The 57,671-nt window shown below is 64.4% G+C and carries 46 protein-coding genes and 5 tRNA genes (2 of these 51 cut by a window edge); 14 read left to right on the forward strand and 37 right to left on the reverse strand.

The window, feature by feature from the left end; genetic code table 11:
* Positions 1-2,627: the 3' portion of a hybrid sensor histidine kinase/response regulator gene (locus HUS66_RS01325; RefSeq protein ID WP_175069173.1), read on the forward strand. 1,318 nt of this gene lie to the left of the window's left edge; the window shows 2,627 of its 3,945 coding nt (coding positions 1,319-3,945); its start codon lies off the left edge, out of view; it ends in the stop codon at positions 2,625-2,627.
* Between the two features lie 154 nt (positions 2,628-2,781).
* Here HUS66_RS01325 and HUS66_RS01330 read toward each other — a convergent pair whose 3' ends face one another.
* From HUS66_RS01330 to HUS66_RS01340, 3 genes are all read right to left on the reverse strand, one after another.
* Complete coding sequence (locus HUS66_RS01330; RefSeq protein ID WP_112053746.1) at positions 2,782-3,444, reverse strand: response regulator; 663 nt, start codon at positions 3,442-3,444, stop codon at positions 2,782-2,784.
* 291 nt (positions 3,445-3,735) lie between these two features.
* On the reverse strand, positions 3,736-5,685 hold the full coding sequence (gene acs, locus HUS66_RS01335; RefSeq protein ID WP_175069174.1) for an acetate--CoA ligase: 1,950 nt from the start codon (positions 5,683-5,685) through the stop codon (positions 3,736-3,738).
* Positions 5,686-5,842: 157 nt separating this feature from the next.
* On the reverse strand, positions 5,843-6,418 hold the full coding sequence (locus tag HUS66_RS01340) for a SprT-like domain-containing protein (RefSeq protein WP_175069175.1): 576 nt from the start codon (positions 6,416-6,418) through the stop codon (positions 5,843-5,845).
* A gap of 81 nt (positions 6,419-6,499) precedes the next feature.
* On the opposite strand from HUS66_RS01340, the gene HUS66_RS01345 reads away from it, so the two are divergent.
* Positions 6,500-7,150 carry a YecA family protein gene (locus HUS66_RS01345; RefSeq protein WP_175069176.1) on the forward strand — a complete coding sequence of 217 codons (651 nt, stop codon included), beginning with the start codon at positions 6,500-6,502 and terminating at the stop codon, positions 7,148-7,150.
* 17 nt (positions 7,151-7,167) lie between these two features.
* Here HUS66_RS01345 and HUS66_RS01350 read toward each other — a convergent pair whose 3' ends face one another.
* Positions 7,168-8,289 (reverse strand): phospholipase D-like domain-containing protein, encoded by a 1,122-nt coding sequence (locus HUS66_RS01350; protein ID WP_175069177.1) that lies wholly within the window; start codon positions 8,287-8,289, stop codon positions 7,168-7,170.
* Positions 8,290-8,510: 221 nt separating this feature from the next.
* Here HUS66_RS01350 and plsB point away from each other — a divergent pair, with 221 nt between their 5' ends.
* Positions 8,511-11,045: a glycerol-3-phosphate 1-O-acyltransferase PlsB gene (gene plsB / locus HUS66_RS01355; RefSeq protein ID WP_175069178.1), complete on the forward strand. Its 2,535-nt coding sequence runs from the start codon at positions 8,511-8,513 to the stop codon at positions 11,043-11,045.
* Positions 11,046-11,100: 55 nt separating this feature from the next.
* Here the strand turns inward: plsB and HUS66_RS01360 are convergent, their stop codons facing one another.
* The 6 genes from HUS66_RS01360 to ampD form a co-directional block, all read right to left on the reverse strand.
* Positions 11,101-11,826: a class I SAM-dependent methyltransferase gene (locus tag HUS66_RS01360; protein ID WP_425340066.1), complete on the reverse strand. Its 726-nt coding sequence runs from the start codon at positions 11,824-11,826 to the stop codon at positions 11,101-11,103.
* Between the two features lie 80 nt (positions 11,827-11,906).
* The gene (gene tsaB / locus HUS66_RS01365) at positions 11,907-12,611 is read right to left on the reverse strand and encodes a tRNA (adenosine(37)-N6)-threonylcarbamoyltransferase complex dimerization subunit type 1 TsaB (RefSeq protein ID WP_175069435.1); all 705 of its coding nucleotides are present in this window, start codon (positions 12,609-12,611) and stop codon (positions 11,907-11,909) included.
* Between the two features lie 157 nt (positions 12,612-12,768).
* On the reverse strand, positions 12,769-13,425 hold the full coding sequence (adk, locus tag HUS66_RS01370; protein WP_175069180.1) for an adenylate kinase: 657 nt from the start codon (positions 13,423-13,425) through the stop codon (positions 12,769-12,771).
* Positions 13,426-13,694: 269 nt separating this feature from the next.
* On the reverse strand, positions 13,695-15,719 hold the full coding sequence (aceF, locus tag HUS66_RS01375) for a pyruvate dehydrogenase complex dihydrolipoyllysine-residue acetyltransferase (protein WP_175069181.1): 2,025 nt from the start codon (positions 15,717-15,719) through the stop codon (positions 13,695-13,697).
* Positions 15,720-15,845: 126 nt separating this feature from the next.
* Positions 15,846-18,533 (reverse strand): pyruvate dehydrogenase (acetyl-transferring), homodimeric type, encoded by a 2,688-nt coding sequence (gene aceE / locus HUS66_RS01380; RefSeq protein ID WP_175069182.1) that lies wholly within the window; start codon positions 18,531-18,533, stop codon positions 15,846-15,848.
* Positions 18,534-18,971: 438 nt separating this feature from the next.
* Positions 18,972-19,532: a 1,6-anhydro-N-acetylmuramyl-L-alanine amidase AmpD gene (gene ampD, locus HUS66_RS01385; RefSeq protein ID WP_175069183.1), complete on the reverse strand. Its 561-nt coding sequence runs from the start codon at positions 19,530-19,532 to the stop codon at positions 18,972-18,974.
* 167 nt (positions 19,533-19,699) lie between these two features.
* Here ampD and nadC point away from each other — a divergent pair, with 167 nt between their 5' ends.
* A complete protein-coding gene (gene nadC, locus HUS66_RS01390; RefSeq protein WP_175069184.1) occupies positions 19,700-20,554 on the forward strand; it encodes a carboxylating nicotinate-nucleotide diphosphorylase in 855 nt (284 codons plus the stop codon).
* Positions 20,555-20,684: 130 nt separating this feature from the next.
* Here nadC and HUS66_RS01395 read toward each other — a convergent pair whose 3' ends face one another.
* The 4 genes from HUS66_RS01395 to HUS66_RS01410 all read right to left on the reverse strand — a co-directional run bounded on the left by HUS66_RS01395 (position 20,685) and on the right by HUS66_RS01410 (position 23,227).
* Entirely contained in the window at positions 20,685-21,218 is a 534-nt protein-coding gene (locus HUS66_RS01395; protein ID WP_175069185.1) for a GNAT family N-acetyltransferase, read from the reverse strand.
* Complete coding sequence (gene mtnC / locus HUS66_RS01400) at positions 21,205-21,951, reverse strand: acireductone synthase (protein ID WP_175069186.1); 747 nt, start codon at positions 21,949-21,951, stop codon at positions 21,205-21,207. Before mtnC ends, HUS66_RS01395 begins: the two co-directional genes overlap by 14 nt.
* Positions 21,948-22,544 carry a 1,2-dihydroxy-3-keto-5-methylthiopentene dioxygenase gene (locus HUS66_RS01405; RefSeq protein WP_175069187.1) on the reverse strand — a complete coding sequence of 199 codons (597 nt, stop codon included), beginning with the start codon at positions 22,542-22,544 and terminating at the stop codon, positions 21,948-21,950. Before HUS66_RS01405 ends, mtnC begins: the two co-directional genes overlap by 4 nt.
* Positions 22,545-22,609: 65 nt before the next feature.
* The gene (locus HUS66_RS01410; RefSeq protein WP_282847788.1) at positions 22,610-23,227 is read right to left on the reverse strand and encodes a methylthioribulose 1-phosphate dehydratase; all 618 of its coding nucleotides are present in this window, start codon (positions 23,225-23,227) and stop codon (positions 22,610-22,612) included.
* A 121-nt stretch (positions 23,228-23,348) separates the two neighbouring features.
* Between HUS66_RS01410 and tsaA the strand changes: the two genes are divergently transcribed.
* Positions 23,349-24,080, forward strand: a complete 732-nt coding sequence (gene tsaA, locus HUS66_RS01415; protein ID WP_175069188.1) for a tRNA (N6-threonylcarbamoyladenosine(37)-N6)-methyltransferase TrmO — start codon at positions 23,349-23,351, stop codon at positions 24,078-24,080.
* A gap of 215 nt (positions 24,081-24,295) precedes the next feature.
* Here tsaA and purC read toward each other — a convergent pair whose 3' ends face one another.
* The 4 genes from purC to dapA all read right to left on the reverse strand — a co-directional run bounded on the left by purC (position 24,296) and on the right by dapA (position 27,763).
* Positions 24,296-25,009 carry a phosphoribosylaminoimidazolesuccinocarboxamide synthase gene (gene purC / locus HUS66_RS01420; RefSeq protein ID WP_175069189.1) on the reverse strand — a complete coding sequence of 238 codons (714 nt, stop codon included), beginning with the start codon at positions 25,007-25,009 and terminating at the stop codon, positions 24,296-24,298.
* 110 nt (positions 25,010-25,119) lie between these two features.
* On the reverse strand, positions 25,120-25,902 hold the full coding sequence (locus HUS66_RS01425) for an MBL fold metallo-hydrolase (protein WP_175069190.1): 783 nt from the start codon (positions 25,900-25,902) through the stop codon (positions 25,120-25,122).
* Entirely contained in the window at positions 25,902-26,843 is a 942-nt protein-coding gene (locus HUS66_RS01430) for an outer membrane protein assembly factor BamC (protein ID WP_175069191.1), read from the reverse strand. The genes HUS66_RS01425 and HUS66_RS01430 overlap by 1 nt, the downstream gene beginning before the upstream one ends.
* Before the next feature lie 35 nt (positions 26,844-26,878).
* Positions 26,879-27,763: a 4-hydroxy-tetrahydrodipicolinate synthase gene (gene dapA, locus HUS66_RS01435; protein ID WP_175069192.1), complete on the reverse strand. Its 885-nt coding sequence runs from the start codon at positions 27,761-27,763 to the stop codon at positions 26,879-26,881.
* Positions 27,764-28,099: 336 nt separating this feature from the next.
* Between dapA and HUS66_RS01440 the strand changes: the two genes are divergently transcribed.
* Entirely contained in the window at positions 28,100-28,573 is a 474-nt protein-coding gene (locus HUS66_RS01440) for a peroxiredoxin (protein WP_175069193.1), read from the forward strand.
* 49 nt (positions 28,574-28,622) lie between these two features.
* On the opposite strand, the gene HUS66_RS01445 is transcribed toward HUS66_RS01440, so the two are convergent.
* On the reverse strand, positions 28,623-29,723 hold the full coding sequence (locus HUS66_RS01445) for an AI-2E family transporter (protein ID WP_175069194.1): 1,101 nt from the start codon (positions 29,721-29,723) through the stop codon (positions 28,623-28,625).
* On the reverse strand, positions 29,720-29,971 hold the full coding sequence (locus HUS66_RS01450) for a sulfurtransferase TusA family protein (protein ID WP_092523220.1): 252 nt from the start codon (positions 29,969-29,971) through the stop codon (positions 29,720-29,722). Before HUS66_RS01450 ends, HUS66_RS01445 begins: the two co-directional genes overlap by 4 nt.
* A 143-nt stretch (positions 29,972-30,114) precedes the next feature.
* On the opposite strand from HUS66_RS01450, the gene HUS66_RS01455 reads away from it, so the two are divergent.
* Positions 30,115-31,572: a M48 family metalloprotease gene (locus HUS66_RS01455; protein WP_175069195.1), complete on the forward strand. Its 1,458-nt coding sequence runs from the start codon at positions 30,115-30,117 to the stop codon at positions 31,570-31,572.
* A 198-nt stretch (positions 31,573-31,770) separates the two neighbouring features.
* Here the strand turns inward: HUS66_RS01455 and nadA are convergent, their stop codons facing one another.
* The 10 genes from nadA to purL all read right to left on the reverse strand — a co-directional run bounded on the left by nadA (position 31,771) and on the right by purL (position 42,556).
* Complete coding sequence (nadA, locus tag HUS66_RS01460; RefSeq protein WP_175069196.1) at positions 31,771-32,799, reverse strand: quinolinate synthase NadA; 1,029 nt, start codon at positions 32,797-32,799, stop codon at positions 31,771-31,773.
* 379 nt (positions 32,800-33,178) lie between these two features.
* A tRNA-Lys gene (locus HUS66_RS01465) sits at positions 33,179-33,254 on the reverse strand.
* Positions 33,255-33,292: 38 nt separating this feature from the next.
* Positions 33,293-33,368, reverse strand: a tRNA-Lys gene (locus HUS66_RS01470).
* 19 nt (positions 33,369-33,387) lie between these two features.
* Positions 33,388-33,463: transfer RNA gene (locus tag HUS66_RS01475), tRNA-Lys, on the reverse strand.
* A gap of 21 nt (positions 33,464-33,484) precedes the next feature.
* Positions 33,485-33,560, reverse strand: a tRNA-Lys gene (locus HUS66_RS01480).
* Between the two features lie 63 nt (positions 33,561-33,623).
* Positions 33,624-34,481 carry a 23S rRNA pseudouridine(2605) synthase RluB gene (gene rluB / locus HUS66_RS01485; protein ID WP_175069197.1) on the reverse strand — a complete coding sequence of 286 codons (858 nt, stop codon included), beginning with the start codon at positions 34,479-34,481 and terminating at the stop codon, positions 33,624-33,626.
* Positions 34,478-35,416 (reverse strand): SMC-Scp complex subunit ScpB, encoded by a 939-nt coding sequence (gene scpB / locus HUS66_RS01490; protein WP_175069198.1) that lies wholly within the window; start codon positions 35,414-35,416, stop codon positions 34,478-34,480. The genes rluB and scpB overlap by 4 nt, the downstream gene beginning before the upstream one ends.
* A 9-nt stretch (positions 35,417-35,425) precedes the next feature.
* Positions 35,426-36,403 (reverse strand): segregation and condensation protein A, encoded by a 978-nt coding sequence (locus HUS66_RS01495; RefSeq protein ID WP_175069199.1) that lies wholly within the window; start codon positions 36,401-36,403, stop codon positions 35,426-35,428.
* 135 nt (positions 36,404-36,538) lie between these two features.
* Entirely contained in the window at positions 36,539-38,341 is a 1,803-nt protein-coding gene (locus HUS66_RS01500) for a DEAD/DEAH box helicase (RefSeq protein ID WP_282847797.1), read from the reverse strand.
* Positions 38,342-38,635: 294 nt separating this feature from the next.
* Complete coding sequence (gene purL / locus HUS66_RS01505) at positions 38,636-42,556, reverse strand: phosphoribosylformylglycinamidine synthase (RefSeq protein ID WP_175069201.1); 3,921 nt, start codon at positions 42,554-42,556, stop codon at positions 38,636-38,638.
* A 160-nt stretch (positions 42,557-42,716) separates the two neighbouring features.
* Between purL and mltF the strand changes: the two genes are divergently transcribed.
* On the forward strand, positions 42,717-44,189 hold the full coding sequence (mltF, locus tag HUS66_RS01510; RefSeq protein ID WP_175069202.1) for a membrane-bound lytic murein transglycosylase MltF: 1,473 nt from the start codon (positions 42,717-42,719) through the stop codon (positions 44,187-44,189).
* Positions 44,186-46,153, forward strand: a complete 1,968-nt coding sequence (locus HUS66_RS01515; protein WP_175069203.1) for a GGDEF domain-containing protein — start codon at positions 44,186-44,188, stop codon at positions 46,151-46,153. The genes mltF and HUS66_RS01515 overlap by 4 nt, the downstream gene beginning before the upstream one ends.
* Before the next feature lie 79 nt (positions 46,154-46,232).
* Here the strand turns inward: HUS66_RS01515 and tadA are convergent, their stop codons facing one another.
* Entirely contained in the window at positions 46,233-46,685 is a 453-nt protein-coding gene (tadA, locus tag HUS66_RS01520) for a tRNA adenosine(34) deaminase TadA (RefSeq protein ID WP_175069204.1), read from the reverse strand.
* A 74-nt stretch (positions 46,686-46,759) separates the two neighbouring features.
* Between tadA and HUS66_RS01525 the strand changes: the two genes are divergently transcribed.
* Together HUS66_RS01525 and HUS66_RS01530 are read left to right on the forward strand one after the other, a co-directional pair.
* The gene (locus tag HUS66_RS01525) at positions 46,760-47,584 is read left to right on the forward strand and encodes an acyl-CoA thioesterase (RefSeq protein WP_175069437.1); all 825 of its coding nucleotides are present in this window, start codon (positions 46,760-46,762) and stop codon (positions 47,582-47,584) included.
* Positions 47,585-47,704: 120 nt separating this feature from the next.
* Positions 47,705-47,780, forward strand: a tRNA-Thr gene (locus tag HUS66_RS01530).
* A 49-nt stretch (positions 47,781-47,829) separates the two neighbouring features.
* On the opposite strand, the gene HUS66_RS01535 is transcribed toward HUS66_RS01530, so the two are convergent.
* Positions 47,830-47,988 (reverse strand): YqaE/Pmp3 family membrane protein, encoded by a 159-nt coding sequence (locus tag HUS66_RS01535; protein WP_175069205.1) that lies wholly within the window; start codon positions 47,986-47,988, stop codon positions 47,830-47,832.
* 217 nt (positions 47,989-48,205) lie between these two features.
* Positions 48,206-49,018 (reverse strand): DUF1206 domain-containing protein, encoded by an 813-nt coding sequence (locus tag HUS66_RS01540; RefSeq protein WP_175069206.1) that lies wholly within the window; start codon positions 49,016-49,018, stop codon positions 48,206-48,208.
* Positions 49,019-49,272: 254 nt separating this feature from the next.
* Here HUS66_RS01540 and HUS66_RS01545 point away from each other — a divergent pair, with 254 nt between their 5' ends.
* Entirely contained in the window at positions 49,273-50,553 is a 1,281-nt protein-coding gene (locus tag HUS66_RS01545; protein ID WP_175069207.1) for an MgtC/SapB family protein, read from the forward strand.
* A 72-nt stretch (positions 50,554-50,625) separates the two neighbouring features.
* On the opposite strand, the gene HUS66_RS01550 is transcribed toward HUS66_RS01545, so the two are convergent.
* Together HUS66_RS01550 and HUS66_RS01555 are read right to left on the reverse strand one after the other, a co-directional pair.
* On the reverse strand, positions 50,626-51,486 hold the full coding sequence (locus HUS66_RS01550) for a PA4780 family RIO1-like protein kinase (RefSeq protein WP_175069208.1): 861 nt from the start codon (positions 51,484-51,486) through the stop codon (positions 50,626-50,628).
* Between the two features lie 225 nt (positions 51,487-51,711).
* Positions 51,712-52,779, reverse strand: a complete 1,068-nt coding sequence (locus HUS66_RS01555; protein WP_175069209.1) for an NAD(P)-dependent alcohol dehydrogenase — start codon at positions 52,777-52,779, stop codon at positions 51,712-51,714.
* Between the two features lie 252 nt (positions 52,780-53,031).
* Here HUS66_RS01555 and HUS66_RS01560 point away from each other — a divergent pair, with 252 nt between their 5' ends.
* Entirely contained in the window at positions 53,032-53,955 is a 924-nt protein-coding gene (locus HUS66_RS01560; RefSeq protein ID WP_175069210.1) for an AraC family transcriptional regulator, read from the forward strand.
* Between the two features lie 225 nt (positions 53,956-54,180).
* The gene (locus HUS66_RS01565) at positions 54,181-56,913 is read left to right on the forward strand and encodes a bifunctional acetate--CoA ligase family protein/GNAT family N-acetyltransferase (RefSeq protein ID WP_175069211.1); all 2,733 of its coding nucleotides are present in this window, start codon (positions 54,181-54,183) and stop codon (positions 56,911-56,913) included.
* 133 nt (positions 56,914-57,046) lie between these two features.
* Here the strand turns inward: HUS66_RS01565 and HUS66_RS01570 are convergent, their stop codons facing one another.
* Complete coding sequence (locus HUS66_RS01570; RefSeq protein ID WP_175069212.1) at positions 57,047-57,322, reverse strand: YrhK family protein; 276 nt, start codon at positions 57,320-57,322, stop codon at positions 57,047-57,049.
* A 79-nt stretch (positions 57,323-57,401) separates the two neighbouring features.
* Positions 57,402-57,671 carry the end of an ATP-dependent RNA helicase DbpA gene (gene dbpA, locus HUS66_RS01575; RefSeq protein ID WP_175069213.1) on the reverse strand. The gene runs 1,122 nt beyond the window's last position, so the window shows 270 of its 1,392 coding nt (coding positions 1,123-1,392); the start codon falls outside the window, past its right edge; the stop codon is at positions 57,402-57,404.

Here is a 57,671-nt window from a genome sequence, read left to right on the forward strand (position 1 = left end):
TGGGCGTGATCGTGGGCATGAATATTGGCTTCGCCATCTGGGCCTACACGCTGCTCACGCCTGCCTTGATCCAGGCGGGGGTGCTGCCCGGCGATTGGCTCGCCGGCGGACCGCTGGGAGTCGGCTGGCTATCGCCCACAGACCTGTTTGGCCTCAATGTCAGCGATAACTTCACCCACGGCGTGATGCTGTCACTCGGCCTCAACCTGTTCGGCTATATCTTCGTCTCACAGATGACCCCGCAACGCGTGGTCGAGCGCATCCAGGCATCGCTGTTCGTGGACAGCGTCGAGACCCGCCAGACGCCGGTCAACCGCCCCTGGGCGGGCGCCACCACGGTGGGCGATCTCAAGGTGCTGTGTGAACGCTTCCTCAGCGCCGATCAGGTAAGCCGCGCCTTCGACGACTACGCCCGGCGCAACGGCAAGAACCTCGAGGACCCGCAACGCGCCTCTATCGATATCATTCAGTTTACCGAGCGCTTCCTGGCCTCGGTGCTCGGCGCCTCCTCGGCGCGCATCGTCGTCAACTCGGCGCTGCAGGGACGCGGTATCGGCATTTCGGATGTGATCTCGATCGTCGATGAGGCCTCCCAGGTGCTCGAGTTCAACCGCGCCCTACTGCAGGCCACCATCGAGAATATCAACCAGGGCATCAGCGTGGTCGACCAGAACCTGCGTCTGGTGGTGTGGAACCAGCGCTATCTGGAGCTGTTCCGCTTTCCCGACCATCTGATTAGGGTCGGCGCCCCCTTCGACAAGGTGCTGCGCTACAACGCCCACAACGGCGAGTACGGCCCAGGCGATCCCGAGGAGCACGTCGAGTTGCTGGTCGACAACATCCGCGAGGGCCAACCCCATCGCTACGTGCGCTATCGCCAGGACAGCACCGTGCTCGAAGTGCAGGGCATGCCGATGCCGGGGGGCGGCTTCGTCTATACCTACCAGGACATCACCCGCCAGAAGCGCACCGAAGAGGCGTTGATTCGCTCGGAGAACAACATCCGCATCTACACCGACAACGTGCCGGCGTTGATTGCCTATTTCGACAAGGAATGCCGCTACCTCTTCACCAACCGCGCCTACGAACAGGTCTTCGGCATCGATCGCAATGCGGTGATCGGCAAGCGCTTCGAGGAGGTCATGCCGCGGCACGTCGCCGACGAGGGGCTGCCCTGGATGCGCCGGTCACTGTCCGGCGAGCGGGTCAGCTTCGAGATTTCCCAGCGTGACGACGAGGGCGGCACCCGTTACCTGCTGGTCACCTATACACCGCACTTCGGCGACAGCGGCACCATCCTCGGTTTCTTCGCCCTCTATCAGGACATCACCGAACGCCGGCTGGCCGAGATTGCCCTCAAGGAGACCAACGAGAATCTCGAGGAGCGGGTGCGCGAGCGCACGCTCGCCCTTTCGGATGCCAACGCCGCCCTGCGTCAGGAGAACCGGGTACGCGCAGAGGCCGAGCAGGCGCTGCGCCAGGCCAAGCAGGTCGCCGAGGATGCCAATGCTTCCAAGACCCGCTTCCTGGCCGCCGCCAGCCATGACCTGCTGCAGCCCCTTAACGCCGCGCGCCTGTTCACTTCGGCACTGGCCCAGCAGGACGACGCCGAAGACCTCTCCCGCACCATTGGTCATATCGATAACTCACTGCAGGCCGCCGAGGAGCTGCTCAGCACCCTGCTCGACATCTCCAAGCTGGATGCTGGGGCCCTGACCCCGCGCCGTAGTCACTTCGCGCTGGCCGATGTCTTTCGTCCGCTGCGCGCCGAGTTTGAGGTAATGGCCGAGGAGCGCGGCCTGGACCTCGTGGTTGTTGCGACCAGCCAGTGGGTCGACAGCGACGCCCAGATGCTCAGGCGCATCGTGCAGAACTTCCTCTCCAACGCCATCCGTTACACCCAACAGGGTCGAGTGCTGCTGGGATGTCGTCGCCACAAGGAACAGCTGATCATCGAGGTCTGGGATACCGGCCCCGGCATTCCCGAGGCCAAACAGGCCGAAATCTTTCAGGAGTTCCGCCGCCTCGACCAGGCCTCGCGGCACAAGGAAAGCGAAAAGGGACTCGGCCTCGGGCTGTCGATCGCCGATCGCATGAGCCGGGTGCTGGACCATCCGATCCGGGTCCGCTCCTGGGAAGGCGTCGGCACCGTCTTCTCGGTGGCCGTACCGACGGTGGCCGCCCGGCAGGCAAGCACTCAGGAAGAGCCCACTCCGCGGCGCGCTGGCAACAAGCTCGCCGGCACGCGCGTGGTCTGTATCGACAATGAGACGCTGATCCTCGAGGGCATGAAGGCCATGCTCACCGGCTGGGGCTGCGAGGTCTTCACCGCCACCTCGATCGGTGGCGCCAAGTCGATCCTGCGCCACCTGGAAAGCGACCCGGACGCGATACTTGCCGACTATCATCTGGACAATGAGGTCACCGGCCTGATGGCCCTGGATGCCCTGGCCGAACGCAGCGAGGGACCGGTGCCGGGCATCGTGATCACCGCCGATCGCACCGAAGAAGTCGCCGAGGAGGTCAAGCGAGCGGGCTACCAGCTGCTGCTCAAGCCGGTGCGTCCCGCCGCCCTTCGCGCGCTGCTGACCCGTACGCTTCAGGCCAGCCGGGCGCCTAGCGCCTAGCCCGAAGCCCGAAGCCCGAAGCCCGAAGCCCGAAGCCCGAAGCCCGAAGCAGCCTAAATAAAACCGCCCCCACGGCGAGGCCATGGGGGCGGTTTTTCTGTCAGCTTCAGGCTTCCAGGCGAGCAGCGCCGCTCTTATGGCTCCTGACCGAGGGTCAGGACTCCACCTTGGGCGGCTCGACCTCGAGTTTTTGCGCAGCGATCACCGCCTGGGTGCGGGAGTGCACGCCCAGCTTGCGAAGAATCGCGGTGACGTGGGCCTTGATGGTCGCTTCGGAGACATTCAGCTCATAGGCAATCTGCTTATTGAGCAGCCCCTCGGTGAGCATGTTGAGAACCCGAAACTGCTGCGGCGTCAGCGAAGCAATGGCCTCAGCGAAACGCGATTCTTCCTCGTTGGCCTCGCCGAGCACATCGGCAAGCTCGGCGGGCAGCCACACCTCACCGTCGAGAATTTCGCCCACCGCCTCGGCGATTAGCGACAGCGAAGAAGACTTAGGAATGAAACCGGATGCGCCGTAGTCGATAGCGCGACGCACCACATAGGGTTCATCGCTGCCGGAAACGACCGCCACCGGCACATCGGGATTCTGGCCACGCAGCTGAATCAGCCCGGAGAAGCCATGCGCACCCGGCATGTGCAGGTCCAGCAGGATCAGATCGGCATCCGGGTGGCGAGTCACCACCTCGGTGGTGGCTTCCATGGTGTCGGCTTCCACGATCTCGGCCTGGGGCGCCAGCTGCCTCAGCGCTTGGGTGAGGGCAGCGCGGAACAGCGGATGATCATCGGCGACGATGAATTTCTGGGCAAAGGCCATTGAGACTCCTCCGGATCCTCTTGTCAGCGACCAACGTACCGGTAGACGCTGGTGAGTTCGCCGTTGTTTTACGGCATGTTACCCCATGGTAGCGGGTATTCCCAAGCTTACCGGGGAATTGTCGACATTTACTTGCCACAGCACAAAAAACCGGCCCGAAGGCCGGTACAAGACAGGAAAGAGCCCCGGGCTGGCGTGTCCCCTGACCCCACAGATCCTGGCAGGCAGTGGCGCCTGCCAAGCTCCGACGACGGGTCGGTGCTCCTCCCTGATACGTCGGTTCAGAAGACGTCAATTGGCCGCGCGATTGGCGATCAACTCTTCGACTACCGAAGGATCGGCAAGCGTAGAGGTATCACCCAGACCATCGGTCTCGTTGGCGGCGATCTTGCGCAGGATGCGGCGCATGATCTTGCCAGACCGGGTCTTGGGCAGCCCCGGCGCCCACTGGATCACGTCCGGCGAGGCGATCGGCCCGATGTCCTTGCGCACCCACTGAGTGAGCTCCTTCTTCAGATCATCGCTTGGGTCGATGCCGTCGTTCAGGGTCACATAGATGTAGATACCCTGGCCCTTGATATCGTGGGGGAAGCCGACCACTGCGGCCTCGGCCACCGCATCGTGGGCCACCAGCGAGGACTCGATCTCGGCGGTGCCCATGCGATGCCCGGACACGTTGAGCACGTCATCGACACGACCGGTGATCCAGTAGTAGCCGTCCTCGTCACGACGACAGCCGTCACCGGTGAAATACATGTTGTCGTAGGTCGAGAAATAGGTCTGCACGAAGCGCTCGTGATTGCCCCAAATCGAGCGCGCCTGCCCCGGCCAGGAGTCGAGGATCACCAGGTTGCCATCGGTCGCGCCTTCCAGCAGATGGCCTTCGTTGTCGACCAGCGCCGGCCGCACGCCGAAGAAGGGCCGCGTGGCGGAGCCAGGCTTGAGGTCAGTGGCCCCGGGCAGCGGCGAGATCATGATGCCGCCGGTCTCGGTCTGCCACCAGGTGTCGACGATCGGACACTGGGAGTTACCGATCACCCGGTAGAACCATTCCCAGGCCTCGGGGTTGATCGGCTCGCCCACTGACCCAAGCAGGCGCAGGCTATCGCGCTTGCTGGAAGCCATCACGTCGTCACCGTGCGCCATCAGCGCCCGCACGGCGGTAGGCGCGGTATAGAGAATGCTAACGTTGTGCTTGTCGACGATTTCGCCCATGCGCCCGTGGGTCGGGTAGCTCGGCACGCCCTCGAACATCAGGGTGATGGCGCCATTGGCCAACGGGCCATAGACGATATAGCTGTGGCCGGTCACCCAGCCCACATCGGCGGTGCACCAGTAGACCTCGCCCTCGTGATAATCGAAGACGTACTGATGGGTCATGGCCGCGTAGGTCAGGTAGCCGCCAGTGGTATGCTTCAGGCCCTTGGGCGTACCGGTGGAGCCTGAGGTATAGAGGATGAACAGCGGGTCTTCGGCGTTCATCTCCTCTGCCGGACAGTCGGTGGACTGACCATCGACGCGCTCGTGAAACCAGACGTCGCGCCCCTCGTGCCAGTCGATGTCGCCGCCGGTACGCTTGACCACCAGCACCGACTCGGCCACTTCGGCGCCCTTGCGGGTCAGGGCCGCATCGACGTTGTCCTTGAGCGGCACCTGCTTGCCACCGCGCACCGACTCATCGGCGGTAATGATCAGCTTCGACTCGGCGTCGATGACGCGCTGGGCCAGGGCATCCGGGGAGAAGCCGCCGAACACCACCGAGTGAATGGCACCAAGACGCGCACAGGCCAGCATGGCCATCGCCGCTTCGGGAATCATCGGCATGTAGAGGGTGACCACATCCCCCTTCTTCACGCCCATCTCCTTCATGGCGTTGGCCAGCTGACAGGTGCGGGCATGCAGCTCACGGTAGGTCAGGGTCTTGGACTCGCTGGGGTCATCGCCTTCCCAGATGATCGCCGGCTTATCGCCGCGGGTCTCAAGATGACGGTCCAGGCAGTTACTACTGACGTTGAGCGTGCCATCCTCGTACCAGCGAATGTCGACATTGTCTCTGGCGAACGACGTGTTCTTGGCCCGGGTCGGCGCCTTGATCCAGTCGAGCCGTTTGGCCTGCTCGGCCCAGAACCCTTCCGGATCGTCTACCGATTGCTGATACATGGCCAGGTATTTGGCGTTATCGATCCAGGCGTTGGCGGCGATATCATCGCGCACCGGATGGACATGTGGCTGTTCGGTCATTGAGGAACCTCGTCCAGAAGAGTGCCAGAAATGGAGTGTCGCCGGCCGCGGTTCACCTGTCGCCGCCGACCCGGAAAGCTAGTCCAGCATATACCCCTGCTCGCGGCCGCGCCTTTTAGACATTGGTAGACCCCCAATCTTATTGCATAACAAAGGCTTACTGGGTTTTCTCGGATGCCTGCGCGGATTGATAGACCAAGGTCTCGCCGCATTGTCGACAGCGATACGCCTGGCCTTGCGTGGCTCGGCGGTGCCGGCGCAGGCTGAAGAAGTGCTCCTGACAGCCACAAGCATAGCGATAAGGCGCAGGGCTCGCCCGGGTCACATCGAAGCGATGGGTGGTGCTGGGCGCGAGCCCGAACAGCTGGCGCATTACGGTCTTCCACTCATGGCCATGGGGGCGCAGCCGAGGCCCTTCATCGAGGTGCCAGACCAGCCAGTGCGCCATCTCGTGGGGCACCACCTCGACGAGAAACGCCTGACGGTTCTCGGCGTAAAGCTGGGCATTGAAGCGCAGGCCACCCCGGCCGAAATGCGCCTGGCCGGCACTCTTGCCACGCAGGTCGAGCCACACCGTTGGCCGAGGCAGGGCAGGGTGGACCTCCCGGCAAAGCTGGAAGGCATCTTCGACCCGCCGATGAAGGCGCGCTTTCAGCGCCGTGGCGTTCAGCGACTCGAGCTCCTCAAGGGCCGGCGTTGGCAGGACGGGAGCGGAAGAAGATGGGGTGGTCATGGGATGCTAGAATGGCGCGCCATGGCAGGCGCGTAAAGTGCCTCTTCATTCTCCCTGGCGAGACCGACGACGAGACTTCCGATGTCCGAGACCCCCGTTCCCACGCCCCTGATCGACGACGAGGCGCTCGACCGCCTCGATGATTTCCTCGAATCCGAGCGCGTCGACGCCGATGCCCTGGATGTGATTGGCGCCCACGGCTTCCTGGTGGCCCTGGCCGTCGCCCCCCGGGAAACGCCCGCCACCACCTGGGTCGGCGAGCTCTTCCACGGCGAACCGGACTTCACGGATAGCGCCGAGCGCGACGAAATCCTCGGGCTCTTCGAGGCCCTTAAGGCGAATGCCATCTCGACCATGGAGCAAGGCGGTCTTCCAGAGCTGCCCTTCGACCTGGAGCTGGGCGGCATAGCGCCGGCGGAAACGCCGGTCGGCGACTGGTGCGCGGCCTTCATGGAGGCGGTTTTCCTCGACGAGGCCGCCTGGTTCGAAGGTGACGAAGAGAGTGCCGCCACCCTGCTGCTGCCCTTCATGGCACTGTCGGGGCTGTTCGACGACGAGCCAGACATGGCGGAACTTGCCGGCGACGAGGCCCGTCTCGAGTCGCTGGTACGCCAACTGCCTGAGCTGGTGCTGGACCTCTACCTCAACTATCGAGTACCACCAGAAACCGCCAAGCCGACCCCACGCAAGAAGAAGCCGGCCGGCAAGAGCGGCAAGGGGCGCCGGCGCTAGTAGGTAGGCAACGCGGCTCAGCGCAGCCGGGTAAGTAGCGAATCCACCAGGCCCCAAAGCCATTCGCGCAGCCGCTGCAGCCTCGGGCGGCCTGCCCAGCGCTGTGGATCGACCTCCTGGCTTGCCCGAAAGTTGCGCTCGAAAAGCGCCTGCACCTCGCCGGCAAAACGGACGTCGCGCACTTCCTGATTGGCCTCCAGATTCCACTGCAGGTTCCAGTGATCGAAATTACAGGAACCGATCGCGCTCCAGTTGTCCGCCAGCGAAAACTTGGCATGGATGAAGCTTGGCTGGAACTCGAAGATGCGCACCCCGGCACGCAGCATACGGCCATAGAAACGCTGGCCGGCATAACGCACGCCGGGGTGATCATGATCCACTCCCGGTAGCAGCAGGCGCACGTCCACCCCCCGACGCGCCGCCCGTACCAGTCGGTTACGCAGGCTCAGGGTAGGCACGAAATAGGGCGTGCAGATCCAGACCCTATCCTGCGCCGACTCCAACTGTGCCTGCAGTGAGCGGCGAATGGCCTGATAGCGATAGCCCTGCCCCCACACCACCCGTCCCAGCATACCGCTCATTCGGCGGTCTTCCTGCGGTGCCACGCGCAACCCTCGTACCAGGGCAGCGTCTCCCTCACCGCGACTCATCGACGAATCCCACAGCTTCGAGAAAAGCCGTACCCAGTCGGCGACCACGGGGCCTTCAATACGCACAGCCACTTCGTACCAGGCGCCGAGGAAGGCATCTACCGCTCCGAAGCCCCCGGTAAAGGCTACCTCGCCGTCGATCACCAACAGCTTGCGATGATCACGGGTCAGGTTGCGGGTAAGCGATTGCCAGGCGAGAGGGTTGAAGTAACGTATCGCCACGCCGCGTTCGGCGAGTCGCTCACGATCGGCGGTCTCGAGCCCCATGGCACCGTAGTCGTCGAGCAGCAGCAGCACCGTCACACCGCGCTCCACGGCCTCTCCCAGCAGCTCGATCAAGGAATGGGAGAGCTCGCCTGACTCCATCAGGTAGAGCTCGAGGATCACCGACTTCCGAGCCGATTCGATGGCCTTGAACATCTCGGGAAGAAACTGCTGGGCCTCTGCCAGCAGCGTGAAGCGATTGCCGTCGCGCCAGTTGCCTTGCATGCTTGCATCCTTGTCGCCTGTGTCGTGTCACACCTGTGCTTGCTTAGCGGTCAGCCAGCGGGGGTCGTGCTCGAGGGCCTCGCTTATTTGTCCACCGCTTTGCGCCCCTGTCACGCCCCTGCGTACCGACTGCAAGCGGGACGGCCCTGAGGCGATACGGACGCTCAGATCGGTGCCACCGGCGCTATACTAGGTCCTCTCATATTGCATAAGGTAAGGGAATGCCCTGGATATCAGCCCTTGCCAGCCTGCTGCGTCGCCCCATTCGGGCCCTTATTCGTGTCTGGGTCGAGGTGCGTCTGACCGAACCTGACCCGGCATCGCTCGGTCTGTCAGCGACGGCCACGACGATCTATGTACTGCCTCATCCGGCACTCTCGGATCGCTTGCTGCTCGAGACCCTGTGTGCGCGAAGCAAGCTGCCCGCACCGAATCCACCCTTGGACGAACAGCACCCGGCGCCATCACGCTGCGTGTCCCTGCCGGGACGGCGCCGAAAGGCTCAGGCGCCCTTCCTTGGTTATCTCGAGTGGCTGCATGACCATCCCGAACAGGATCTCGAGCTGCTACCGGTCAGTGTCTTCTGGGGACGCGCGCCGGGCAAGCGCTTCGGGTTCTGGTCGCTGCTCACCGCCGATGACTGGGGGCTGACCGGCCGTCTCAGGCGTGCCCTGGCGGTGCTGATACACGGGCGCAGCGTCGAGGTGCACTTCGGAGCGCCGCTATCGCTACGCACGCTGATCGAAAGACGCCCCGATGCCCTCACCAACCGCAAAGTGGCAAGGCTATTGAGAGTGCACTTCCGGCGCCAGCGCACCCGGGTGCTGGGACCCGACCTGTCCCATCGGCGCACCCTGATTGACGGCGTGGTGGCAAGCCCGACGGTGCGCCAGGCCATCGCCGAGACCGCTCAGTCCGAAGGTCGGCAAGCGCCCCGTGTGAAGGCGCGAGCCCGCCGCTACGGCCGCGAGATCGCCTCCAACATGACCTATCCGGTACTGAGACTGCTCGATGGCCTGCTCGAACGACTATGGACACGGCTCTACGACGGCGTCGACGTAGCGGGTATCGAATCGGTCAAGGCACTGGCCGGTGACCATACCCTGGTCTATGTACCCTGCCACCGCAGCCATGTCGACTACCTGCTGCTGTCCTACGTGCTCTTCCATGAGGGACTGATGCCGCCGCATATCGCCGCCGGTCGCAATCTCAACATGCCGGTCGTTGGCCCGCTGCTGCGACGCGGTGGTGCTTTTTTCCTGCGCCGTAGTTTCAAGGGCAATCGTCTCTACCGGGCGGTCTTCCAGGAGTACCTGGCGCGTCTGCTATCCCGCGGTCATCCTCTCGAGTACTTCATCGAAGGCGGGCGCTCGCGCAGCGGGCGTCTGCTCGACCCGCGCCCGGGCATGCTGGCGATGACGCTGCGCTCCCATGCCTGGGGAGTAAGAACTCGCGGACACTCCGGGAAACTGGCGTTTATCCCGGTGGCGATTGGCTACGAGCGCGTCATCGAGAGCGACAGCTATCGGGCCGAGCTTGCCGGCAAACCCAAGCGACGGGAGACACCGCTTGAGCTATTTCGCGTGCTTGGCCGACTGCGACAACCCTTCGGCCGGGTCAGCGTGACCATCGGCACACCGCTGCCGCTGAGCTCCTTTCTCGATGCCGAAACGCCCGAATGGCGCCATGCCAGCAACGAGGACTGGCAGCAGCGCGCGGTACCGCGACTGGGCGAAGAACTGGCGCGACGCATCAACGCCGCCGTGCCCCTCAATGCAGTGAACCTGATCGCTCTGGTGCTATTGGCCACCCCGCACCGGGCCATCGAACGGGACCTGCTACAGCGCCAGCTCGAGCTTCTGGTCGACTTGGCCAAGAGGTCAACGGGAACCGATGGCCTCAACAGTTCGAATCCCGCCCAAGCACTCACTGGCTCACCCGCGGAGTGGATTCTCCACACCGAGTCGCTGGGCTTCATCGAACGACGTAATCAGGTGCTTGGCGAACTGGTGCTGGCAAGCCCCGAGCAGACGAGCCTATTGAGCTGGTATCGCAACAATGTGCTGCATCATTTCGCACTGGCAAGCCTGGTGGCCTTCGCCTTTCGCAACAACGCCCGCTTCAATGAGGAGCAACTGCATGGCCTGCTGGCACCGAGCTGGCCGGTACTGGTGCGTGAGCTGCATATCACCCCGCCCAATGACCTGTCCGCGGCGATAGGCGCCACGCTGGACCAGTTGACCCACGAGGGACTACTCGAACGTGACACACCGACGGGAGCTGAGCAGACCCGCGTGCCACGCTGGCAGCGCCCCTCGGCGGGGCATGCGGGCCGCGAACAGCTGCACCTGCTGGGGCGGCTGATCCAGCCCTCGCTGGAGCGGGGCTATCTGCTGCTGGCGAGCCTGCTGCGCCTGCCGAGCGGCAGTCTGACCCGGGAACAGCTCGCCAAGCAGAGCGGACTGCTGGCCGAACGCCTGGCGCTGCTGTCGGGACTGGACGCACCTGAGTTCTTTGATCGGCGGCTGTTCGCCGGGCTGGTCACGAGTCTGGAAGCCGACGGCTGGACATGGCAGGACGAAGACCAGCGGCTCTGCTATGGCGCCAAACTGACGGCGACCGCAGGGCATATCCACACCCTCTTCGACCCGGCATTGCGCCACCGCCTGCAGCAGCTTGCCGCGCCGACTAGCGCCGCTTCGTCCTCAACCCCGGCCGAGGCAAGTACGGCGAAGCCGCCGCAAGATGATGCCTAGACGCCCATCAACCAAACGCTTGAAAGGGACTTGGATGCCTAGCAAGCGGCTAGGGCTAGATATCGCGCAGCGAGCGGCGCACATATAGATCGTAGCGGCTGGTCTTGCCCTCGAGGACATGATGCGGAGCGGGGCCGTCGATCGGCGGCGCCTTGCGCGGGCGCTTGACCACCACCCGGTGGCTGGCGACGTCCAGGGCGGCTTCGAGCAGCCTTGGCGCATCCTCATCATCGCCGGCCAGCTCACGAAAGAGCCGCATCTCCTTTTTCACCAGCGCCGACTTGTCGCGGTGGGGAAACATCGGATCCAGATGGATCACCTGGGGCGCGTGGCGGGTCGCGGCGATGGCCTCGGCGAGGTCCCGGCTGGCATCGACACGGTCGAGCAACAGCCGGGCGGCGATGGGCGCGGTCTCTGCATCGTGCCGGGCCCGCGTCAGAGCGTCTTCCAGCAGCGCATAGATCGCCGGCACTCGTTCGAGCATCAGCACCTCGGCGCCAAGGCTTGCCAGCACGAAGGCGTCGCGGCCAAGCCCCGCCGTGGCATCGACGATGCTAGGCGGGATCGCAGCCTGGCCCTTGCCTGTTCCCAAACCGCAGGCCTTGGCGATGAGCTGGCCGCGCCCACCGCCAAAGCGGCGGCGATGAGCGGCCTTGCCGGCCACGAAGTCGGCGGCCAGCGGCTTGCCGTACAATCGCTCGTCGCCGGCCAGCACCAGCTGGCCATCGAGCTGCATGAGCGTCAGCCGAGGCCCAGGCGCGGCTGCCAGCGGCAAACCCAGGCGTGCGGCAAGCCCGGCAAGGCCGTCGCCGCAGATGACTACCGAGGGTTCCTGCTCCACTTCTGCCGGCCTTTCCCCGCTCACCGGCTCTTCTGCCAGGCCACCTGATCGCGCAAGTAGACCGGCTGGGCAAGATGCGGGGCCTCGCCGCCGCCCGCCTCCAGGGTCTGAGCCGCCAGCAGTACCATCTCCTCGGCCGCCGGCTGCATGTCGGGCAGATGCTGGCTAACGCCGGCCTGCACCGTCACTGGCAGCGTCTCCCATTGCTCCCATCCCGATCCTACTCCGACCCAGTCGGCCTCCTCGTGACCCACGGGCAACGTCAGTCGCTCGGGCGATAGCAGAGCTTCGTCGGCGAGCCGGGTCAGTTGACCGGCATGGCAGCGATAGGCGGCGGTGTAGAGCTCGCCCATGCGGGCGTCGATGACCGGCAGTACATGACGCAGGTGAAGCCGACGGTGGCCGGCCAGCGCCAGCGCTTCCAGGGTAGAGACGCCGATCAATGGGATCTCGAGGCCGAAGGCCAACCCCTGAGCGACGCCTGCGGCGATGCGCAGGCCGGTGAAGGAGCCGGGGCCGCGCCCATAGGCCAGGGCATCCACATCGGCGAGGGTCAGACCGGCCTCGTCGAGCAGCTCGTCGATCATCGGCATCAGCCGGCGCGTGTGTTCGCGGGGCGCCTGCACGAAGCGAGTCAGCAATTGGTCGTCATGTCCGTCGCGGCGGCGAAGCAGCGCCGCAGAACAGGCGCTCGAGGAGGCATCCAGGGCCAGCAGGGTCGGCATAGCGGTATCGGGGTCAGGAGATGTGGGCGGCATTATACGCCGCGGCGTGAGGGCGAGGAAAGATAAGGGGTAGTGCTCGGGCCGCGCTTAGCTAACGGCCACCCAAACGGCCGAGGGCCCGCCATGGCGAGCCCTCGGGGGAAGCAGCGAAAGACGATCAGCCTTCAAGCGCATCGATCACCTGACGGGTGATGTCGTCGACGCTGCCCACGCCCTCGACTCGGTGGTAGGCCGGGGCGACGTCGGCGTCCTCCTTGGCCCACTGCTGGTAATAATCCACCAGCGGCGCGGTCTGGTCGTGATAGACCGACAGACGGTTGCGCACTGTGGACTCCTGGTCATCCTCACGCTGGATCAGCGCTTCGCCGGTGACGTCATCCTTGCCGATTTCCTTGGGCGGATTGTATTCGACGTGATAGACCCGACCAGAGCCCGGGTGCACACGACGACCCGCCAGGCGCTTGACGATTTCCTCGTCGTCGACGGCGATTTCCAGCACGTGATCGATCTTCACGCCGGCGTCTTTCATGGCATCGGCCTGCGGCAGGGTGCGCGGAAAGCCGTCGAACAGGAAGCCGTTGGCGCAGTCGGGCTGGCTGATACGCTCCTTGACCAGGGCGATGATGATGTCGTCGGACACCAGGCCACCGGTGGTCATGATTTCCTTGACCTTGATGCCCAGCTCGCTGCCTTCCTTGACGGCGGCGCGCAGCATGTCGCCGGTAGAGATCTGCGGAATGCCGAAGCGCTCGCAGATGAACTGGGCCTGGGTGCCCTTGCCGGCCCCGGGGGCGCCCAACAGGATCAAACGCATCAGAATGACTCCTTGAATGACTTCGCGTTATAGAGTGAAGGTTAAATTGTGATGACCGCAGACAATACCGGGGCCAAGCTCGTGAAACAAGCAACGCCGGATCAGGGCCGTCCTAATGCTGACCAAGTTCATCCTCACCGCCAGGCCTCAACTTTCCCAATAGCACTTTGGTCGGGGTTGCCCAAGACGCTGCCTGTCACAGCATAAAAAAACGGCGCCCGTAGGCGCCGTTTCGGTAGCCGGCAAACGCCGGCAGCATCAAGACCGGATCACAGCAGCATCCGGCGGATGTCAGTCAGCGCCTGAGCCAGGAAGGCCGTGAAGCGCGCCGCATCGGCACCGTTGACCGCACGGTGATCGTAGGACAGCGACAGCGGCATCATCAGACGCGGCTGGAAGGCGTTGCCGTCCCATACCGGCTTCGTCTGCGACTTGGAAACGCCGAGGATGGCGACTTCCGGCGCGTTGACGATCGGCGTGAAGGCGGTGCCACCAATCGACCCCAGGCTCGAGATGGTGAAGCAACCACCGGTCATCTCGTCGCGCTTGAGCTTCTTGGTCTGGGCCTTCTTGGCCAGTTCCACGGACTCCTTCGCCAGCTCGATCAGCGACTTCTGGTCGGCGTTGCGAATCACCGGCACCATCAGGCCGTCCGGTGTATCCACGGCCACGCCGATGTGCACATACTTCTTGTGCACCAGGGTCTCGCCGTCGCTTTTCAGGCTGACGTTGAACTGCGGGAACTTCTTCAGCGCAAAGGCGCAGGCCTTGATCATGAAGGGCAGCGGGGTCAGCTTGGCACCCTGCGCCTCGGCCTCAGCCTTCATCGACTTGCGGAAGGCCTCGAGCTCGGTGATGTCAGCCTCGTCGAACTGGGTCACGTGCGGCACGTTGAGCCAGCTGCGATGCAGGTTGGTGGCGCCCATCTTCATCAGGCGACCCATCGGCTTCTCTTCCACCTCGCCGAACTGGCTGAAGTCCTGATCCGGGATCGGCGGAATGCCTGCGCCGCCGGCTGCCGCCGGTGCCGCAGCGGGAGCCGCCTTGCCCTGGGATTGGCTCATCACCTGCTTGACGAAGCCGTGCACGTCTTCCTTCAGCACCCGGCCCTTGGGACCGGTGGCCTTGACCTGGGTCAGGTCAACGCCCAGCTCGCGGGCCAGCATGCGCACTGCGGGTCCAGCGTGCACACTCTTGCCGTCGCTTACCGGCTCTGCCGCTTGGGGAGCACTCTGCGACTTGGAGGGCGCCGCGTCCTGCTTGGCTGCTGCGGGCTCTTTTGCCGGAGCCGACGCCTCCTGCTTGGGCGCTGACGACTTCTTGGCAGCAGGCTTGGCACCAACCACCTCGATATAGCCGATCAGATCGCCTTCGGAGACGGTGTCACCTTCCTTCACGGCAAGCTCGACCAGCTTGCCCTTGAAGGGGCTCGGCACGTCCATCGACGCCTTGTCGGACTCCAGGGTGATCAAGGCGTCTTCTTCGTTGATCTCGTCACCTTCAGCGACAGAGACCTCGATGATCGGCACGTCCTCGCTGCCACCGATATCGGGAACGCGAATCTCCTTGCGCTGAGACTCGCCTTCCTCGGCGGCTTCCGGCTCTTCGTCCGCGCTCGACTGCTCGGCGCTCTCTTCAGAGGCAGAGGCCGGCTCGCTGGACGCGTCTTCTTCGGCGTCGCCATCGTCACCAGCGATTTCCATGGTGCCGATCACGTCGCCTTCGGAGACGGTGTCGCCTTCCTTGACCGCCAATGAGACCAGCTTGCCACTGTAAGGGCTCGGCACGTCCATCGAGGCCTTATCGGACTCCAGCGTGATCAGCGCATCTTCCTCGCTGACCTCGTCGCCCTCGGCCACGGCCAGCTCGATGATCGGCACGTTTTCGCTGCCGCCGATGTCCGGCACCTTGATCTCGACGGTACGCTTGCCGCCGCCGGAAGATTTCTTCGCCGCCTGGCCGCCGCTTTGCTTCTGCTCGGCTTTCTCGGCCGGCTCGTCCTCAGCCTTGGAGGACGCTTCGGCGGATGCCTCGCCCTGGTCGGCGTCGCCACCGCCCTCGGCTTCGAGCTCGAGGATGTCGTCGCCTTCGGAGACGGTATCGCCTTCCTTGACCAGCACCTTGACGACCTTACCGCCCTTGGGCGCCGGGACATCCATGCTGGCCTTATCGGACTCGAGAGTGATCATGGTGTCCTCAGCGGCGATTACATCGCCTACCGACACCGCGATCTCGATGATTTCGACATCGGTGCTGCCACCGATATCGGGGACTTTGATGATTTCGCTACTCAAGGTCGCGCTCCTTTCCTAATCATGCTCGCCGCAGGCGTAAAATGGCTCAGGCGGGCGAGCCAACGAGCGGAAATGCTGCCTGGCCGTCGTTGCTCGCCCTTCATCTGATCAACCCTTACCTGCGTCTCAGGAATCCACCGGATTCGGCTTTGTCGGATCGATGCCATACTTCTTCATGGCATCCGCAACGACCTTGCGGTCGATCTCACCACGCTCGGACAGCGCGCGCAGTGCGGCCACGGTGACGTAATAACGGTCCACCTCGAAGAAGCGACGCAGTTGCTCGCGGGTATCCGAGCGCCCGTAACCGTCGGTCCCCAGGACATGGAAGTCGCTGGGCACCCAGGCACGGACCTGATCGGCGTAAAGCTTCATGTAGTCGGTCGACGCGATCACCGGCCCTTCGCAACCTTCCAGCTGCTGAGTGATCCAGGGCTTTTCGCGCTTGTCGTCCGGCTCGAGGAACTGGTGGCGATCATAGTCGAGCGCTTCGCGACGCAGTTCGTTGAAGCTGGTCACGCTCCAGACGTCAGCGACGACACCATGCTCGTCGGCCAGCATCTCGGCGGCGGCCTCGACCTCGCGCAGGATGGTGCCGCTGCCCATCAGTTGAACGCGCGGCGCCTTCTTGCTGCTGGCCTTGCCTTCCTGCAGCAGATACATGCCACGCACGATGCCCTCTTCGCTGCCCTTCGGCATCTCGGGATGTGCATAGTTCTCGTTCATCACCGTGATGTAGTAGAAGCAGTTCTCACGGTCCTGGTACATCCGCTTCATGCCGTCCTGCAAGATGACCGCGACTTCGTGGCCATAGCAGGGGTCGTAGGAGCGGCAGGTCGGCACGGTCGACATCAGGATATGGCTGTGGCCGTCCTGGTGCTGCAGACCCTCACCGTTGATGGTGGTGCGACCGGCGGTGCCGCCGATCATGAAGCCGCGAGCCTGCTGGTCGCCGGCTGCCCAGACCAGGTCGCCGACACGCTGATAGCCGAACATAGAGTAGTAGACGTAGAACGGAATCAGCGTCATGTCATGGTTGGCGTAGGCGGTTGCCGCCGCGATCCAGGCGGCCATGGAACCGGCCTCGGTGATACCTTCCTCGAGGATCTGACCTTTCTTGTCCTCGCGGTAGTACATGATCTGGCCGGCATCGACCGGATCGTACTTCTGACCGCCCGAGGCATAGATGCCCAACTGGCGGAACATGCCTTCCATGCCGAAGGTGCGTGCCTCATCGGGGATGATCGGCACCACGCGAGAGCCCAGCTGCTTGTGCTTGACCAGGCCATTGAGCACTCGCACGAACGACATGGTGGTCGACACTTCACGGCCGCCAGAGCCCTTGGTCTGGGAGGCGAACATCTTGTCGTCGAGGCCGGGAATCTCGAGGGCTTCGTACTCGGTGCGGCGCTTGGGCAGGAAACCACCCAGCTTCTCGCGCTGCAGGAACAGGTACTTCATCTCCGGGCTGTCTTCATCCGGACGATAATACGGAACCTCGCCGTTCTCGAGCTGCTTGTCGGTGATCGGCACCCCGAAACGATCGCGGAATTTCTTCAGCGCCTCGTGTTCCATGGACTTGATCTGGTGGGCTTCCATGTCGGCTTCACCGCTGCCGCCGCCCATGCCATAGCCCTTGACGGTGTGCGCCAGCACCACGGTCGGACGACCGTCGGCGTTGTTGACCGCCTCGTGGTAGGCCGCGTAGACCTTCTGCGGGTCGTGACCACCCCGGTTGAGACGGAAGATATCGTCGTCGGAGTAGTCCTCGACCAGCTTGGCCGTCTCCGGGTACTTGCCGAAGAAGTGCTCGCGGGTATAGGCGCCGCCGTTGGCCTTGTAGTTCTGGTATTCGCCGTCGACCGCCTCGTCCATGCGCTTTTGCAGCATGTCGTGCTTGTCGCGTTCGAACAGCGGGTCCCACTGACCGCCCCAGACCACCTTGATGACGTTCCAACCGGCACCGCGGAAGACGCCTTCGAGTTCGTCCATGATCCGCGAGTTACCGCGTACCGGGCCGTCGAGGCGCTGCAGGTTGCAGTTGATCACGAAGATCAGGTTGTCGAGATTCTCTCGGCTCGCCAGGTGCAGGGCACCCAGGGATTCCGGCTCGTCACACTCGCCGTCGCCGAGGAATGCCCAGACCTTGCGGTCGCGCATGTCGGTCAGTTCACGGGAGTCCAGGTACTTCATGACGTGGGCCTGGTAGATCGCCTGGATCGGCCCCAGTCCCATGGAAACGGTCGGGAACTGCCAGTAATCCGGCATCAGATAGGGGTGAGGATAAGACGGCAGACCGCCACCCTCGGCTTCCTGACGGAAGCTGTCCATCTGCTCTTCGGTAAGCCGGCCTTCCATGAAGGAACGCGCATAGATACCCGGGGTCACGTGGCCCTGGATATAGATCAGATCGCCCTTGTGTTCGCCATCGTCGGCGCGGAAGAAGTGGTTGAAGCCCACTTCATACAGCGTCGCGCAGGACTGAAAACTGGCGATGTGCCCGCCAAGTCCCTTGTGCTTCTTGTTGGCGCGCAGCACCTGCGCCATGGCATTCCAGCGAATCGCCGAGCGCAGCTTGCGCTCGATGAACATGTCACCGGGGATCTTCGCCTCGCGATGCACCGGAATGGTGTTGCGATGTGGCGTATTGACAGAGAACGGCGGAATGCGGCCATCGCGACGCAGGCGATCAGCCAGACGACTCAATAAGTACTGAGCACGCTCCTCGCCTTCCCGATCAACGACCGATGCCAGGGATTCCATCCATTCCTTGGTTTCGGTCGGATCGAAATCTTCTCTTGCCTCCAGACTCATAGACGTCTCTCCGAATGAAGATATTGTGTCGGTCTGCCCTCACCCGGGAGGAGGGAGGGGCGTGTGGCGCTCTTCAGTGCGGGCGTGATCTTCTATGGATCACGTCTCCAGAATAGTGGGCATGTAGTGTCGTTACAGAATGATACGCGCAATGCCCGGAATCAGGCCACGAAGATACCGCAAAGACCAGCCCCTGCCAATTCCGGCAAAAATGGAAAGCTTTTCCAACTAAAATATTGCATTGCAGCACAAGGACCTAGCGTACCACTCCCATAAAGCCTAGCCGAAAGCCAGCACGCTGTAACCGAGCTACAAACGGGCCGTCCAACGCTCTCACCTCAGCGGCACGCCTAGCTGCATTTCCCTCCGCTGAAACGTCCGCTTATCGGCGACTCAGCGGAGGGGAATGCAGCTATCCGTGTCTCATACACCGTCAGCTCACGAACCGACCGCCAGGCACTGGCGAAAATAGGCCCAATCGAAGGCCGGGCCAGGGTCGGTCTTGCGCAGCGGCGCAATGCGGGCATGGCTGGTGATGCGCTCGGGAGTCAGGGCGGGATAGTGTGCCAGCAGGTCCTTGACCACGCGCGCCAGCGTCGCGTACTGGGCGGCGCGGTAAGGGCTTTGCTCATCGCCTTCAAGCTCGATGCCAATCGCGAAGTCGTTGAGCTCGCCACGCCAGGAAACGCCATCGAACCAGCAGGAGCGACCGGCGTGCCAGGCTCGTCGCTCGAAGGGCACGAACTGCACGGCTTCGCCATCGCGACGAATCAGCAGATGGGCGGAAACGCGAAGCGCGGCAATCTGGGCAAAGTAGGGATGGGCTTCAGGGTCAAGGCGGTTGGTAAACAGCCGCTCGATGGCATCGCCCGCGAAGACGCCCGGCGGCAGGCTGATCGAGTGCAGCACCAGCGCCGACACCTCGCCTTCGGGACGCGCATTGTGGTTGGGTGACGGCTTGTAGCGAGCCGGTGGCCAGAGGCCCTGTTCGATGCTCATGCGTCATGCCTCATTCGACTTCTCTCCGCTCATGGCCTGGCCACGGCTTGCGCCATGTGACGCACCAGGCGTGGATTCCCTATAATGAAGCATTGTCGCATCGATTCACCCTTCAGGCACCGCTGCCCCGCGCCGGTGCTGCCCACGCCAGGGAGCCCAGGCACGCCATGCATTATCACGAAGCCCTCGCCGAAGAGATCCGTACCAGCGCCGCCCGGCTGTTGGCAGAAGACGTCGGCCCTGGCGACATCACCGCCCAGCTGATTCCCGAGCGCCAGTGGGCCACCGCCCGGGTCATCACCCGCGAAGACGCCGTGCTGTGCGGCGTGGCCTTTGTCGACGAGCTGTTCCGACGCCTGGATTCCCGCGTCACGCTTAACTGGCAGCATGCCGACGGCGACCGGCTGGCGGCCGGCGACACCCTGCTCGAACTCGAGGGCCCGGCCCGCAGCCTGCTGACCGGCGAGCGCGCCGCCCTGAATCTCCTGCAGACGCTCTCCGGCACCGCCACCCGCACTCGCGCCTACGTCGACCTGATCGAGGACACCGGCGTGCGCCTGCTGGATACCCGCAAGACCCTGCCCGGCCTGCGCCTGGCCCAGAAGTACGCGGTGACCTGCGGCGGCGGTTACAACCACCGGGTCGGCCTCTATGACGCCTTCCTGATCAAGGAGAACCATATCGCCGCCTGTGGTGGCATTGCGGCGGCGGTCAAGGAAGCTCGAGATATTGCCAAGGACCTGCCGGTCGAGGTCGAAGTCGAAACCTTCGAGGAGCTCGACCAGGCGCTGGCGGCTTCGGCCGACGTGGTGATGCTCGACAACTTCTCGTTGGATGATCTGCGCGAGGCGGTACGCCGTGGCAGCGGCCGCGCCACCCTGGAAGCCTCGGGCAACGTCAGTGACGCCACCCTGCGAGCGATCGCCGAGACCGGCGTCGACTGCATCTCCAGCGGCGCCCTGACCAAGGACGTGCAGTCCATCGACCTGTCGATGCGCATCCTGAAAACCGAGACCCGTTAAAGCGCCCACCAAGGGCAGCACGAGCCCCGCCCGAAAGCGCTCATGGCGCCGCCGGGCGGGCATTTATGCCATGTATTCCGTGTATCCCAGGCTTTATCTGAAAGGCCGACGAGGAAGACGTAGTGCTTGTCTAGGTCTCGACCAGATCAAGCCGTTTGACCAGACGCACCCGTGGCAGTCGCTCACCGCCACGCTCTACCCACTCTTCCCCTTCTTGGCACCAGCCGCGCTGGATCAAATGCGGCGCCAGCATCAGGCTTGCCTCGATACGCACCCGCGCCAGTCCCTGTTCCAGAAACATGCGCTCCGCATGGACCAGCAGGGTACTGCCGATACCGCGGCGAGCAAGCGACGGCCAGACATAGAGCGTTTCGATGCGCCCCTCGCCGTCACCGCCCTGCCCGATCTCCAGAAAGCCCACGCAGCGCCCGTCGCAGGCCGCCACCAGGGTCGGGTGAAGCAGTTGGCGGGCCACCCAGGCACTGCCTTCCCGAGGCAGCACCGCAGCCCAGGCACGGCGCTGCTCGACGCTGTAGTGCTCGGCCGCGCCCTGCATCACCGCATGGTGGAAGACCTCGGCCTGATCGGCGCCGTCATCGGGCAGGGCGTCGCGATAGACGATGCGCGCCTTGCCGGCGCGGGGGCTGCTATCAGCGGCGGACATCGCTTCCTCCTGATTGGCAACGGGCGTCGGCGAGACCTGGCGCGTCGTCGCTCGCTTCATCAAGGCTGACTTCATCGAAGTGCGCTGCCAATGGATGTTCGCCGGTGGTCATGCCCGGCTCACGCACCAGCTGGCAGGTCGCGAGGCCGGCCGCGCGAGCGGCGTCGAGTTCGGCGACGGCGTCCGACAGAAAGAGCGTCTCCTGCGGCGCATGGCCGATCGCCTCGACGATGCGCCTATAGCTCTCGGCCTCACGCTTGGGGCCGGTCGTAGTGTCGAAGTAGCCGGCGAACAGCGGCGTAAGATCTCCCACATCGCTATGGCCAAACAGCAGCCGCTGGGCCTGTATCGACCCCGAAGAATAGACGTAGAGGGCGTAGCCCTGCTCCTGCCAGCGCTTCAGGGCCTCGGCGGCGTCGGGATAGACGTGGCCGGTGAAGTCCCCGGCCTGATACCCGGCCTCCCAGACCATGCCCTGCAAGGCCTTGAGGGGCGTGGCCTTGCGGTCCTCTTGGATCCAGCCCTCGAGAATAGCGATCAGCCGTTCGAGGTCCGCTTCGGGTTCAGCGGCCTCCTCGCGGGTCGCCTCGAGCTGCCTGGCGACCTTGGCCTGCTGGTGGTGACGGCGCAGGAAAGCGCCAAGATGCCGGCGGGCATAGGGAAAGAGCACCTCATGCACGAAGGCGATCGAGCCGGTGGTGCCCTCGATATCGGTAACGATGGCGCGAATCATGCTGCGCCTCCCGGTCCCGGCTGAGCGGCGTCTCCCCCGCCGGTCGGCAAGGCCTCGAAGCGCGGGAAGCGTGCGGCGATGCCCTCGCCGGTGAAGTTCGCCACCCAGCCCTCGGGATTGGTGAACAAGCGGATGGCGGTAAAGTGAGGCGCGGGTCCCATATCGAACCAGTGCGGCGTACCCGCCGGCACCGACATCAAGTCGCCCTGGGCACAGCCCACCGCATAGACCCGAGCGCCCAAGTGCAGGTAGAAGACGCCTTCGCCGCGCACGAAGAAGCGCACCTCGTCTTCGCTGTGGCGATGCTCATCGAGGAACTTGGCGCGTAGCGCATCCTTGTCCGGGTGCTCCGGCGTCAAACCGATCACGTCGGCGGTGGCAAAGCCATTGTCGGTCTTGAGGCGCTCGATCTCCTCGGCGTAGGCCGTCAGCACCACCTCGGGGTCAGCGTCGGGGGCCAGGTCGGCCTTGGTGGCCCAGCGCTCGAACCGAATGCCGTGAGCCGCAAGCTCGGTGGCGATGCGCTCACCGTCGTAGCTGGTCAGCAGCGGCTGGTCCGGGTCATGGTCGTGGTAGACGTTGAGAAAGCTCATGGCAATACTCCATCGGGCAAGGCGAGCGGGCAGGCCGCGACCCGCCGTATCGTGGGCCGCCCCGCTCAGCGGGTACGACGCATCATCAGTTCACAATCGAAGAGGAAATCCAGCGCCTCGACCTGACGCAGGCAGCCGCTCATGTCCCGCGCCCAGGTATAGAGGCCGTGGCCGCGGATCAGGTAGGCACGAGTATCGAGACCTTGCAGTCGCTCGCGCACCACCTCGGCCAGCGCGGCGATGTCCTGGTCATTATCGACGATGGGTACCGCCAGGGTCGTATCGTGGCGTGTCACCCCCTCGATCGCCTTCTGCAGTTCGAAGCCCTCGAGCCACAGGGTATCGCCCTCGATCAGGCGCGACAGCACGGTGGCGGCTCGGGAATGGGTATGCAGCACGGCGCCGGCCTCGGGCCTGTCCTGGTAGAGCTGGCCATGCAGACGCGCTTCGTCCGATGGCTTCTGGGGGCTGCCAAGCGGCGTGACGGCGAAGTCGGTGACCATGACGTCGGCCGGTGTCAGCCGTCCCTTGTGGCGACCCGACGCCGTCACCGCCATGTGAGCCGCATCCAGGCGCATCGAAAAATTGCCGCCGGTGGCCGGTACCTGACCAGCGCGGTACAGCTCGTCACCGGCGGCCACGATGGCCTGCTGGGCGCGGGCCAGTTGCTCGAGATCGATCACCGCTGTGTCTCCCGTGAATGATGCCGCCAGCCTACCTAAGGCTCGCGTCGGCGCCAATCCTCATCTCGGCTCAAAACAGGGCGCCGTGCGCCAGCTGCACAGGCACGGCATAATGGCGTCCATGAATCCTCCTTCTGCATCCAACGCCGACGCCTTCGCCCTTACGCCCATCGGGCGCATCGAGAGCGATTACCCGGACAAGTTCGGCATTCCTCGTCAGCCAGGACTGGCGCCGGCCGCCCGCGCTCGCCTGGTGCTGCTGCCGCCCTACGACGACCCGCTCAGCGTGCGCGGCCTCGAGGCCTTCAGTCACCTGTGGCTGACCTTCGTCTTTCACCATAGCCCCGAGCGCTGGTCACCGCTGGTGCGTCCGCCGCGCCTGGGAGGCAACGCCAAGGTCGGGGTCTTTGCCAGCCGCAGCACCCACCGCCCCAACCGTCTGGGGCTGTCGCTGGTCGAACTCAAGGGCATCGACACCGACAACGGCGTGGCACTCGAGCTTTCCGGCCATGACCTGCTCGACGGCACTCCGATACTCGACATCAAGCCTTATCTGCCTTGGGCAGAGGCGCGCCCCGACGCCAGGGCCGGTTTCGCCCCCGACGCGCCGCCCCAGCGCCCGGTGGACTTTTCCGCGGAGGCTGAGGCGACCCTTGCCCAACGAGAAGACGCCGCCTCGCTGCGCGCCCTGATCGGCCAGGTACTGGCCCAGGACCCCCGCCCCGCCTATCGCAAGGGCGCCGAGTCACGTCTCTACGGGGTAAGGCTGCGCGATGTCGATGTGCGCTTTCGCGCCCTGGCCAATGCGGCAGGCGAGACGCACCTGGATGTCGTCGAGATCGTGGCGGTGTAAACATCGGCTACCGGGAGGGGCGCCAGGGGCAGGTCGTAGAGGGGTTCGATTCCAGGGATGGAATCGTTAGCGCCCAGGGAAGGGTTCAAAGCGCCCCTCGTAGACCTGCCGATGGACAGCCCCTCGGCCCCAAGCCACGAAGACATCCCGGCATGACGAGAGAAACGACGAAGGGCCCCGTAAGGCCCTTCGTTCGGCATGGCGTGTTAGCCATCTCAGTCGAAGCTGATACCGATGCGACGGCCCACTTCCTCATAGGCCTCGATCACACCGCCAAGGCCCTGACGGAAGCGGTCCTTGTCGAGCTTCTCGCGGGTCTTGGCATCCCACAGGCGGCAACCGTCCGGTGAGAACTCGTCGCCGAGCACGATCTGGCCCTTGAAGACGCCAAACTCGAGCTTGTAGTCGACCAGCAGCATGCCGCCTTCTTCGAACAGCGCCTTGAGCACATCGTTGACCTTGTAGGTCAGCGCCTTCATTTCCTTGAGCTGCTCGGGCGTCGCCCAGCCGAAGGTCTCCGCCAGCGACTCGTTGATCATCGGGTCGTGCTGGGCATCGTTCTTCAGGAACAGTTCGAAGGTCGAAGGCGTCAGCGCCTGGCCCTCCTCGACACCAAGGCGCCGGCACAGGCTGCCGGCGGCGATGTTACGCACCACGCACTCCACCGGCAGCATATCGAGCTTCTTGACCACGCATTCGGTATCCGAAAGCAGGCCGTCGAAGTGCGTCGGAATCCCCGCTTCTTGAAGCTTGCCCATGATGAAGGCATTGAACTTGTTGTTGACCATGCCCTTGCGCGCCAGGGATTCCATCCGCTCGCCGTCGAAGGCACTGGTATCGTCGCGGAATTCGAGGATCAGGCGATCCGGGTCGTCAGTGTGATAGACCGACTTGGCCTTGCCGGCATAGAGCTCTTGACGCTTTTCCATGAGGGGTCTCCGAATGGGGAGGTAACGGACAGAGGTGGTAACAGGGTCGTGTAAGCAGGTGTTGTAAACGGGTGACGTAACCAACGCGACAAGCGGTTACCCGGCAATGCCTAGCGGATAGTCTGCCAGTCCAGGCCCTGATCCTGGGCGGCGACCACCAGCCGTGACTCATCGCCGTCGAGCAGCGGCACCAGGGCTTCCAGCGCGAGCTCGGGGCGGTTGTTATGTTCCGACAAATGCGAGCAGACGATCCGCTGCAGCCGGTCGAGCCCCACCCCTGCCAGCAGCGTCGCTGCCTGGGGGTTGGACAGGTGCCCCCAATCGCCACCCACGCGGCGCTTGAGACGCGGCGGATAAGGCCCATCGGCCAGCATCTGCCGGTCATGGTTGCACTCGAGGATCAGGGCATCGCAGCCGGCAAAGGCTTGGATCACATGGGCGCTGGGATGGCCAAGATCGGTCACGACACCCAACCGCCGACCATGGGCGCTCAAGTGGAATTGTACCGGTTCCCGGGCGTCATGGGGCACGGTCACCGGCATGATCTCAATCCCACCAATGGCCAACGTCGCCTGGGGGGTGATCCACTCATGGCGCGGCACTTCCTTGAGGCGACCGGACAGCCAGGTCCCCGGCGTCAGATAGACCGGCGTACCATGGCGCCGCGCCAGGGCGCCGACGCCGCCGATATGATCGCCGTGTTCATGGGTCACCAGCACCGCAGCAAGCTGCTTCGGGTGCAACCCCAGCCGGGCGAGTCGCCGCTCGGTTTCGCGCAGCCCGAAGCCGCAATCGATCAGCAGGTGAGTCTCGCCATCGCTGACCAGGGTCGCATTGCCCTTGCTTCCGCTGCCCAGCGACGCGAAGTGCAGGGCACGTGACGCCGGCGGCATCAACGCAACAGCGAGGACAGCCGGCCCAGCAGGTCACGCACGCCGTCATCGTCCAGCGCCGGCTCGCCGACACTCGTCACTGTCAGGCGCGCCTGCTGCTCTCCCGCCGGCACTACACTGAGCCGCACGCGACGAGGCGTCTGGTCGCCGAGCAACCGGTCGATCATTCCCACATGGCGCTCGGCCAACGGCAGATACGCGACCTGGAAGTCGCCGCCCGCGGCGTCCTGGTCAAGCAGTTGCTGCTCCGGCTGGTCGAAGTCACGCTCGAGCAAGTGGCTGAGCTCCGCCCAGGCCTGCTCGGCGTCGGCATCGATCAGCAAGGCTCGATTGCTCTCACCGCCGACCAAACGCGCCACCGCGGAACCAGCGGCCTCTCGGCGAGACAGGTTCGACGCCATGGCGGTCTGGCCACGGGCATCGAGATAGCCGGCCAGGGCATTCAGGCAACCGTCGAGGGCGCGGGTGTTTTGCTCGCAGCGCACCTCACTGGTCGCGCCCAGGCCATCATTTACGGCAATCATGCCGTCGGACGTCGTCAGGCGACGTGCCGTGTCATTGCGGTCAGTCACGGTCAGCCGTTGGCGCTCGCCGAACTCGACGACACGCGGCCAGACCGCTTCCGGCGGGTCGTTGACCGTAAGCCAGCGGGCATCCCCCATGCTGCGGCGTTCGACGTAGTCGCGCTCCGCAACCGACGGCTGAGGCCTGGGGGCGGTAAATTCGTCCCCCGTCTTCCGGAAAGGCCGGTTGGCTTTGGGCACCGGCATCGCTTCGCGGGTCTCATAGAGCTGGCTGCCGGCCGGCAGGACCAACGGCTCGGCGCTCTTGGCCTGCGTGTAGGCGTCACTCCGGTCATCGTAGTAGCCGCCGCTGGAACAGCCGGCCATTGCCAGGGCAACGGCCGCTACCAGCGGCATCCAGTTCGTGGCAGCTTTCATGCATCCACCTTGATTATCGGACAAGCGAGGGGCGTTCAGTCGTCGCTGACGCCTGCCAGTTGCAGCGCCTCGCTGACCGTTGAGTGATATTTCTCGGACAGCCAGGTCAGCGGCAGACGAATGCCCTGCTCGGCGTAGCCCATGTGATTCAGCGCCCACTTGACCGGAATCGGGTTGGCCTCGATACCCAGTTGCGTATGCAGCGGCATCAGCCGGGTGTTGATCTGGTGTGCCTTGTCGGCATCGCCGGCCACGGCAGCCGCACACAGCTCGTGCATGGCGCGGGGCACCACATTGGCGGTCACCGAAATGTCGCCGTGACCGCCCATCAACATGAAGTCACAGGCGGTGGCGTCATCGCCTGAGTAGAGCATGAAACCGGAGCCCTTGAGGCGCTCGATCAGATCCTCGGCGCGCTCCAAGTTACCGGTAGCATCCTTGAGGCCGATGATGTTGTCGACCTCGGCCAAGCGCAACACGGTCTCGTTATAGATATCCGAGCAAGTACGGCCAGGCACATTGTAAAGAATCACCGGCAGGTCGCTGGCGTCGGCAATGGCCTTGAAGTGCTGGAACAAGCCTTCCTGGGTCGGCTTATTGTAGTAGGGCGCCACCGTCAGGCAGTAATCGGCGCCGACTTCCTTGGCGTAACGGGTCAGCTCCACCGCCTCGGTGGTGTTGTTCGATCCGGTACCGGCGATGACCGGAATGCGACCATCGACCTCTTCCACCACGGTGCGAATGACGTCGAAGTGCTCGGCGAAGGACATGGTGGTCGGCTCGCCGGTCGTACCAGCGGCAACGATGCCATCGGTGCCATGCTCGAGATGAAAGCTCACCAGGCGGCGCAGCGCCTCCCAGTCGATCTCTCCGTTCGCCTTCATCGGCGTCGCCAGGGCGACGATACTGCCTGTGATCATCTTCTTTCCTCTACAAACGCCTGTGCATCAGCCGCCGCAGAAGGTGGCGCTGATGGTTCAACCGGGATATGAAGCCGTATATGAAGCCAGGGCCTAGATGGTACTCAGGCCGCCAGAGCCTGTACAGAACCCAAGGCAAGGACTTTTGTCCAGGCCTCGCCGTCTTCGACACGGCCTTTACAGCGCCGCGGCGCTGACGTGTAATCCTTGCACAACCTAGATGCTCGGCACTCGAATGCCGGCAGGTCATTCATCTCCATGATGAACCCAGAACTGTGAGCTCAAAAACTGTGAATTCACAAACGATGAATTCAGCGACTACCTAAGGAGCCTTCCATGAGCGTTAGCCTCGGCAACCCCGTCCCCGACTTCACTGCCACGGCGACCAGCGACACCACCGTGACCCTGTCAGAACTCAAGGGCAAACAGGTGGTGATCTACTTCTACCCCAAGGCCAGCACTCCGGGCTGCACCACCGAAGGCGGTGACTTTCGCGACCACAAGGACGCCTTCGATGACGCCAACACCGTGATTCTCGGCGTTTCTCGCGACGGCATCCGCGCCCAGGAAAATTTCAAGGCCAAGCAGGACTTCAACTTCGAGCTGATCTCCGACAAGGACGAAGCGGTCTGCAAGCTATTCGACGTCATCAAGCTCAAGAAGCTTTACGGCAAGGAGCACCTGGGGATAGAACGCAGCACCTTTCTGATCGATAGCGAAGGCAAGCTCGCCCGCGAATGGCGCGGCGTCAAGGTCAAGGGCCATGTCGAGGAGGTACTCGACGCGGCCCAGGCCCTTAACGCCGGGTGACGACCAGGCCCGCCCACGCCGACCGATAGGGCCGGCGTGGGTGGGTGTTTCAGGAATTAGGCAGCTCGCCCCTCACCGGCTGTTCGGCGAGCTCCTGAATCCCTCGTGGCCAGGCATAGACCAGCGCCTTGAGCAGCGTCGCCAGCGGAATCGCGAAGAAGATGCCCCAGAAGCCCCAGATGCCGCCGAAGAACAGCACCGCCAATATGATCGACACCGGGTGCAGGTTGACCGCCTCTGAGAACAGAATCGGCACCAGCACGTTGCCATCCAGCGCCTGCAGCACGCCGTAGGCCAGGATCACGTACAGGAACTGCTCACCGATGCCGAAGTGGAAGCCCGCCACCGCTGCCACCGGCAGCGTGGCCACCGCGGCCCCAATAAAGGGGATCAGCACCGACAGTCCCACCAGCATGCCCAGCAGCGCCGAGTACGGCAGGCCGAAATAGGCGAAAGTCAGGAAGCCGGCGCTGCCGACGATCACGATCTCGATGAACTTGCCGCGTACGTAATTGGCGATCTGGGCATCCATCTCGTGCCAGATACGGGTCATCAGGTCGCGCTTGCGCGGCATCAGCCATAGCGTGAAACCGACCAGCCGTTCCCGATCCTTGAGCATGAAGAACACCAGGATCGGTACCAGCACCAGATAGATGATCAGATCCATGAGGTTGCCAAGCGAGGCCAGCGACAGAGTCAGGGCTCGTTGCCCGACCTGGGTCAGCTCGCGACCGGCGGCGTCTATCCAGGCCTGAATCTGATCCGGGGTGACCAGATTGGGATAACGCAGCTGAACTTCATCGAGGAAGCGCTGGCCGCTGGCGAACATGCGCGGAATCTCCTGCACCAGACTGACCATCTGATTCCAGATCAGCGGCATGACGATCAGCGCCATGGCCAGCAGGATGCCGATAAAGCCCAAGAACACCAGCAGCACCGCCATCAAATTCGGCACATGGCGTCGGGTAAGCCAGTTCACCGCCCCCTGGAGCAGGAAGGCGATCACCAGCGCGGTGAGGAAAGGCGCGAGCATGCCCCCCAGCAGCACCACCGCCGCGGTACCGACAATCAGCAGCAGCAGCAGGATGACCGCTTCTTCGTCCGAGAAGTAGCGCTCCAGCCAGCCCGAAAACAGCGCCTTCAGCGTCATGCCGAACGCTCCTTATCGCCCTTGCGCAGCCAATAATGATACACCTCGCCGCGCGTCTCCCGCGCCGGCATCTCGTGGCCGCTCTGGGCAATGTAGGACTCGAAGTCCCGCCAGGAGCCGGCATCGGTGGCCATCACCTCGAGTACCTGCCCTACCGCCAGCCGCGACAGTGCCTGCTTGGCCTTGAGCAGCGGCAACGGGCAGGGCAGGTCCCGGGCATCGAGTACATCGTCTGGTTGCAAGGTCATGCCGTCTCCCGAAACAATGGGGATGAAGAATGGGGATGAAGATCGAACCGCCAGGCGGCCCTCAGTACACGGCACTTTAGCGGATCGGCAACGGTCGGAGAAGAAGGCGCGCCTCGCCCGGGCGCTCATGTACGAGGAACATCATGCCATTACCCCGAAAGGCTTGGCGACACGCCACCATTGCACTGGCCCTGGCCGGCACCCTGACCACGGCGCCGGCTCAGGCCGTTGAGTTCGACCTGCCGCAGTTGGGCTCGGCCACCAGCGGCGTCAACCCGAGCGAGGAATACCGCCTGGGGCGCACCTGGCTACGGCAATTTCGTGCCCGAGCACCGCTATGGCAGGACCCGATCAGCCAGGACTACGTCGATACCCTGATCGCCCGTCTGCTGCCCGACAGCGGCATTCGGCGCAACCACCTGCTGGTGACCCTGGTCGATAGCCGGGTGCTCAATGCCTTCGCGGTGCCAGGAGGGGTGGTCGGGGTCAACGCTGGCCTCTTTGCCTTCGCCAAGGACGAGGCCGCCCTCGCCTCGGTGCTGGCCCATGAATTGGGTCACCTGTCGCTACGCCACTACGCTCGCCAGCAGGCCAGGGCCGAAGAGACCCAGCTGCCGACCATGGCCGCGATGCTTGCCGGCATGCTGATCGCCGCCGGCGGCGGTGGGGATGCGGGGATTGCCGCGGCGATGGGCTCGCAGGCCGCCTTCTTCCAGGATCAGCTGGCCTATTCGCGCCGTTACGAGCAGGAGGCCGACCGCCAGGGCCTGCAGGTGATGCGCGAGGCCGGCTACGACCCTCAGGCCATGGTCGAGATGTTCCGCGCCATGCAGCGCCAAGCAGCCTTGCAGGGTGGCAACCCACCGGAATTCCTGCTCACCCACCCGCTCACCGAGTCGCGCATCAGCGATATTCAGGCCAGAGCCATGGGCCTGGGAACCGGCACGGTCCGCGATCCGGGACCGCAATACGACATGGTACGCGCCCGCGCGCTGCTGAGGATCCACCAGGACGCTCCCGTCCAGGCCACCAGCCTGCTCGCCCAGAGCGACCCGTCGCCCGCCGCCAAGCGCTACCTGGCGGCCTTGGTCCGCGCGCGCCAGGGAGACTTGGCCGGTGCGCTCTCGGCTCTCGATACTCTGGCACGCGAATGGCCAGACCTGCCACTGATTCCGACCAGCGCCGCCGAGCTGGCCCTGGATGCCGGCCAGCACGGCGAGGCCCTGTCCCGGAGTCAACACGTGTTGCGGCTGATGCCAGACTATTTCCCAGCTCGCCTGATCGAAGCGGAAGCCTTGCTGCAGCAGGACCCCAAGGCCGCCTTCCGCACGCTGCGAGACCTTGCCGAGAAGCGCCCCGAAGACCCTCAGGTCTTCAACCTGCTCTCCGAGGCCGCCGGGCGCAGCGACCGCGAGGCCTGGAGCCACCTGGCTCGCGCCGAACACCTGCAACTGACCGGACACATCACTCAGGCAATTCGCCAGCTGGACATCGCCGAGGACGTGGCCAAGCAGGAAAATGACGTCGGCACTATCGGTCGTGTCGAAGAGCGCCGCGAGGCCTTCGAGACATACCGCGAGGACCTCAAGGACTTTCAGTAGCCGGCAACGCTTCGCTATCGGTGGGCCTTCTCGCTGCCATTCAATGCAAAAAAGCGGCCCACCCCTATGCAGGGGCGGGTCGCTTTCCTAATCGCTCGGCTCGGGAATTAGACCGGCTCACTTAGCGACCCGCTCATCGCCCGTTCGACTCAAGCGACAAGCGCGCCGCATCTACCAGATCAGCTCAAGGCCGGTGGACTAGCGCTGGAAGTTGAGCATCCTCTCCAGGGGCTTCAACGCCTTGACGCGGACGCTGTCATCCACCTGAATCTCGCCGCTCAGCTCGCGTAGGGCGCCAGCCAGGTTATCGAGCGCGTTCATGGCCATCCACGGGCAGTGAGCGCAGCTCTTGCAAGTCGCGCCACGCCCGGCTGTCGGCGCCTCGAAGAGGGTTTTCGCCGGCACCGCCTGCTGCATCTTGAAGAAGATGCCGCGATCGGTGGCCACGATCAGCTTGTCCTGGGGCAGTTCCTTGGCCGCCTTGATCAGCTGCGAGGTGGAGCCTGCCACGTCGGCGAGCTCGACCACCGCCGCCGGTGACTCCGGGTGCACCAGCACCGCAGCATCAGGATAGAGGGCCTTCAGATCCTCGATGCCTTTGGCCTTGAACTCCTCATGAACGATGCAGGCACCGTCCCAAAGCAGCATGTCGGCACCGGTTTGCTGCTGGATGTAGCCACCCAGGTGCTTGTCCGGCGCCCACAGAATCTTCTCGCCCCGCGCCTGCAGGTGCTCGATCACGTCGACGGCGATCGAGGAGGTCACCACCCAATCGGCGCGCGCCTTCACCGCCGCCGAGGTGTTGGCATAGACCACTACGGTGCGATCGGGGTGGGCATCGCAGAAGGCTGCGAACTCATCGGCCGGGCAGCCGATGTCCAGCGAACAGGTCGCCTCGAGGGTCGGCATCAGCACACGCTTTTCCGGCGACAGAATCTTGGCGGTCTCGCCCATGAAGCGCACGCCGGCCACCACCAGGGTCGAAGCCTCATGGCGGGCACCGAAGCGGGCCATTTCCAGGGAGTCAGCCACACAGCCCCCGGTTTCCTCGGCAAGCTGCTGAATGGCGTCGTCGGTATAATAATGCGCTACCAGCACGGCATTACGCTCGTGCAGCAGGCGTTTGATTTCATCAATGCGCGCCTCATCCTCGGCGGGAATCCGCGTCGGGCAGTAGGCGCGGGCCAGATGCTCGCGCACCTCGGCTCGGGAAGTCATGATCGTCATCGTGTCTACCACTGTGACTGGCAGGGGCTCCCCCTGCATGGCACCAGATGCATCGGCGGCTGCGCTCTCTGCACGCGCCGAGGCTCCAGAGGGCGTTGACGGTACGGCTCCCGCACCGTCTGCCCAACGGATATTTTAGCTCGAATCGGCGCGCTTGTCGTCGCCAGAACGTTCAATACGGCGTAAGGCTCCTAGCATGCGCCACAGCGGAATGATATTGCCAGCTCGAATAAGCGTCGCCTCGCCAATCGTTCTGGCATGCGCACGCATTGCCATTAGCCACTGCCCCGCTTTATTACGCCTCGCATATCGCTGATTGTGCACGCCCACACAGCAAAACGCCCCGACCTCAGGGAGGCCAGGGCGTTTCGGCATAATCTGGTGGGTCGTGTAGGATTCGAACCTACGACCAATTGGTTAAAAGCCAACTGCTCTACCAACTGAGCTAACGACCCGCAGTCATGTCCCGAACGGGGACATGCAGCGGCGGTGATGGTGGGTCGTGTAGGATTCGAACCTACGACCAATTGGTTAAAAGCCAACTGCTCTACCAACTGAGCTAACGACCCGCCGGGGCCGTCGAGATAATGGTGGGTCGTGTAGGATTCGAACCTACGACCAATTGGTTAAAAGCCAACTGCTCTACCAACTGAGCTAACGACCCGCCGCCGGGCCGTCGAGATAATGGTGGGTCGTGTAGGATTCGAACCTACGACCAATTGGTTAAAAGCCAACTGCTCTACCAACTGAGCTAACGACCCGCTCGACAGGGCGCATAGGTTACTCGTATCACCCTGTCTTCGCAAGTCTTTTTACGCAGTTTTTCAGCGTTTGCGCTGTCCGGTCGGCTTGCGCATGCCTTGCACCGGGCGACGCTTGCGCTTGTCGCGGCTCCAGCGGTTCTTCTCGTCCGGGGTCAGCTCCGGCACCTTGCGCGACTCGAGGCCAGCAAGGGTCGAGAGGTCATCGACTTCGGCCTGGGTCAGCTCGGTCCATTCGCCGGCCTTGGCCCGCTTATCGAGGAAGATATTGCCGTAGCGCACGCGCTTGAGGCGGCTCACGGTCAGCCCCTGGGATTCCCACAGACGGCGCACCTCGCGGTTACGACCCTCCATGATCACCACATGGAACCAGGTGTTGATGCCTTCGCCACCGAACTCCTGCACATCGGTGAAATGCGCGGGGCCGTCGTCGAGCATCACGCCCTCGACCATGGCCTTGATGTGGGCCTGGGTCACGTCGCCCATGACCCGCACCGCATATTCGCGCTCGACCTCGGTGGAGGGGTGCATCAGCCGGTTGGCCAGCTCGCCATCGGTGGTGAACAGCAGAAGACCACTGGTGTTGATATCCAGACGGCCGACGGCCACCCAGCGCTCGCCCTTGAGCCGCGGCAGGCGCTCGAAGACGGTGCGACGCCCTTCCGGGTCCTTGCGGGTGCACAGCTCGCCCTCGGGCTTGTTGTACATGATGACCCGCCGGGTACTCTCGGCGGCGGTCTTCAAGCTGACCGGCCGGTCGTCGAGGCTGACCCGGTCGCGGGGCTCGACGCGATCGCCGAGACTCGCCACCTGGCCGTTGACCTTGACGCGCCCGGCGCTGATGGCGGTTTCCATCTCGCGGCGCGAGCCGAAGCCGGCACGGGCCAGCACTTTCTGCAGTTTTTCGCTTGTGGTGTTCATGACTCTGAGGGTGTCTCGTCAGATGAGTGATCCGTTCCCGCGCGGCCGTCATCATCGACGGTCGGCGCTTGGCGGGCGCGGTCGGCCAGGCGTGCTTCGAGATCGGCGAAGCTGAGCCCGGCCTGCGTGGACGCCTTCCCGGCGTGTGGGTCCGCGTCGGCCGTCCCGGCCGTCGCGCGTTCATCGGCGGGCGCCTCAGCGCCCGTTTGCGGAGCCAGGGCCCCGCCCTGCTGTGCTGGCGATGCTGCCTCTTCTGCGGCAGTGTCGCCAGCATTTGTTTGGTCATTCCCTGCTGGTGGAGCCTCGCGGCTCGCGTCGTCTTGTGACGATGGCTCATTGCCTGCGGCTTTCTCGCCCGCCGCCGCTGAGGCGTCAGCAGACTGCTCGAGTTCGTTGAAGCGCGCCTCGAAGTCCTTCAGCTCGTGCATCGGTGGCAGCCCATCCAGGGTCTTGAGGCCGAAGTCGTCGAGGAAGGCACGAGTAGTGGCGTACACCGCGGGTCGCCCGGGCACATCCCGCTGCCCCACCACGCGAATCCAGCCGCGCTCGCTCAGGGTGCGCATGATCGAACTCGATACCGCCACACCGCGCACCTCTTCGATATCGCCACGGGTCACCGGCTGACGATAGGCAATCAGCGCCAGGGTTTCCAGCAACGCCCGGGAATAGCGCTGCGGCCGCTCGTCCCACAGCCGCGACACCCAGGGCGACAGGCGCTGGCGAATGCGCAGCTGAAAGCCCGAGGCAGTCTCGATCAGCTCCAGGGCGCCGGACTCCAGACGCTCGCCGAGCCGGGTCAGCGCCTCTTTCATGTCGCGCCGCGCCGGCCGTTCATGGTCGTCGAACAGACTCTCGAGACGCTCCGTCGACAGCGGCTCGCCGGCGGCCAGCAGGGCCGCTTCGAGAATCTGGTCGAGATGGTGGCGCTCGTTCATGTCGCGGGCTTACTCCTGCTCGGCATCGATGAGCGGCGGTGAGCGCCGCTCGGGGTCTTGCGTGTCATCGGCGGTCTCGAAGGGGCCTTCACCTCCTCCTTCTTCGCCCCTTTCCGCCTCGCCAGTCTGGCCAGGCCGATAGACCTGTTCCGGCTCGGCCAGCCGCGCGCGAACGTGAATCGGCGACAGCGGCGCGTTCTGCACGATCTCGATCAGCGCTTCCTTGGCAAGTTCGAGCAGCGCCATGAAGGTCACCACCACGCCGGCCTTGCCCTCCTCCAGCGTAAATAGCGCCTCGAAGGGGGTATAGCGCTGATGATCAAGCGCCGCCATGATCTTGAGCATGCGCTCGCGGGTCGACAGCACCTCGCGGCTGATGTGGTGCTCCTGGGTCAGCTCGGCACGCTTCATGATGCCTGCCAGGGCGCCGAGCAATTCCTCGAGCTCCACGTCAGGATGCACCACCCGCGTCTCGAGATCGGGCAAGGCGGCGGTGGCCGGAAACCAGTCGCGGCCGACCCGGGGCAGTTCGCCAAGGGACTCCGCGGCCTCCTTGAGGCGCTCGTACTCCTGCAGGCGACGGATCAGCTCGGCCCGGGGGTCGCCTTCGTCATCCTCGTCGTCGCCCTTGGGCGGGCGCGGCAACAAGGTGCGCGACTTGATCTCGGCGAGCATCGCCGCCATCAGCAGGTACTCGCCGGCAAGCTCGATCTGCATCGCCTTCATCAGCTCGACGTATTCGATGTACTGCCGAGTGATCGCGGCCACGTCGATGGCCAGGATGTCCAGATTCTGGCGGCGAATCAGATACAGCAGCAAATCCAGCGGGCCCTCGAAGGTTTCGAGAAAGACCCTGAGCGCCTCGGGAGGAATGTACAGATCCTCGGGTAGCTCGGTGATCGGCTGGTCGAACAGCCGCGCGAGGATATCGGCCTGCTCGGCGGCAGCCGGCTCATCGTCACGCACCGTATCGGATTGCTCGCTCACACCCTGGGGGGTCTCCTGCCATCGTGGCGCCGGCCCGCATGACCGGCAAAGTCGCGCAGTCTACCAAGAGTCGTGCCCCGGACGTAAGCCGACCGCGACCTTGGCTATCTCGTTCAAGGGCGCCCAGGGGCGATATCAGCCATCCGGGCCCGCCGCCTCGGCCTTGCGGTAGCGCCCCTGGTAGTCGAAGAGCTTGTCGCGTATCTGCCAGAAGCGCCCTACCTTGCGACCTACCACGAAGTCGGGGGCCTTGAGCCGGGCTTCGCCATCGAGCACGTCCTGAATGCTGGTGGGCCGCCAGTCGGTGCCCGGCGCTCGCAGATGCCGGGCGAGGAAGGCCCGCTGGAAGGCGTGGCGCTGGGCCGGCGTTTCCAGGGCGAACCATTCAGCCAGCGCCGTGCCGTCTTCATCGTAATAGCTGATCTTGAGTCGCTCCAGGCCGCGACCATTGCGCGTGGCCTCGAGCTGCATGCCACTGACCCTCAGCACCCGGGCATCGCGCAGCTTGAGGGCTTCGCGCAGCTTGTCGTCGGGGTCGACCAGCCGCTCACCACAGCCGTGGCAGGCACGCGCGGCAATATCATTCTCTGCACCGCAGCGTTCGCAGGCCTTGAAGCGAAAGCGGAAGGTGCACTGTTCACTGGCCCCCGCGCCACGCGCCCTAGCGTTTTCGCTATTCGCGCGGGGGTGGGCGCGTTCAACAAGCCCCTGACAACGCCGCCCGAAGTGCTCGATCACTACTTCACCGTCCATGCGCCCCCAGAACAGGTTGGCATGGCCGCACTCGGGACATTCCACCTGCACCGGCTCGGTGTCGCCGGCCGGGCGCGGTGCGGCGACTTCAGGGGCATAGATATCCCAGGGGTTGCCGGCGTAATCGAGGATCAGGCAATCGCGCTTGCCCGGCGCCAGCCGCAGGCCGCGACCGATGATCTGCTGATAGAGACTCACCGATTCGGTGGGGCGCAGGATGGCGATCAGATCCACATGCGGCGCATCGAAGCCGGTGGTCAGCACCGAGACGTTGACCAGGTACTTGAGCGTGCGGGCCTTGAAGGCCGCGATCAGCCTCTCGCGCTCCTCCGAGGCCGTGGCGCCGGTGATCAGCGCCGTCTCGGCGGCGGGCAGCAGGCCGGTCACTTCCTCGGCGTGCGCGACGGTGGAGCAGAACAGCATCACGCCCTGGCGGTCCTCGGCGCGGGCCATGACATCGGCGACGATGCCCGGCGTGGCGCGAGCGCCCTTGACCACCTGGTTCATCTCCTGCTCGTTGAAGCTGCCGCCGATGCCCGGCGCCAGCGCCGAGAAATCATAGCCTTCGATGGCCACGTCGATGCGCCGGGGCTCGCTCAGGTAGCCCTGGCGCACCATCAGTCGCAGCGGCTGCTCGAAGACGCAGTCCTTGAAGAAGCAGTCCTCGTCGCCGCGCACCATGCCGTGGTAATGACGATGAAAGATGAAGCCCTGCCCGAGGCGATAGGGCGTGGCGGTCAGCCCCAACACCTTGAGACGTGGGTTGGCCTCGCCCATCGCCTGGGTCACGCGCCGGTAGCTGGCGTCCTTCTCCAGCGAGACCCGATGGCACTCGTCGATCACCACCAGGGTGAAGTCGCCGGCCGAGAAGGCCTCCAGGCCGTTGATCACCGACTGCACCGAACCAAACACCACCTGCCGGGCCGCCTCCTTGCGCTTGAGCCCAGCGCTGAAGATATCCGCCGAGAGGCCATAGGCCTCGTACTTGGCGTGGTTCTGCTCGACCAGCTCGCGCACATGGGCGAGCACCAGCACTCGCCCACGAGCGATACGGGCCAACTCGGCGATCACCAGCGACTTGCCGCTGCCCGTGGGCAGCACCACCACGGCGGGGTCGTCGCTGCCGCGGAAATGGGCGACGGTGCGTGCCACCGCCTCGTGCTGATAGGGGCGCAGAGTCGGCACGTCGGCTGCTGGACCTGCCGAGCTGGAAGCCCCGGTGGTTGTCGCGGAGCCAGTGCTGGAATAAGTCGCGGGAGGAGCGGTTTGCGTCATGCCGAGCATTCTACCCTAGCGTTGCGCCAGCGCAGATAGCCATAGCGCCAGAGCCAGTGCGTCGCTGACAAAAGACAGCGGCGAGTGCCAAACGAACAGCGCCGCCCCGAGGGGCGGCGCTTTTGGCTGTGGACCGGTCCCGTTGCGGGACCCTGACGGATAGACCGAGCCTGACTGGCCGTACCCTTCGACTCGGCCCGGCCCTCAGCCCAGCCAGGCGCGAGCGTTGCGGAACAGCCGCAGCCAGGCGCCGTCCTTTGTCCACTCGGCCGGACGCCAGGAGTTGGTCACCGCACGTGCCACCCGCTCCGGGTGCGGCATCATGATGGTGACGCGCCCGTCCGGGGTGGTCAGGCCGGTGATCCCCGAGGCGGAGCCGTTGGGGTTGGCCGGATAGCGGCTGGTAACCTGACCATAGTTGTCGACGTAGCGCAGGGCGATCTGATCGCTGCCCTGCATGGCACGCAGGTGGCCCGCGTCGCGGAACTCGGCGCGACCCTCGCCATGGGCCACGGCGATCGGCAGCCGCGAGCCTTCCATGCCAGCGAGCAGGATGGAGGGGCTCTTCTCGACCTGCACCATCGACACCCGCGCCTCGAACTGCTCGGACTCGTTGCGCACGAAGCGGGGCCAGTTCTCGGCGCCGGGAATCAGCTCCTTGAGCTGGGAGAGCATCTGGCAGCCGTTGCACACGCCCAGCGAGAAACTGTCCTCGCGGGCAAAGAAGGCCGCGAACTGCTCCCGGGCACGCTCGTTGAACAGCACCGACTTGGCCCAGCCACCGCCGGCACCCAGCACGTCGCCGTAGGAGAAGCCGCCGCAGGCGACCAGCCCCTTGAACTCATCGAGGCTGACGCGGCCGGCGAGGATATCGCTCATATGCACGTCCACCGCCTCGAAGCCGGCGCGATCGAAGGCCGCGGCCATCTCGACGTGGCCGTTGACGCCCTGCTCACGCAGGATAGCCATCGGCGGACGGGCCAGATTGACGAACGGTGCAGTGATGTCCTCGTCGACGTCGAAGCTCGGGGTCGCCGAGAGGCCCGGATCACGGGCGTCGAGCAGGCCGTCGAATTCGTTCTTGGCGCACTCAGGATTGTCGCGCAGCGCCTGCATCCGGTAGCTGGTCTCGCTCCAGGTACGCTGGGTCAGCTGACGAGTGGTCTCGAGCAGCGGTTCCTCGAACAGCGTCACACGCACCTGATCGTCGTAGCGCGGACGGGCGATGACGCCACAGGTATCGATACCGGCGGCGGCGAACTGCGCCAGCACTGCCTCGGTGTCGCGGCGGTTGACCTGAATGACCGCCCCCAGCTCTTCCGCGAACAGGGCGTCGACCGCTTCGACCGGCTCGTCGACCAGCCAGTCGAGCTTGATCTCGAGGCCGGTGTGGGCGGCGAAGGCCATTTCCAACAGGGTGGTGATCAGGCCACCGTCGCTGCGGTCGTGGTAGGCCAGCAGCTGGCCGTCGGCATTCAAGCCCTGAATGACGCTGAAGAAGGCCTTCAGGTCTTCTGGATCGTCGACGTCCGGGCAGTCATGGCCGACCTGGCCATAGACCTGGGCCAGCGCCGAGCCGCCGAGGCGATTCCGGCCGGCGCCGAGATCGATCAGGATCAGGTCGGACTCGTCCTGCTCCAGGTTGATCTGCGGCGTCAGGGTAGCGAGCGCATCGCTGACCGGCGCGAAGCCGGTGATCGCCAGCGACAGCGGCGCGGTAACGCTCTTGTCCTCGCCTTCCTCGTCCTGCCAGGCGGTGCGCATGGACATGGAGTCCTTGCCTACCGGGATGGCGATGCCCAGCGCCGGGCACAGCTCCATGCCCACCGCATGCACGGCGTCATACAGCGCCTGGTTCTCGCCGGTATGGTCGGCGGCGCTCATCCAGTTGGCGGACAGCTTGATGTCGGAGAGCTTCTCGATCGGTGCCGCGGCCAGGTTGGTGATCGACTCGGCCACCGCCAGACGGGCGCTGGCCGCCGGGTCGATCAGCGCCACCGGCGGCCGCTCGCCCATGGCCATGGCTTCACCCCGATGGGTGTCGAAGCTCGCCGTGGTCACGGCAACATCCGCCACCGGTACCTGCCAGGGACCGACCATCTGGTCGCGGGCGACCTGGCCGGTGATCGAGCGGTCGCCGATGGTGATCAAAAAGCTCTTGGAAGCCACGGCAGGCAGACGCAGCACCCGGTCCAGCGCCTCGCGCAGGTCCAGGTTATCGAGCGCCACACCGGGCATCTCGCGACTTTCGCGGCTGAACTCGCGCTGCATCCTGGGCGGCTTGCCGAACAGCACGCTCATCGGCAAATCGACCGGTTTGGTGTCGAAGTGACCGTCGCGGACTTCGAGGTGATGCGCCTCGGTGGCCTCGCCGACCACCGCGAAGGGGCAGCGCTCACGTTCACAAAGCGCCTCGAAGGTGGCGAGCTGCTCGGGCGGCACCGCCAGCACGTAGCGCTCCTGAGCCTCGTTGCACCAGATCTCCAGCGGGCTCATGCCCGGCTCGGCGTTGGGCACCGCGCGCAGCTCGAAGACGCCGCCACGTTCGCCGTCCTTCACCAGCTCCGGCAGAGCGTTGGACAGGCCGCCGGCACCGACGTCGTGGATAAAGCAGATCGGATTCTCATCGCCCAGGGCCCAGCAGCGGTCGATGACCTCCTGAGAGCGACGCTCGATCTCGGGGTTGTCGCGCTGTACCGAGGCGAAGTCGAGATCCTCGCTCGAGCTGCCCGAGGCCATCGAGGAGGCCGCGCCGCCGCCCAGGCCGATCAGCATCGCCGGGCCGCCCATCACGATCAGCTTGGCGCCGACCGGGATCGCGCCCTTGTCGACATGGCCGTCGCGGACGTTGCCGTAGCCGCCAGCCAGCATGATCGGCTTGTGATAGCCGCGGCGCTCGATGCCGCCGGCGCCCAGGGCATCCTGCTCGTAGGTGCGGAAGTAGCCGGCGAGGTTCGGGCGACCGAACTCGTTATTGAAGGCGGCCCCGCCGATCGGCCCTTCGAGCATGATGGAAAGTGCCGACTGGATACGCTCGGGCTTGCCATAGTCGAAGGCTTCCCAGGGTTGTACGAACTCGGGGATGCGCAGATTCGAGACCGAAAAGCCGGTGAGGCCGGCCTTGGGCTTGCCGCCGAGACCGGTGGCGCCCTCGTCGCGGATCTCGCCGCCGGCGCCGGTGGCCGCGCCGGGATGTGGGGCGATGGCGGTCGGGTGGTTGTGGGTCTCGACCTTCATCAGGATCTGGATCGGCTCCTGATGGCTTGCGTAGGTGGCCCGCTCACCGGCCTGGCCGGTCAGCGGCGCAGCGAAAAAGCGCCCCGCTTCGCTGCCGCGAATCACCGCGGCGTTGTCGCTGTAGGCCGAAAGCGTATCCTCCGGCGACTGTTCATGGGTATTCTTGATCATCTTGAACAGCGAGCGCGGCTGCGCCTCGCCGTCGATCACCCAGTCGGCGTTGAAGATCTTGTGACGGCAGTGCTCGGAGTTGGCCTGGGCGAACATCATCAGTTCGACGTCGGCCGGGTTACGCCCCAAGCCCTCGAAGGACTCGAGCAGGTAGTCGATCTCGTCCTCGGCCAGCGCCAGGCCGAGCGCCTGGTTGGCCTCGACCAGGGCCCCGCGGCCCTTGCCCAGCACGTCGACCTGGCCAAGCGGGGCCGGCGACTGATGGGAGAACAGCTTGGCCGCATCGGAGGCATGGGTCAGCACCGACTCGGTCATGCGGTCATGAATCGCCGCCACGATCGCCTCGAAGGCTTCCTCGGAGAGGGTGCCGTCGAGCTGCACGCGATAGGCGATACCGCGCTCCAGGCGCTGGATCTTGGCCAGGCCACAGTTGCGCACGATATCGGTCGCCTTCGAAGACCAGGGCGACTGGGTGCCGATACGCGGTACCACCAAAAACAGATGGCCGTCGCGCGCGCCGGTCGAGGCAGTGGCCCCGTAGTCCAGCAGACGTTCGAGGGTCGCGGTTTCTTCGGCGGACAGATCGCCGTCATGGTCGATGAAATGGACGTAGTCGGCCGTGAGGGAGGCGACTTCCGGTACCTGGGTACGCAGGGCGGCCATCAGCTTGGCATGACGGAAATCAGAGAGGGCGGGCGCACCTCGCAGTTCGAGCATGTCGTTCGAGCCTCGGGAACAAAGCATGAAATGGGGGCCGCGGCCTGCGGCAACGAATGCCCCATGATACTGCAAAGGCCGCGCTACCGAAATCCGCGAGGTGGAAGCCGGCAAAAGGGTAGTTTAAGGTGAGCCTTACTTATTGCGACTGAATTTACTAATGCTCAAGGCCGTCGCCCGACATCTGCTGCACTACCACCGCTGGTACCTGTCGCTGGGCGTGGCCGTCACCCTCGCCCTGCTGCCGCATCGTCAGAACCAGGCTCCAAACCGCCACTTGGAGGAGGTTCGCGACCGCGACTTTCTGACCGTTATCAGCCGCAATACCCCAACCAGCTACTACGAAGGCCGCCGCGGACCGACCGGCTTCGAGTACGAACTGGCGCGCCGTTTCGCCGACCACCTGGGCGTCAGCCTGTCGATGGAAACCAAGAGCGACATTGCCGGCGTACTTCAGAGCGTGGCCAGTGGCGAGGGCGACGTGGGGGCCGCGGCGCTGACCCTGGCGCCGTCCAGAACCGACCTTAACTTCAGTACGGCCATCCTCGAGCTGCAGCCACAGGTGGTCTATCGCCGCGGGCTGCCTCCGGTCGACAGTGTCGACGATCTCGTGGGTCTCGACATCGCCACCATTCGCGACTCCGGGATCGGTGGCGTGCTGCGAGGCCTGCAGGAGCGACTCCCCGAACTCAGCTGGCGCGAAGCCGCCGATCTCGAGGTGGCCGATCTGTTACAACGCGTTGAGGAGGGCAAACTGGATGCCGCCGTGATCTTTACCCACCAGTTTACCCTCAACCGCCTGTTCTTCCCCGGCGTCGATGATGGCGTCACCCTCGGTGACCCCCTGAGCATGGTCTGGGCATTTCCCGCCGACTACGGCCTTGGTCTGCAGCGCGAAGCCAATGCCTTCCTCACCTCGCTGCGGCGCGACGGCACGCTCAATGCCCTGATCCAGCGCTACTTCGGCCAGGAGGACTATCTCGAATATGTCGGCGCACGCACCTTCATTCGCCAGCTTCAGGAGAAGCTCGACGACTATGATGACCTGTTTCGCAAGGCCGCAAGAGAAACCGGCTTCGACTGGAAACTGCTAGCGGCGCTCGGCTATCAGGAGTCCCACTGGGAGCCACGCGCGACCTCGCCCACTGGGGTACGAGGACTGATGATGCTGACCAACGCGACCGCCTCCGAGATGGACGTCAGCAATCGTCTCGACCCGGCGCAAAGCATCGACGGCGGTGCCCGCTACCTACGCGAGATGATGGATCGTCTGCAGGAAGAGATCACCGGCGATGACCGGCTATGGATGGCGCTCGCTGCCTACAATGTGGGCCTTGGCCATCTCTATGACGCCCAGAAGATCGCCGAGATGCGCGGCGGTGACCCCTACGCCTGGCCGGACGTACGCGAGGCCCTGCCCCTGTTGCAGAATCGCGCCTGGTATTCCAAGGTCCGCCACGGCTATGCCCGCGGCGGCGAGCCGGTGATCTACGTACGCAATATTCGACGTTATTACGAGATCCTCAACTACGTCGACCGCAGCCAACAGCAGTTCTTTCAGCTCAACGAGCGGGCCGAAAGCGACACGGCTGACGACGGCCCACAGTATGACCGCATCCCGCCAATCCTATGAGCCTGCGCCTTCTCACCCCCGCCTCTCTGCTGCTGTGCTGCCTGGCTCTTGCCACGATCGTGATAGCTGGCCTGTCGCAGGACATCGGTTTCACAGACCCCAGCCTAGTGCCCACTCTGGCACTCACACTGGCCAAGCTCGCCTGGCTCTGCCACTGGCCATACCTGGCGCGAAGCATTGCCACCGTCACGCTTGCATGCCTGACGCTCGGGCTCTTGAGCTATCTGCTGCCCGAATATTGGGTCACGACCTCGCACTGGCAGACTATCGCCGCCTGGCTTCAGCCGGGCGCGAACCTGGAGGACTGGCGAGCCCCCCTGCACGCGACACTTTGCCTGATGCTGCTCGGCGGTGCTCAACTGACGGGGCGCCGGGCCGCGCTGGGCAGCCCCATGCTGATTGGCCTGGCACTGCTGATGTGGCTCGCTCAGTTGGACGTTGGCCTCATGCCAACCACGCAGTGGGTCGTTGACTATGCTGCAGATCCCGCCGCGCTGATGGCTATGGGCTGCCTCTTGGCCGCCCATGCAGTGCGCCTTGTCAGCACACTCATAGCCGAGCGCCAATTGCTGATTCGCCCCATGTCGATGGCCCTATTGCTTGGCTGCCTGGCCCTGGCGTTTTCCCAGCATCTGCAATACCTCGAGGACCGTCGTCTGCATGATGTACTGAAGCAGGAAAACCACCGGCTAGCCGACCACCTCTCCGGGGAGATAGGCGATCACCTGAGCGCCATGCGCCGCTTCGTCAACGGCTGGCGACTCATGGAATCCCCACCGGATGTCGACAGCTGGGCCCTGATGGCCGAGCCGCTGTATCGCGACTTCGGCTACTTCGTGAATATTGCCCTGGTCGAGCCCGGCTCGCGCATTCGCTATGTTTACCCCATGGACGCGGCCAACCGGCGTCTCCTGGGCATCAAGCTCTCCGAAAGCCAACCGGCCGGGCGCGCGGCTCAGCGACGAGCGCTGATCGACCATCAGGAAGCGATCACCGACGTGATCCCACTGCTGCAGGGGCAATACGGCATCATCTACTACCTGCCGACCCGCATCGCCACCGGCCGCTTTATCGGCGCCAGCGCCATGGTGCTCAGCCTGCAAGCCCTGACCGACACGCTAACAGAAGCCATCGACACGCGGCGCACCCGGCTCGAACTGCGTCAGGGCACGAAGTCCTTGGCCATCCTGGGGCCCGACGACGGCAATCGCGCCTGGGCCAATACCGCGCAGATCCATATCGGTGATCACCCGCTGACGCTGACGACCCAGCCCTCCCGACTGCGACTGCTGGAATACCACGCCAGGCTACCAGCGGTCAGTCTGACCACCGGCCTGGGCCTTGCCTATTTACTGTTCCTGGTGCTTTTTTCTCACCGACACCTGGCCATCCAACACAGCCTATTGCATGACTCCCATGCCCAACTGCGCCTCGAAATTGAAGCCCGTGGTCGCCTCCAGCAGGAGATCGAATGGCTGGCTCGTCATGACGAACTGACCAATCTGGCCAATCGGCGGATGTTGATGGAAACACTCAAGGCACAACATAACGCTCGCCCGCTGTGCGTGATGATCTGTGACCTTGATCACTTCAAGCGCATCAACGACAGTCTCGGCCATCTGACAGGCGACGAGTACTTGAAACGCCTGGGCGCGCTAGGCGAGGCCGTGGCAACCCAGGCCGGCGGCCTGTTTGCTCGCTACGGCGGAGAGGAATTCATACTCCTGCTGCCCGGCTGCGATACCGCGCGGGGCCTGCAGGTGGCCGAGGAGCTCAAGGCCTCACTCCAGTCCGCCGACCTAAAGCACCATGACGGCGCAGCCTTGACCATGAGCATCGGCCTGACCGCCCTCGAACGAGGGCCTCTGGATATCGCCACGCTGATGCAGGTCGCCGACATGGCTCTCTATCAGGCCAAGGAACAGGGGCGTAATCGGATCGTCAGAGCTCCGATGCCGAGCTGACTACACCGCATACACGACCTCGCCGATCGCTTGCCCCACTCTCCGGGCCGTGCGCTACCGCTGATAGCCCCACCTGCCATTAACGGCGACCGGCGAAGAATGCCTTCAGCAGCCGCTTGGCCTGGGCGGCCAACAGCCCACCTTCCACCTCGACCCGATGGTTGTACCAAGGCTGGGCGAAGAGGTTGGCGCGGGATTCCACCATGCCCGTCTTGGGCTCGGCGGCGCCGTAGACGACGCGCGCCAGGCGCGCGTGGATGATCGCCCCGGTACACATCAGGCAGGGCTCCAGCGTGACGTAGAGAGTGCAGCCGTCGAGGCGATAGTTGCCAAGCCTTTCAGCCGCATCGCGCAACGCCCGCACCTCGGCATGGGCACTGGGGTCATGGCTACCTACCGGTGCATTGAAGCCCTCGCCAATGATGTCGCCGGCGTCATCCACCACCACGGCGCCCACCGGCACCTCACCCGCTGCCAGGCCAAGGCGCGCCTGATCCAGGGCTCGGTGCATGTAGAATTCATCGCTGCGCATCGGCGAGCCTCTCGGGTATGCTGTGATGATTGAAACAAGCGTATGGCGCCCGCAGCGCCACATCAGAGGATCACATCATGTCAGCGTTGAACAATCTGGTGGCCCTGCTGGGGCTGGAGATGATCGAGGAAAATCTCTTCCGAGGCCATAGCCAGGACCTGGGCTTCCCCCAGCTGTTCGGCGGCCAGGTACTCGGGCAGGCGCTCTCGGCCGCCACCCGCACGGTGCCTGCCGAGCGTCGCGTGCATTCCCTGCACGGCTATTTCCTGAGGCCGGGCGACCCCCTGCTGCCAGTGGTCTACCAGGTCGACCGGGTCCGCGATGGCGGCAGCTTCACCACCCGCCGGATTACCGCAATTCAAAAGGGCAAGCCAATCTTCTTCTGCAGCGCGTCCTTTCAGGGCGAGGAGCGCGGCTTTCATCATCAGCTCACCATGTCCGACGTCAACGACCCGGAAGCGCTGATTCAGGAAGGCGCCGAGGTCCAGCGCTTCAACGGCCACCCCATCGAATTCCTGCACCTGAAAGACGAGCCTCACGGCAGCGATGGCGCACCACGCAAGCGCCTATGGTTCCGCCTGGCGGGTGAGCTCCCCGACGACCCTGCCCTGCATCGCTATCTGCTGGCCTACAGCTCGGATTTCAATCTGCTGACCACCTCGCTGGTTTCCCACGGCGTTGCCTTCGGTGACCCGCAGCTGCAGATAGCGAGCCTCGATCATTCGCTATGGTTCCATCAGGACGTCACCATCAACGACTGGCTACGCTACGACATGGATAGCCCCTGGGCCGGCGGCGCCCGGGGCTTCGCTCGCGGCAGCATCTACGACCGTCAGGGCAGGCTAGTCGCCTCGTCCGCCCAGGAAGGCCTGACCCGGATTCGCGATTTCGAAGGTTGATGACAAGCCAGCAACCACCGGCACCCAAGGACGGACACCCGACAGGATAAGCTAGCGGGCAACTCGCGTTGCCCCTATTCTCAGCGTATGCCTCGGCTCAGGCCCTCCCGCCTTCGCCATGCCGGTGTAGCTCAGTTGGCAGAGCAGCGCATTCGTAATGCGCAGGTCGGTGGTTCGAATCCACTCATCGGCACCAAGAAGACACCGTCCCCCAAAGCAGGCATCTCCCGGGCCATGCTGCCGCCTCACCGCCGTGCGATGATCCACACCGCATGCACGATGCCGGGGATATAGCCCAGCAGCGTCAGCAGGATGTTGACCCAGAACTGCAGGCCGAGGCCGACTTGAAGAAAGACACCCACCGGGGGCAGCAGAATCGCGAACACAATGCGAATAACGTCCATGAGATAACTCCTTGTATTGATGGCCATGAGCCTGCTTGCCAGTATCGACAAGCCCATAACTTGAAATGTTCCGAGTGTAAGCAGTCACGAGCCAAGAGGCACGCTGTCGTTGACCTCTTCGTGGTTGATCTCGCTCGGCTAGGTCTCAGTGCAGGTCTCAGAGCCGGTCTCAGAGCAGGTCTCGGGGCGGCTAACCTCACGGCCAGTCGCGTGCCACTCAGTCGACGCTGGTATCCCGGAAGGCAGAGTTGATGAGGCAATAGAGCCCATAGCCGAACAGGCCGAGCGCTACCACGCCCAATAGCCAGGGGCCGAAGGGCTGGGCGGCCAGAACGTTCAGCGCGCCACCAAGCCCCTGGGCCTGGCTCGGGTCGGTCCGCCATGCGGCGATGCAAAGAAAGAGCCCGATGATCATGAAGACCACCCCGCGAGCCGAGAGCCCCCAGCGGGTGATTCCCTCGAAGAAGCGGCGCTGCGCCGTGGACATGTGCTGATGGTGCCAATTGTCGAGGTAGGAACGGGTGATGGCCCGCCACAGCTGTCGCAGGCCGACGCCCAGGAACACCAAACCGACCGCGAAGACCATGACCACGCCTCCCCGGTGGCTCATCAGTAGAGCGGTTCGATCCTGAGCGGCGGCTTCTCCCGACGCCGTTGCCACGTTACGCAGCAAGTCAAAGCAGTAGACGCCCAGGCTGGCGTGGGTGAGACTGCTGACGAGAAAACCTAGCCGTGTCCCGCCTCCCTTGAAGCCAAGCCCCACCTCCTCGGTATCCAACAGGGCCTGCAACAGGCGCCACAAGGCGTAAGCGAACAACCCGATGCCAAGCAGGCCGAGCATGACATCTCCAAAGGGTCGAGTGACCAGTTGGTTGATCGCCTCTTTGGAGCCCACATTGTCCCCGCCAAGCCCAACCGCCGCCAGTGAGGCCAGGCCGCCAATCAGCAGATAGACGATCCCCTTGGCGACGTAGCCGGCGCGGGCTGCCAGGGAAAGGCCCTGCTTGAGTCGTGTCTCGGATCGCGTCATGAGGGCTCCGTATCGAGGGGCGGGGACCGATAGTCGAAGGACATACGTCAGACCCAGGCCCGCGATGGTAAGGGTGGCGCAGGGCACTTGACCACATGAGCATGCCGCCCGATTGAGCGCGTAAGGCCATACAGATCGCATGGAGCCTGGTCGCAATCGGCAGGCTGTGCTGACGACAGCGATGCAGACTGGGGGCCATACTGACATCATTGGTGCCAATCCCGTCGACGTCGGGCGGGCAAGGAGCGATGCCCATGGACGAGGTCACCCATCAGTTCCTGACCAGCCACCATCTGGCCATACGACTGGGGATAGCGCTGCTGCTGGGCGCGTTGATCGGCCTGGAACGCGGCTGGGAGGCCCGCGACGAAGCCGCAGGCCGGCGAATCGCCGGCATTCGTACCTTCGCCCTGGTGGGCCTGCTTGGCGGCATCGCCGCCCTGCTCGCCGAACGCATCACGGCCTGGGCCTTCCCGGCGATCTTCCTCGGCGTCGCGGTGACCAGCCTGATCGCCTATCAGGCCCGGGTCCGCGAAGTCCCCAACTACAGTATCACTGGCATGGTCGGCATGCTGCTGACCTTTTGCTACGGCGCCCTCGCGATGGCCGTCGACCCGACCCTGGCCGCCGCCGCGGCCGTGATCACTGCCTTGATTCTCGATAACAAGCACGAAATCCATGGTCTGCTGCAAAAGCTGCAGCGCCACGAACTGGATGCGGGCTTCAAGCTGCTGCTGATCACGGTGGTTATCCTGCCACTGCTACCCAATCAAGACCTGGGGCCAGGCGGCGCGATCAACCCCACCACCCTCTGGTGGCTGGTGGTAATGATCGCCGCGATCTCCTTCGTCGGCTATTTCGCCATGCGCCTGGGCGGCACCCGTCGAGGCATCCTCTTCACCAGCCTGTTTGCCGGGCTGAGTTCCTCGACCGCCCTGACGCTGCATTTCGCCCGCCTGTCGCGACGCACGGACGGGCTGGGCCCGCTGCTGGCCGCCGGCATCCTGATCGCCTGCGGCACCATGTTCCCGCGCATTCTGCTCTATTGCCTGGTGATCCACCCGGCCCTGCTGGGCCCATTGTTCATGCCGGTCGCGGTGATGGCGGCGCTGCTGTGGCTGCCGGCACTCTGGCTATGGCACCACCACCATGACGGCGCAGCGCTGGAGGAACCGACACCTACTCAGAACCCGCTGGAGCTCAAGTCGGCACTGCTGTTCGGCGCCCTGCTGACAGCGGTGATGCTGCTGGGCGAATGGCTGCGCGAATGGCTCGGGGATGCCGGGATCTATCTGCTGGCAGCGGTCTCGGGCATTGCCGATGTGGATGCCATCACCCTGTCGTTGACCCGCATGGCCGAACACAGCCTGACACTGCCCACCGCCGTGCTCGGCATCGTGCTGGCGGCATCGGTCAACAACCTAGTCAAGGCGGGGCTGGCGAGTGCCATCGGCAGCCGTCAACTGGGTTGGCGAGTGGCCCTGCCGATGATCGCGTCGCTGATAGCGGGGCTGGCGGTGGCCTGGCTGATCTAGGCCGCCGACCAACCGCCTGGGCGCGGGAAAGGGGTTGGCCGTATGAGACGGACCGAGGCCCAAGGGGCGGGCTCAGCGGTTCTCTTCGTCATCGGCGGCGACACGGTCCCGACGATCGCTTTCCTCTTCGATGACGTCATCGATGACCGCCATCAGGTCATCGACATCGACCTCGTGAGTATCGTGGACGAAGCGACCGGTCAGTTGACTGTCCGGCGTCAGCTCGCCGGCCTCGAAGCGGGCCCAGATTTCGTGGCCGTACTCGGTTTCCAGCAGCGCCGGGGCGAAGCGGCCGAAATAGGCGCGCATGCGATCCACGTCCCGGCGCAGCATCATCGCCGCGCTATTGTTGCCGGCGGCATCCACCGCCTGAGGCAGGTCGATGATCACCGGCCCAGCGGCATCGAGCAGCACGTTGAATTCCGAAAGGTCACCGTGCACCAGGCCCGCACACAGCATGCGCACCACCTCGCGGATCACCTGGTCATGGTAGGCCAGTGCCTCGGCCTCGCTCAGCTCGCAGTCGTCCAGGCGCGGCGCGGCGCTGCCTTCGGCGTCGGCGACCAGCTCCATCAGCAGCACGCCGTCGATGAAGCCATGGGGCTCAGGGACACGCACCCCGGCCGACGCCAGGCGATAGAGGGCATCGACCTCGGCATTCAACCAGGCGGATTCCTGCTCCTGCTGACCGTAACGGGTCTTCTTCGCCATCGCCCGGGCGCGACGACTGTTACGCACCTTGCGACCTTCCTGATATTGCACCGCCTGCTTGAAACTACGCTGGCGGGCTTCCTTGAACACCTTGGCACAGCGCAGGGTGTCGCCGCAGCGCACCACATAGACATTGGCTTCCTTGCCGCTCATCAGCTGACCTTCCACGGCGTCGATCATGCCATCGTCGACGAGCGGTTGCAGTCTCTTGGGTATCTTCATAACGCCTTCACGGGCCCTGCCTTACCGGTTGCGCGCCCATGAGTCAGGCGCTGCGTGCATCATCGCATGTTCACGGGGCCAGTGGGTAAACCCGCACAGGCAAAATGTGGTCGGCGCCATGGCAGCGCTACGCGCTCAGGGACTCACAGCGGTTTTACGCCTCTACACGAAAACGCCCGCCACGGCAAAGCCGAGGCGGGCGCAGAGGGCTTATCAGCGAACGGATCAGGCCGCTGAAGCATCCTTGAGGCTGGCCATGTCGATGACGAAGCGATACTTCACGTCGCCCTTCTGCATGCGCTCGAAGGCCTCATTGATGTTCTGGATATCGACCATCTCGATATCACAGCTAATGTCATGCTCGGCGCAGAAATTCAGCACTTCCTGGGTTTCCGCCATGCCGCCGATCAGCGAACCGGCCAGCACACGGCGCTTCATCACCAGGTTACCGCCCACCAGCGCCGGGTCCACTTCCTGGATCAGGCCGACCAGGATGTGAGTGCCGTCGTACTTCAGCGTCGCCAGGTAGGGATTGAGGTCGTGGGGCACCGGCACGGTGTCGAGCAGGAAGTCGAAGTGCTCGGCCGCGGCCGCCATCTGCTCCTCGTCGGTGGAGACGATGACATGATCGGCGCCCTGCTTCTTGGCCTCGCCTACCTTGGACTCCGAGCGGGTGAACAGGGTGACCTCGCAGCCCAGCGCCTTGGCAAACTTGACGCCCATGTGGCCAAGACCGCCCATGCCGATGATGCCGACCCGATCACCGGCCTTGACGCCATAGTGGCGCAGCGGCGAATAGGTGGTGATGCCGGCACACAGCATCGGGGCCGCCACAGCAGGATCGAGCTTATCGGGAATCGAGACCACGAAGCGCTCGCTGACAACGACTGAGTCGGAGTAGCCGCCCTGGGTCATGGTGCCGTCGTGGCGATCCGGGCTGCCATAGGTCATGGTCATGCCTTCCAGGCAATACTGCTCCAGATCGTCCTTGCAGGCATTGCAGTGGCGGCAGGAATCCACCATGCAGCCCACACCGACCACATCGCCGACCTTGTATTGGGTGACATCGCTACCCACCGCGGTGACGCGACCGACGATCTCGTGGCCCGGCACCAGCGGATACTGGCTCATGCCCCAGTCGTTGCGGGCGAAGTGCAGGTCAGAGTGGCAGACCCCGCAGTAGTCGATCTCGATGGACACGTCGTCCGGGCGCGGCGTACGGCGCTCGAAGCTGAACGGGGCGAGGTCCGACTCGGCCGAATGGGCGGCATAAGCGTTGGCTTGATGGCTCATGAGTTGCGTGTCCTCCTGAGAGAGTTGGGCTCATGCAAATGATGAGAGGTCATCATTGTGGCCCTGTGACCACATCACTACGACAAACGATCCTGCGCCATTTTTGCCTATTCCTACAAATCAGGACGCCCAGTAGCGGGTTTTCTCGCCAAAAACGGCATGATTCAGTCATCATGGGGTTGTGTCGCCTATCTGTAGCCCAGCAGCTCAGGCGAACCGCCTTTGATGGCCCACTTTCGACAGGAATCGCCCATGTCGCTCTCTTCCCGCCTGATGACGCTGATCAAACCACTGATCGATCGCGATGGCTTCACCCAAAGCGAAGTGCCTGCGGTCTCGCTGATGGCCTGCCACCACCAGGTACCGCGCACCCCACTGGTGTACGAACCTAGCCTGGTGATCGTGATCCAGGGCCGCAAGATCGGCTATCTCGGTGACCGCGAGATTCACTACGACCCGGGCCAGTACCTGGTACAGACTCTGCCACTGCCCTTCGAGTGCGAGACCTTTGCCTCACCCGACGCACCGCTGCTGGGGCTCTCCGTGCGCATCGATCCGGCGCTGCTCAGCGAGCTGGTACTCGAGATGACCGGCATTGAAACAGGGCTCGACACCGGGGTCGACGCCATATCGCCCTCAAACGAACCACTGCCGATGGCCTCGGTGGCGATGACCGCCAGCATGCAGGAAGCGGTCGTGCGGCTGCTGCGTGCCCTGAACGACCCGCTGGATGCACGCGTGATGGGCGAAGCCCGGGTGCGGGAAGTCATCTTCGAGGCCTTGAAGGGCGAACAGGGCGCGGCGCTGCGCGCGCTGGTGAATCATCAGGGTCACTATTCTCAGATCATCCAGGCACTGACCCAGATGCATGCCGACGTCACCCAGAATGCCTCGGTCGAGGTGCTGGCCCGGGACGCCCACATGAGCGTCTCGTCGTTCCATCAACACTTCAAGCAGGTGACCCGCGCCACGCCGCTGCAATACCTGAAGCGACTGCGCCTGATCAAGGCGCGCCAGCTACTGAGCCATGACGACCTGAACGTCAACCAGACCGCCGATGCGGTGGGCTATCGCAGCGTTGCCCAGTTCAGCCGCGACTACAAACGCACCTTCGGCGCCAGCCCCCTGCAGGATCGCCGCCAGAACCGCAGCCTGACCGATGCCGACGCCAGCTGATCGCTCACGGCGGCAGGCGCCGGCCCTGTCCACCGGCCCTGTCCACCAGCCCTATCCACCGGCCCTATCCTGGCTCGACCTGAGGTGACCGGGTCTGACTTGATCCCGGTCAGGGTCAGCGCCGAGCGCATCGGCTAGGCTGAGACCTGGTGACTATTTATACCGCCCCAGTTATGCCGTCCCAGTTATGCCGTCCCAGGCTAATGCCAAAAAGTGAGCGCCGACGTGTCGATCCGCAATCTGGATGCCCTGTTCACCCCCTCTTCCATCGCCCTGATCGGCGCCAGCAACCACCAAAACTCGGTGGGTGCGGTGCTGGCCAAGAACCTCTATGAGGGCGGCTTCAAAGGGCCGGTGATGACCGTCAACCCGCATGAGACCGCAATCCGCTCGACCCTCAACTACCGCTCGGTGGCCGAACTGCCGATCGCCCCGGACCTCGCCGTGATCTGCACCCCGCCGCACACGGTGGTGGAACTGGTCAGTGAACTTGGCGAGCGAGGCTGTCGCGCCGCGGTGGTGATCACGGCAGGCTTTGGTGAAGGCAACCATGCCGAGGGCCAGGCACTCAAGCAAGCGGTGCTGGACGCCGCACGGCCTCACCAGATGCGCATCATCGGTCCCAACTGCCTGGGGATCATGGCGCCCCATGCCGGCATCAATGCCAGCTTCGCCCATATCGCAGCGCCCCCCGGCAACCTGGCCTTCGTCACCCAGTCCGGCGCGGTGGCCACCTCGGTACTCGACTGGGCCGTGAACCGCGGCATCGGCTTTTCGCACATGTCGTCACTAGGCGCGATGAGCGATGTCGACTTCGGCGACATGCTCTATTACCTGGCACTCGATCCGCACACCCACGCGATCCTGCTCTATGTCGAGGCGGTTAGCGAAGCCCGCAAGTTCCTCTCGGCGGCGCGCATGGCCTCGCGCAACAAGCCGGTCGTGGTGGTCAAGGCCGGTCGCAGCGACGACGGCGCCCGGGCGGCGTTATCGCATACCGGCGCCATGGCCGGCGCCGATGCGGTCTATGATGCCGCCTTCCGTCGCGCCGGCATGTTGAGAGTCAAGACACTCGATGAGCTGTTCCAGGCGGTGGGCACCCTGGCCTCCGGCACGCGGGTCAAGGGTGACCGGCTGGCGGTACTGACCAATGGCGGCGGCATCGGCGTACTGGCAGTGGACGAGCTTGCCGAGGACAACGGCCGGTTAGCCACGCTGTCCCCGGCGACCCTCGCCCACCTGGACACTCGCCTGCCGGCCACCTGGTCCCACGGCAACCCGGTGGATATCCTTGGCGACGCTCCGGGTGAGCGCTATGTGGTGGCGCTGGAGGCGCTGATCGAGGCCGATGACGCCGACGCCATCCTGATCATCAACTGCCCGACCGCGGTAGCCGACAGTTTTGAGGCCGCCCAGGCGGTGATCAACACCCTGGATGCCCGTCACCTACCGGTACTCAATTGCTGGTTGGGCGAAGCCGCTGGCGCCAAGGCACGCCGGCTCTTCGCCGACCGGCACCTGCCCTTCTATGACACGCCCGAGCAGGCGGTGCAGGCCTTCGGCCACCTGTGGCAGCACCATCGCAACCAAGAACTGCTGATGGAAACGCCCCCGGCGGTGACGGACCTACCCGAGGACGCGCCGACCAAGGCCAATGCGATCATCGACAGGGTACTCGTCGAGGGCCGCGAGGTGCTTACCGAACCCGAAGCCAGCGCCCTGCTGGCCGCGTTCGGGGTGCCGGTGGTGCCCGCCCGCCAAGCCCGGGACGGCGAAGAGGCCGCCCGCTTCGCCGCCGAGCTGGGCGTCCCCGCGGTGGTGAAGATTCTGTCGCAGGACATCAGCCACAAGTCCGATGTGGGCGGCGTAAAAATAGACCTGACCTCCCGAGAGGCCGTGCGCCAGGCCACCGACGATATGCTGGGCCGGGTACGTCAGTCACACCCCGAGGCACGCATCGACGGGGTCAACGTGCAGCCGATGATCCGCCGTCCCGGTGCCTTCGAGTTGATCCTGGGCGTCGCCGAAGACCCGATCTTCGGCCCGGTGATGCTGTTTGGCCAGGGAGGCACAGGCGTGGAAGTGATCGGCGACCGGGTTATCGGTCTGCCGCCGCTGAATCCCTTGCTGGCACGAGACATGATCCAGCGCACCCGGGTATCGCGGCTGCTCGAGGGCTATCGCGATCGCCCCGCCGTGGATATCGAGGCCATCGTGTTGGCGCTGGTCAAGCTATCTCAGCTCGTCGCCTGCCTGCCGCGGGTGGTGTCGCTGGACATCAACCCGCTGCTGGCCGATGCCAGCGGCGTGATCGCCCTGGATGCCCGGGTCGTGGTGCGCAATGCCAGCAAGCCCCGGGTACCAATGACCATTCGCCCCTATCCACGGGAGCTCGCACACGACATCGTCACCCAGACCGGCCAGCACTACCGCCTGCGACCGATCCGCCCCGAGGACGAAGACGCCCTGGTGGAGATGCTCAGGCGCTCCGACCGCAGCGATATCCGGCTTCGCTTCTTCGCCGCGATCAAGCGCTTCGACCATGCCTTCGCCGCCCGCCTGACGCAGCTCGACTACGAGCGCGAAATGGCCTTCATCGCCCAGCCTCAAAACGCCGATAGCATTCTCGGCGCCGTTCATCTGATCGCCGAGCCCAATCAGGAGCGCGCCGAATTCGCGGTAATGGTCAGAAGCGACATGAAGCAGTCGGGGCTGGGCTACTGCCTGATGCAGGCGATGCTCGACCACGCAAAACGCATGGGTATCAGCTGGGTAGAGGGCGAGGTAATGCTGGAAAACGCAGCCATGCGCAGCATGGCCAGGGAGCTCGGCTTCAAGGAACAGACGTTGGACCCCGGAACCGACTCGGTGACCATCCTGCTCAAGCTCGATCACGGCGCAGACGACGGCTCCGACGTTGGCAAGGACGTTGGCAAGACCACTGCCCCGGAAGGCTAAGCGAGGGCTCTCCTAACGGTTACGAGCATGGTACCGGGAACGATTCCAAGCACGATTCCGAGGGCGGGGCTCGGCCACAGACACCGCCCCCACCCATGCGGAGTGAGCCAAACCCGACTTAACGCGCCGCTGGCTACCCATCCTCGTGGATGTCGGGAATACGCTGCAAATGCAGATGGCGCGCCAGACGAATCGCCGGGCGCACCAGGAACTGAAAACTGCCGATGATGAACATCCAGATCGCCAGATGCTCCTGCTCGGGATACAGGAACAGAATGCTGCCCGCCAGAAACCACAGCGCAATCAACACGTCGTTGAAGATGCTCAACGCCTCGTAGCGCTGGCGGATAATCAGTTCCTCATGGCCCAGATGCAGGGTAAGCGAGTTTTCGGGTCGTTGCTGGGCCATGCGCGCCTCCTGATAACTATCGTGTAATCGTCATCAAACCGTGTGTGAAGGTACTGACAATCGACTGAGGGTTCCGTGCCTAACGGCTGACCCGCCGAGCGCGGAAAGAACGCCCCTTGAGCTTGCCATTGGCGAGCTGGTCGAGAGCCGCCTGGGCCTGTTCGCGGCGAACGGCAACGAAAGTGCTGCGATCCAGCACCTTGATCTTGCCGACCGCATCCCCGGACAAACCGCCCTCGCCGGTCAGGGCACCGAGGATATCGCCGGGGCGCACCTTCTGCTTGCGCCCGCCGTCGATCTGCAACGTGACCATCGGCGGCGCTGGGGGCGTCTCAGCAAGCGCCTGGCG

Origin of the sequence: Onishia taeanensis (assembly GCF_013349955.1) — a bacterium.
Lineage (GTDB): Bacteria > Pseudomonadota > Gammaproteobacteria > Pseudomonadales > Halomonadaceae > Onishia > Onishia taeanensis_B.

Bases quoted from the DNA above. Each gene is read 5' to 3' on its own strand.
- HUS66_RS01445 (WP_175069194.1), bottom strand. From the start codon at position 29,723: ATGACGCTGAAGGCGCTGTTTTCGGGCTGGCTGGAGCGCTACTTCTCG.
- dapA (WP_175069192.1), bottom strand. From the start codon at position 27,763: ATGATCACAGGCAGTATCGTCGCCCTGGCGACGCCGATGAAGGCGAAC.
- HUS66_RS01350 (WP_175069177.1), bottom strand. From the start codon at position 8,289: ATGCAAGGCAACTGGCGCGACGGCAATCGCTTCACGCTGCTGGCAGAG.
- HUS66_RS01430 (WP_175069191.1), bottom strand. From the start codon at position 26,843: ATGAAAGCTGCCACGAACTGGATGCCGCTGGTAGCGGCCGTTGCCCTG.
- HUS66_RS01345 (WP_175069176.1), top strand. From the start codon at position 6,500: ATGTCCGAGACCCCCGTTCCCACGCCCCTGATCGACGACGAGGCGCTC.
- rluB (WP_175069197.1), bottom strand. From the start codon at position 34,481: ATGAACACCACAAGCGAAAAACTGCAGAAAGTGCTGGCCCGTGCCGGC.
- HUS66_RS01560 (WP_175069210.1), top strand. From the start codon at position 53,032: ATGTCGCTCTCTTCCCGCCTGATGACGCTGATCAAACCACTGATCGAT.
- HUS66_RS01425 (WP_175069190.1), bottom strand. From the start codon at position 25,902: ATGCCGCCGGCGTCACGTGCCCTGCACTTCGCGTCGCTGGGCAGCGGA.
- nadC (WP_175069184.1), top strand. From the start codon at position 19,700: ATGCATTATCACGAAGCCCTCGCCGAAGAGATCCGTACCAGCGCCGCC.
- adk (WP_175069180.1), bottom strand. From the start codon at position 13,425: ATGCGTTTGATCCTGTTGGGCGCCCCCGGGGCCGGCAAGGGCACCCAG.
- HUS66_RS01515 (WP_175069203.1), top strand. From the start codon at position 44,186: ATGAGCCTGCGCCTTCTCACCCCCGCCTCTCTGCTGCTGTGCTGCCTG.
- plsB (WP_175069178.1), top strand. From the start codon at position 8,511: ATGCCCTGGATATCAGCCCTTGCCAGCCTGCTGCGTCGCCCCATTCGG.
- purL (WP_175069201.1), bottom strand. From the start codon at position 42,556: ATGCTCGAACTGCGAGGTGCGCCCGCCCTCTCTGATTTCCGTCATGCC.
- mltF (WP_175069202.1), top strand. From the start codon at position 42,717: ATGCTCAAGGCCGTCGCCCGACATCTGCTGCACTACCACCGCTGGTAC.
- HUS66_RS01535 (WP_175069205.1), bottom strand. From the start codon at position 47,988: ATGGACGTTATTCGCATTGTGTTCGCGATTCTGCTGCCCCCGGTGGGT.
- ampD (WP_175069183.1), bottom strand. From the start codon at position 19,532: ATGAGCATCGAACAGGGCCTCTGGCCACCGGCTCGCTACAAGCCGTCA.
- purC (WP_175069189.1), bottom strand. From the start codon at position 25,009: ATGGAAAAGCGTCAAGAGCTCTATGCCGGCAAGGCCAAGTCGGTCTAT.
- HUS66_RS01570 (WP_175069212.1), bottom strand. From the start codon at position 57,322: ATGGCCCAGCAACGACCCGAAAACTCGCTTACCCTGCATCTGGGCCAT.
- HUS66_RS01540 (WP_175069206.1), bottom strand. From the start codon at position 49,018: ATGACGCGATCCGAGACACGACTCAAGCAGGGCCTTTCCCTGGCAGCC.
- HUS66_RS01340 (WP_175069175.1), bottom strand. From the start codon at position 6,418: ATGACCACCCCATCTTCTTCCGCTCCCGTCCTGCCAACGCCGGCCCTT.
- HUS66_RS01405 (WP_175069187.1), bottom strand. From the start codon at position 22,544: ATGAGCTTTCTCAACGTCTACCACGACCATGACCCGGACCAGCCGCTG.
- HUS66_RS01450 (WP_092523220.1), bottom strand. From the start codon at position 29,971: ATGACCTTGCAACCAGACGATGTACTCGATGCCCGGGACCTGCCCTGC.
- nadA (WP_175069196.1), bottom strand. From the start codon at position 32,799: ATGACGATCATGACTTCCCGAGCCGAGGTGCGCGAGCATCTGGCCCGC.
- HUS66_RS01545 (WP_175069207.1), top strand. From the start codon at position 49,273: ATGGACGAGGTCACCCATCAGTTCCTGACCAGCCACCATCTGGCCATA.
- acs (WP_175069174.1), bottom strand. From the start codon at position 5,685: ATGACCGAACAGCCACATGTCCATCCGGTGCGCGATGATATCGCCGCC.
- aceE (WP_175069182.1), bottom strand. From the start codon at position 18,533: ATGAGTCTGGAGGCAAGAGAAGATTTCGATCCGACCGAAACCAAGGAA.
- mtnC (WP_175069186.1), bottom strand. From the start codon at position 21,951: ATGATTCGCGCCATCGTTACCGATATCGAGGGCACCACCGGCTCGATC.
- HUS66_RS01555 (WP_175069209.1), bottom strand. From the start codon at position 52,779: ATGAGCCATCAAGCCAACGCTTATGCCGCCCATTCGGCCGAGTCGGAC.
- HUS66_RS01455 (WP_175069195.1), top strand. From the start codon at position 30,115: ATGCCATTACCCCGAAAGGCTTGGCGACACGCCACCATTGCACTGGCC.
- HUS66_RS01330 (WP_112053746.1), bottom strand. From the start codon at position 3,444: ATGGCCTTTGCCCAGAAATTCATCGTCGCCGATGATCATCCGCTGTTC.
- HUS66_RS01550 (WP_175069208.1), bottom strand. From the start codon at position 51,486: ATGAAGATACCCAAGAGACTGCAACCGCTCGTCGACGATGGCATGATC.
- tadA (WP_175069204.1), bottom strand. From the start codon at position 46,685: ATGCGCAGCGATGAATTCTACATGCACCGAGCCCTGGATCAGGCGCGC.
- HUS66_RS01395 (WP_175069185.1), bottom strand. From the start codon at position 21,218: ATGTCCGCCGCTGATAGCAGCCCCCGCGCCGGCAAGGCGCGCATCGTC.
- tsaA (WP_175069188.1), top strand. From the start codon at position 23,349: ATGAATCCTCCTTCTGCATCCAACGCCGACGCCTTCGCCCTTACGCCC.
- scpB (WP_175069198.1), bottom strand. From the start codon at position 35,416: ATGAACGAGCGCCACCATCTCGACCAGATTCTCGAAGCGGCCCTGCTG.
- HUS66_RS01440 (WP_175069193.1), top strand. From the start codon at position 28,100: ATGAGCGTTAGCCTCGGCAACCCCGTCCCCGACTTCACTGCCACGGCG.
- tsaB (WP_175069435.1), bottom strand. From the start codon at position 12,611: ATGCCGACCCTGCTGGCCCTGGATGCCTCCTCGAGCGCCTGTTCTGCG.